This window comes from Bradyrhizobium liaoningense (assembly GCF_018130955.1).
GTDB lineage: Bacteria > Pseudomonadota > Alphaproteobacteria > Rhizobiales > Xanthobacteraceae > Bradyrhizobium > Bradyrhizobium liaoningense_C.
Genome location: NZ_JAFCJM010000032.1, coordinates 1 through 55,579 on the forward strand (window position 1 = coordinate 1; position 55,579 = coordinate 55,579).

The following is a 55,579-nucleotide window of genomic DNA, read 5'->3' on the forward strand; positions in this document are numbered from 1 at the left end:
GCGACGCGCGCCACCAAATCGCGCCGTAGCTAGCGCGGCTTGGTTGGAAGGCCGAGGGGGCCCGTTACCCCATCTACGATCTCGCAAATCAAGACTATTCGATCACCTCGTCGGCATACGCCAGAAGAGCGGACGGGATTTCGAGCCCAAGCGTCTTGGCCGTCTTGAGGTTGATCACAAATTCGAATTTGGTGGGTTGCCAAACCGGTAGATCGCCGGGCTTGTCGCCCTTCAGGATGCGGCCGGCATAGAGACCGCCTTGCCGAAAGGCATCGGTCAGGCTGTTGCCATAGCTCATCAACCCGCCGGCATCGGTAAAATCGCGCCAAGGGTAGATCGTCGGCATCGCATGGCGCGCCGCCAGCTCAACGAGCCGCTGGCGCTCGAGATTGAAGAGGCGGTCGGAGGTCACGAGCAGCGCATTGACGCGACGTTCGACCATGGTTGCGAACGCAGTTTCCATCTCGCCGAGGTTTCTCGCTTCCAAAGCAAGCATTTGCAGTCCGGAGGGAGATGCTGCGGATCGCAGGCTCTTCTCGTTGCTCCCGGCATTCGGATTGTCCGGATTGACCAGCACGCCGACCAATGAGGCCTGAGGCAACAGGCTGCGCAGCAATTCGAACCGCTTCGGCTCCAGCGCGCTGACCTGGAACGAAACCCCGGTCGCATTGCCATCCGGCCGGTTGATGGAAGCAACAAGTCCCATGGCAACAGGATCGAGGCCCACCACGAATACGATGGGAATTTTCGAGGTTGTCGCCTTGGCAGCCAGCGCGCCACCATTGTCGGCGGTGAAGATGAGCGCGACGCGCTTTTTGGCCAAATCAGCCACAGCGTCTCGCAACTCCTCATTGGCATTGGGCCAGCGCTGCTCAACGAGCACGTTCTGACCTTCGACAAACCCCATCTGCTTGAGGCCCCGGCGAAAGGCGTCGCGAAACGTTTCAGTCCCTGCGCTCGCGCGGTTGAGAGAGCCGATGACCGGCAGCGACGTCTGCTGACCATTCGCTGCAAAGGGAAGGGCGGTAGCCGCACCGCCAACGAGGCTGAGGAATTCGCGCCGCCGCATTCATGCTCCGGGACTGCTGCGCCAAAATTTGCGCTCGACCAGCGTATCAAGCCGCTTCCGCGCCGCAAACGGGAAAAAGGCGTGCTGCTATTCGATCACTTCATCGGCGCGGGCGATCAGATTGACGGGCAGATCGAGGCCCATGGCCTTGGCGGTCCGCAAATTGAAGATCAGAAGGAATTTGCTCGGCTGGTAGAACGGAATGTCGCCAGCCTTGGTGCCGTTGAAAATCTGATGCACGTCGTTTGCCATGCGTACGGCGAGTTCGCCGAGGTCGGGTGCCAGGGCCATCAGCCCGCCTTCCTCGACATAGTCGCGAAAGGGGTAGATGACGGGGACACGGTGCTTCGCTGCAAGCGCGGCAAGAGTCGCGCGGGCGGCCAGGAAGCTGCCTCCTTCGTCGGGGATGATGCCGTCGAGCTTTTGCTCGGCAATGTCGGCGAAGGTGCGGGCAAGCTCCGTTTCGTTGACCACCGGCATTGCGATGCGCGTGATGGAGACGCCCAGACGTGCACTCGCGTCAGCCAGCGTTCCGCCGCTGCTCGGCTCCCAGGTGCCGGACAGGAGGTGGCCGATCCGCGTGGCCGACGGAAGAGCCTCCTTGATGATCTGAAGCCGTTTGGCGTAAATCTCGACCCCGGCATTGATGCTGACCCCCGTCAGATTGCCGCCGGGTCGCGCAAGGTTGGTGACGAGCCCTCCGGCAAGGGGATCGCCGACCACCGCAACGATCGGAATCGATGTCGTCGCAGCCATCAAGGCTTTCACGAGATCGTTGAGATTGGTCACGATCACCTGAGGTTTGCGGGCAATGACCTCGGCAGCGAGCGACGCGAAGCGATCGGAGCGGCCCTCGGCGGAAAAGCGCTCGACGATCAGGTTGGTCCCCTCGATGTCGCCGAGTCCGCGGAGCGTTTCGTAGAACCGGCGGACCCAGAACGGTCCTCGGCTCTCCGTCAGTCGATCGGCCGGAATGCCGGAATGCACGAATGCGAGCCGGCGTGTGGCCTGCTGCGCCAGGACGGCGCCGGGCCACACGGACGCTGCACAGAGTCCGGCCAGGAGCTCCCGTCGTTGCATGATTGCCCGCCATACCGTGTTCCCCACGATTTGATCACATCAGGCACGGCTGAGCCAGTGCGGCCAATTGCTCCGATAGGCGCGGTTGACCGGTGCGGCGCCTCATTAACTGCACCCGGCCTTCGATCCACTGATGGGCTTCATGTCTTCTTCCGACAGAACGCAGGTGGCGCTCAGGATCACCGGCCAGAGGCCAGCCGCGAACCGCCGATGCGGTGATACTCGGCAAGAAAATGGTCATTCGGCGAATGGCCGTCCCCGTTGCGCGCATATTCCGTCTTCAGGCCATTGAGAAAGAACATCTCGTGTGCGCGTTCGTGCTTGGCTTCGATCGCGCCGCGCGGCTCCAGGTCGAAAAGCCCGTGCACGTGTCCGGCCACGGTGTCGGAGACGTTGATCCGTCCCGCAACCCCGAACGCTTCCATGAACCACGCGGTGTTGACCGCGTCGCCCCAGATATCGAAGGTCATCCTGCGGTTACCGACGACGCCGGAAATAACGGGGCCGGTATGAAGGCCGATGCGCAATTGGGGGGCATCCACTCCGATCGCTTCGGAGCGCAGCCTGAACGCGTCGAGCCGGGTTCGCATCTCCAGCGCCGCCAGGCACGCATCGATCGAGTGTCGCCGGTCGGGCGACAGGACGCCGCCGACCGCCATGTAGGCGTCACCGATCGTCTTGACCTTCTCCAGACCATAGCGGGCGCCGATCTCGTCCAGTGTCGAGAAGTAGGCGTCGAGGAGATCGACGAGCAGAGCCGGTTCGGTTCGTTCGGCCAGCAGCGTAAAGCCCTGGATATCAGCGAACAGAATCGTCGCCGACCGCGTATATCTGGGCTGAACCCTGCCGCGTTGCTTCAGCTCGTCGGCGATCGGTTCCGGCAGGACGTTGCGCAGCAGCTCTTCGGCGCGCGCCCGCTCGGTTGCGGCCTCTCGCCGGGCCTGCTCCAGTTCATCGATGGTGCGGCCATAGTCCATCAGCTTGCGGCGCAGCTCCAGCTGGGCCAGCACCTGGTGCGACAGCATGCGCAGCGCTTCGGTCTGCTCGAAGGACAGCTGCCGCGGTGAAAAATCCATCACGCAAAGGGTTCCGAGCGCATAGCCTTCATCGGTGATGAGCGGCATCCCGCAATAGAAACGGCACGGCGGCTCCAGCGAAACCATCGGGCTGTTCTCGAAGCGGGGATCCAGTTTCAGATCGGGAACGACGAGCAGTTCGGCGCCGCAGATCGTCGTCGCGCAGACCGCGCTCGACCGTGGCGCGTCGGTCACGCCGGACGGAAGGCCGTATTGCGCCTTGAGCCAGCGCCGGTCGTCGTCGATGAAGCTGATATAGGCGACCGGGCAGCCGCACACCTGCGCCGCGAGCTCGGTGATCTCGTCGTATGCGCGTTCCGGCGCGCTGCCGATAATGTCGAGCGCGTGCAGGGCAGCCAGGCGTTCGGTTTCGTTTGCGGGTGCCAGTGGCGGCATGGCGGTCTCCGTGGTGGAGAACCTTTGAGCGGGCCTTCCGCTTCCGTGGGACAAGCGTGCGACCATCCTCTTCATTTGGGCAGTGCGCGCCCTACGACAAGTGGCGTTTTGCAGACGCGACCGGTTCCACCGTTGACCTCAGCTTGCATCACATTCGCGGGTGCGAGGAACGTTGCTGAAACGTGCGGGTTCATTCCGGCTGGATAACGATGCATCGTAACCCGATCCCTCGGAGGAACTGCCATGAGCAGCGATGCAGGCCACAATGCTTCGCAGCCGAACCCGCTCTTTCGAGCGCCGGGCGAGGGCCCGACGCTCGACGTGCTCGGCGTGACGCACAGCTACAAGGCGATGGCGCGCGATACCGGTGAGCAATTCTCGATCTGGGAATCGATCGTGCCGCCGGGCCGCGGTGCGCCCATGCATACCCATGGCCGCGAGGACGAGGCATTCTACGTGCTGAGCGGCGAGGTGCTTGTCAACATCGAAGGCGCGCCCGATCCCTTGCGTCTCGGGGCCGGTGCATTTCTGTTCGCGCCGCGCCATCTGCGCCACGGCTACCGCAATGTGGGGCCCGACACCGCGCGTCTCCTCGTGTTCGCGATGCCGGGCGGCGGCCTCGACCGCATGTTCGCCGCCTTCGCCGAGGCGACAACGCGAAGCAAGGAGGCGCCCTCGCTGCGGACGATTGCGACGCAGTATGGTGTCGTCATCCATGCCGCGGCCGAGCCGGGTGGATAGGAAGCTCGCCCGCTTGCCCGCGCCTGGACTAACTCTTTGCAGCCCGCCGGGCGCGGTAAATCACCATCTCTCCGCCAGGTCGCATCGTGCTCCGCTCGAGCGCAAAACCTGACTTCTCCAGGACGCGGCGGGATGCGCTATTGTCGGGGTAGACCAGGCCGACAAGGGACGGCAGCGCGAGTCTGGTGAATGCGATGTCGGTCAGGGCGCTTGCAATCTCGCTCGCCAGCTGCTGGCCCCAAGATGCGCGCTTGAACGCATAGAAGATTTCCACCTCGTCTAGGCCATCGACGTCGAGATGCCGGAGTCCCGCCCGTCCGGCGAAATCCCCGTCCTTCGTTCGCAGCGCCCACAGCCCAAAACCATGTCGGTCCCAATGGGCCATGTTGACCGCCAGATAGGTCTTCGTCGCCTCCGCCGAGCGCACGCCGCCGATAAAGCGCGACACCTCGGCATCGAGGTGCAGCGCGACGAGGTCCGCGAGGTGGCCGTCGTGCAGTCTCTCGGCGGTCAGTCTGCTGGTGGTGAAATGATCCATATTGCGGTGGTGGTCCGGTGAGCGGAGCTGCGACTGCGTTACTCGCGATACGGCCTCGACAAAAGAGGGCAGATCATGCCTGCCGCAAACTTGCGCACGATGCCGGGAATAGGGTCATGTATCCCATGGACGCGTTCCGGGCGCCATGCCACTAATTCCCGATTGGGTTGCAAGGCGGGCTTTCGACTGGCCCGGTACATTTTCGCAAATTTCGTTTCTTGAAGGATGGGGCGATGCTTGTTGAGTATGTAGCCGCGCGCGCTGCGGCCCGGAATATCCACTACGGCTGGATCATGGCCGCTCTCGCGTTCCTGTATTCCCTGTTCGCGAGTTCGGCGCTCGGCGTGCCGAGCGTGCTGATGCGTGAGATTGCGGCTCACGTGAACGTCAGCATGGGCGAGCTGTCCGCATCGCAAGGTCTTCGCTTCGCCCTCTTCGGGTTGGCCGCGCCGTTCGCGGGCGGTCTGATGCTGCGCTATGGCCCGCGCAAGATGCTGACGATCGCGGGTAGCCTCGCCTTGGCGGGTCTGCTGCTCACCGCCTTCATGACGAGCCGCATCGAGATGTGGTTCGGCCTGGGTCTGCTGCTCGGTATCGCGCCAGGGCTGACGGCGCTGCAATTGGCGGCGGTCGTCTCCGTGCGCTGGTTCACCAGCCATCGCGGGCTGGTGGTCGGCCTCCTCAACGGCGCGATCGCAACCGGCACGTTGATCTTCATGCCGCTGGGCGCATGGATCGCCGAACACTGGGGCTGGCGGGTCGCGCTGATTCCGTCAGGCCTCGGCCTTCTGATCATGCTCATTCTTTACCGCTTGCTCGGAAAGGACCGCCCCCAGGATCTGGGACTGGCGCCGTTCGGCGAGACGACCGTTGCGCCGGTGATGCCTGCGCCGACGCAGAATTTTGCGGCGATCAGCTTCAGCGGGTTGAAAATGGCCTCAACTCGTCTGGTGTTCTGGGTGCTTGCGCTGACGTTCTTCATCTGCGGCATCTCCAGTTACGGGCTTACATCCACGCACTTCGTGCCGTTCTGCGGCGATCTCGGCTTTCCGCTGGTGACGTCCGCAAGCCTGCTCGCCATGATCGGCGTCTTCGACCTGATCGGAACGATCGGCTCGGGTTGGCTGTCCGACCGGTTCGACAATCGCCTGTTGCTCGCGATCTACTACGGCTTCCGCGGACTGTCCCTCATCTGGCTCGTGGAATCGAATGCGAGCCTGTGGGCCATGAGCGCGTTCGCCATCCTGTATGGACTGGACTTCATCGCGACCGTTCCTCCGACGGTGAAGTTGACGGTCGGCGCCTTTGGTCGCGACATGGGGCCGGTCGTGTTCGGCTGGATCTTTGCCGCGCACCAGCTCGGTGTCGGCATGATGGCCTTCGGCGCAGGCGTCAGCCGGGACGCGTTGGGGACATACGGTCCTGCATTCTTGCTTGCGGGCGTCATGTGTCTCGTCGCGGCCGCGGCCTTTGCGTTGGTCAAACGGCCAGCGGCGACGGTGGCTGCGTAGCTCGACCGGTAGCCGGAGTGTCCGGGCAGTCCCTATCCGCGGTGGTCCGCCGAAATCCGCCCCGATCCGACGAGGGACCGGGGGATGTGACCGTGCGGACAGAGGATATCCCTGGTTTGATTTTCCGGACGCACCGGCAGCGTGCGGCCCTGTCCACGCTTTTCGGCAGGAGGTTTGCCTATTGCTTCGGCGCCCCAGGCGAGGTCGAACGCGCACGACAAGTCGTCCATCCGTCACTCATCCTGGATCATCCATGTCGGGGCGATCGTTGCGACGCCATCGAATACGTCCTTCAAGTGCTGTACGAGTTGCGCGCAACGTTGCGGATCGGGGTCATCATCCGTGTAGCTGGTTTCCTCAGTTCCACCTATCACGACGCAGTCCGCGCGCGGAAACACGTAACCGCTCCCACTAAACAGGTATTGAAGTCGGGGCTGCGCCGGCAACCATACCAGTTGGCCTTTGGTCGGCGTCAGATCAGGGTCGGGCCAGATGGCGTCTGAGCCCGCACCGGTACAGTTGATAATGATGTCCGGTGCAAGTGCGCGAACTTGATCTTCATCGAAGAATTCCTGGTACACGAACTGCACACCATTTTTCTGCAGTTCCTGCTGGAGCTTGGTCAGAAATATCGGAGGTTCTACCAGCAGGGTCGAATATTTCCACCCTGGTCGGTTCATCGGTGAAAACGGCAGCCGGTACAGCTGAGTTCGCGGAACGAGATCGGGCGGGACATCCGCGAACGATGGCAGTTCAATGAGAGAGTAGTTGTCTCGAGGAGAGACACCATAGGCGCTGCCGCGCAACCCATGCTCCTTGTGTGAGCGGCGCAGGATACGGACAAACTTGTCTTTTTCGCCGGCTTGAAATGCAACTTTCGAAGCAGCGAACTGGCCGCCGGCTATGCTCGAGGTCGTGTGCGGGATCAAATGCTTGGAATACACCGTCACTTGCATTCTCAGTTTTTCGGTCAACCATGTCGCCGCCGTCAGACCCATGACCCCAGCCCCCAAGACCGCAACCGGCTTTCCTGCCGGGTTTGGATACTGCGCCGTCAGGATGTCTGCGACCTCCTGTGCACACCCCCAGCTCATCGTGATGCCGGCGCCGCCATGCCCGTAATTATGAATCACGAGCTTGCCTCCACCCAGCACTTGCTTCTCTAACCGGTACGTTTTCTTCCGGTATGGCCGCAGTGCCGCCTTAAGCGGAGTCAGCCCTGGGACGTAAGTGAAGTCAGGGTTCGGCTCGTAGGCCGCGACCGCATCCGCGGTCTGGGAACTCCCTGAAGATTGGCTCCAGGCCGCGCCCGATAGCGCCGGCGCTGCGAGCCCTCCTCCGATCACACGTAAAAAGCCCCGACGTGCAAGCTTCATCGCACATTCCCCTTTGCCATAAGGGAGCGCCGCGCCCCAAAGCCAACCACGCTGAGGCGGATTGCTCCGACAGTCGTTGAACGGACTCACGATCTTGGGCAGCTGCAAATCAAAACCGAACGCACTCCTCCATGCATCATGTCGTTATCAAGGAAGCTCCGTTCCTTGCATGCCGATCAGCGCTTCATACGTCCGAATGAGTGTCCAGTACGGGGAGGACGTGCAGCCAAAGCCCAAGCATGTTTCGGTCTGAGATCGGATTTCAAAATGCAGATGGGCCGTTGTGGCGTTCTGGTCGGTGTGCATCCAATTCCCGACCTTGCCTATCTTTTGCCCGCGATCGCGGCGAACCAATTGGCCTTGCTTGAGGCCCGCGTCCCTGAGGGCGTCGGGGCTCATGTGAAGATACACAAAATAGACCCCGGTGTCGTCTTCGGCGATGAACTTCACATTGTTGTTGGGTTTCCAAAGTGCGCTACCCTTGGTCACGGCGACGACGTTGAACAGGTTGATCCTGCAACGCGTGCCGTCATATCGACACTCGAGGGGCCGGATGTCCTGGCCTTCGTGAGCCCGCTTTCTTGCCGGACAATCCCTGGGCTCTCGCGAATCGTCGTTTCGTTCCTCGCAGTAATTGTCGCGCCACGGATAGGCGTAGTTCTCCGCATTGTCTTCGCGAGGTTCGAGTATCTTGCCTGGATTTTCCTGGCATTTGTAACGCCCGTGATCCAGAGGGATCTTGTGGCCATAACAATCGCCGCCATGCATGAAGGTCTGTGAATTTGCGAAAGCCGGATTTTGCTCGATCGGGAAACGCAGATTGCCCCCACCCCACAGGATCTTCTGCGTCACGCCTCCGAGGTTGTCCTGGCTTGTCCCATGCAGGAGATTGCCCGGCGCGTAGTACGTGAAGCTGGGGCTTTTCTTTGCGGGACGTGGCGAAACGTTTGCTTTCGCATGAGGGATAGGGAGCGGCAGGCCACCAACGAGGCGCAGATCACGAAGCACCGTCCGGAGAATCCCCTCGACCTCCGCACAGGGGAAATCCGTGGCGAACGGCGGGGCGCTGGCACAGGATATGTTAGCGAAGTAGGACACACCGTATTTGACGAAAGTGTAGGTCAGACCATCGTCGCTGACGTTGCGTCGAAGCCGCGGGTACATGTCCTGCAGTGTCTTGTCCTCGACGACATCGCCGCGCCGCGCATCTCCGCCGCTCTTGTCCTCATTGCTGACGTCATACAGCAAGCCGGTCCCGCCGAGATGAATCTGGACGAGATTTGCGTTCGCCTTGTAGCCGCGAGGGAGCAGTGTCGGCTTGACTGTGAGTATGGCGTCATAGCCGGTCGTCTTGCCGAGGAACTGCATTCTGCTGATTGAAGGGCTGAGAAAGTCAGCCGTGGCTTTCGGCTTGAGCCCTCGCGAGCTGGCAAACGCCGACACATATCGAGAGCTGTCGATCGGTGCCAGCACCGGGATCGGAACCTTCGCGATGCGCGGATTGACGCCAGCCGTTATCGCATTGAGCAACACCAGCGGCCGCAACGCCTCCTTGTCTGAAAAGACGAGGCCCTCGAGTTGCCGATCGACATCGGGCAACAGCTTCGCGGCGAGGCTCTTCGGCAGCGAGCCGAGTTCAGGTGCAACCGCCAGAACGCCTTTGGACGCCTCGGGCCAATCGATGCTCACAACCTTCGCGGTCGGGACGATTTCCTCTTGAGCCATGACGCGGACACTGTCGCCGAAGACCGCGAGTCCCAGCCCTATCGCCACCATCCGGGAATACCAGCTTCGCACGGCGTTCCTCCGTTAACTGTCAGTCAGTCGCTTTTGCTCGGTACACATGCCTTCACAAGGCCTCGAAACACCTGGTTGCCAGGGTGATCGGCGGCGACGAATTGTTCCTGATGCCACTGAACGCCGACCGCAAATGGGTGCGCCGGAATCTCGATGGCCTCGATGACCCCATCATCGGAATGAGCACTGGCGATCACCGACGAGGACAACTCTCCAACAGCCTCCCAGTGGAACGTATTGACGAGCATTGCGGGGACTTCCACCAAAGCGGCCAGCTTCGTCCCGGGGGTGAGCGTCACACTGTGCAGCGAACCCTTCTTGTCGTGCTCGATGATCGAGGTACCCGAAGCCTGGACGTCAGACCACAACCGACAGCCATGAAGGCCAGCAAGCAGCTGCATGCCGGCACATATCCCGAGAATGGGCTTTTCACGGCGCAGAAATTCGCTGGTGATTTCGCGCTCAATAGCCAGTCTCTCCGAAGGCGGAGCCCTCGATAGCTTGCCCTGGAGGTACCAGTCGTCGGGGTAGGAAAACCGGCCCCCGACGCAAAGCAGGCCATCAAATTCCTCAACGACCGGCCTCACGATTTCCGGGAGGTAGGGGATGCCGAAGGGCAGGCCGCCGGCATCCCGGATCGCCGTGAAGTAACTCTTCGAAGCCTCGTAGCGGCTTCCATCGCCGCTGGTATTCTCGTCGAGGATCACTGCGATGCGTGGCGTGCGCGCCATGAGGATTTCCTAAGCGACTGTAGCTCCGGCCTGTAGCTTGGCCCACATCAAGGGGGTCATGATCGTTGCATGTTCTTCAACACGAGCCATTTCGGCGGAGAGAATTGCATGCTCCTCCGATCCTTCGAGGATTGTCCTGCAAAGATTCCTTGGATGCGCCACCTTCACCTCGACCGGTCCATCGACAAAGACGCAGGAGACGGTTGGCTGCCAGTAGCCCTTTGGATTTCCAAATGTCAGAACCGCGCCACGCATCTTGACCTTGGATTTGCCGAGTCGCTCCGGCTGCACGAGCGTCAGCCTCACCTGCCCCTCAAAATGCGCGGGCATGCTGAGAACATTGCGCTCCTGGTTCATATGGACATATCCAGAATAATGGATCTCGTCTCGCGCGCCTGAGTCAGAGACGTAGTAGTGCAGTTCACTGAATGCCAGGCAGTCGTGGCTCTCGCTTGGCCGGATGTCCAGCACGCTACAGGTGATGTTACGGGCGGTCAGAAAGGACCGCCGGTAGAGAAAAAATCGACCGCACAGATGGTCGTAGTCTCTCGCATGATATCCCCCGAATGGCGACGATTGACTCGGAAGGGCAATAGAGAGTCCGTAGTCTCGCGGATTCAACCCTGCGTTGGCAAGGATATTCAGCAGGGTATGCCGCTTAAGTGAAAGCGTATCACTGTCTGGCTGGACGCATTTCTTGAAGGTGTTGAGCGAAATCTTGAGAATCTGATCCGCGTATTCGGCATCATTGAGTGAAAACGTAGCCCGATGGGCCCGCAAACCCGCGCTGAAGCGGACGAGATGGCGTCCGGAAAGACTGGTCGTCATGGGACTGCTCCAGCACCTGTCGAGCGCGGGGATTGTGACACAAGCTAACACAACTTGATAGAACTTGATAGCGCAATGACAATACTTGGTCAGCGAGTTGCTGATGGCGGTTGCAAGATGCTGTTTTCACTCGAGGGCTATGCGCTCAACCTGCGGGTACAGGCTGATCATCTGACCAGCTGAATTTTGAAACCGGACCCAGAGAGGTTACGCCATGGGCGCCGCAAATTTGAATGGTATTCCTTTGATCAAAGACGTTTGGGAGCCACCTTGCAGGACTTCCCCGACGCGGGAAGTCGTGCGAGTCGAGCGCGCGGCAATTCTTTTCGCCGACATAATCGGGTTCACCTGCATGACAGAAGAATGGTCACCCGCAGAGCACATGAGCTTTCTGCGCAACTACCAACAGCGCATGGCGACACGCGTCATTCAGCATGAGGGCAAAGTTGTACAGTACCAGGGCGACGCTATCGTGGCTATGTTCGGTGACTCCCATGATACGCGCTACGCGGCCGGTCAGGCCCTCTCCTGTGCCTTCGGAATGTTGGACACGATTGCGGCTTGGAGTGCTAACCGCAGCGCTCGCGGAGAATTGCCTCTGAGCATTGGCATCGGCGTACATTTGGGCTCGGTTGGCATGGGCCAAATTGGCGTGGAAGGACATCTGGAACAAACAATCGCCGGAGACACCGTAAACGTGGCGCGCAAGCTCGAAACGCTCACCCGGAGGCTTGGCGCATCCCTCATTGTGAGTGACGAGCTGTTTGCCGCAATCCCGCAAGACGCCCACCGTGGGTTAGCAGTTGATAAATTGAAACCACATGGCTGCTGCCGAATTGCCGGCCGAGCAAATCCAATTTCGATTTGGCTGTCACCGCGAGAACCGCTCACGGCCTGACGCGGTCGTTCATCTGAGAGGAGCTGATGCAATTGCCAGGATCAGCTCTTGGCGCTCGGGCGCGCTGAAACGTCCTTGTACCATCTTTGCAGATGGCCGAGATGCTCGGGCGGTGTGAGCTTCGCCCGGGCCGCAAGATCGACGGTCACCAGGCCGCTGATGTCGGCGATCGTAAACTGTGGTCCGCAGACAAATTCATTGTCGGCGAGGCGTGCATCGAGCCACGCAAAGAAGTGCTGAAGGCGAAGGCGCCCTCGCTCTGCGAGCGCCGGAATCTGATCCAGAGGCACAGGACCGGGCAGGGCTCTGCCCGTCAGTCCGGGAGCGGCATTTCGAAACGCCTCCTGGGCTGCGTAGATTCCATCCCACTCGATCCGCCGCAGCCAGGATTCGATGACGGCTCTTTCCTCCGCGTTTCTGCCCATCAGGGGAGGATCGGGATGGAGTTCTTCGAGATAGCGGCATATCGCAATGACGTCGGTAATCGCCGCGCCGCTGTCGAGCTCCAGGACGGGCACCGTGCAACCGGGATTGAGCGCCCGGAACGCCGGCGTGAACTGCTCGCCGTTGCGCAAATCAATCTGCACGGTCGGTAGGGTAAGTTCTTTCTCGGCAAGAAAGATACGCACGCGGCGCGGGCTGGGCGCCGTTGCGCAGTCGTAGAATTTCATGACGTTCTCCCTGGAGGCTGATTCCGGCCATGCTGGTTCGAGGCTGATGATACAAGCAACGGTGTTTGCTCAACCAGGCCAGTTCGCATGGCGCGCGTTAACCCTGTCTCTGATCTTGTCCCGTAACCGCGCCAGCTGGTTCACTTCTGCCGCTAAGCCGCCTCATTGGAAGTTTGCAATTGTTCTCCGAAACTCGGGAACTTATTTCCAGCAGGCGTTGAACGAGGCTTCTCGTTCGGAGAGCGCGAAAACAGATGAGAGTGGCTCTCATCCTTGTTGGCTTCGGTACACTCGCGGTGATGGAGCTTGAGACGCCGCCGCGCATGACAAAGCCTGTGAACGAGCCGCCCGCTCAGGCGACCGTCGGGTTACGCGCCTCACACGATACGCTGACGGAGGCAGACCGGCTCGAAATTCCGCAGCTGCAATTTGAAGCGCCGCCGCGGCCGGCCTCCTCGAGCGAACCCAAGCACCCGCCGGATCAAACAGCGATTGTTGCGCGAGTGCCTTTGAAGATCATCGAGCGACACAAGCGCAGCGCAAGCGGGGGAAAATCCGCGGTCATGCTGCACAGACCTCGGCCCGGGCACGGAACTTCCAAGGCAATTGCGAATGCCAAGCGCGCCAAACCGGTCGCGGAGGTCAAGCCCTGCCGGTCAGGTGTCTTCGATGGTCTATTCAAAGCATTGAACCTGTCAACGGGATGCCAGACCTAGCCCAACGATTCCTCTGCATCAGCGAGATGGCCGAGGGCAATCCGCGGCTCCTCGCGCATGCGTCGGAGCAAACAGGTCGTGCCGGCGAAATCCGGCCGCCTCGCCCGGACGAGCGTGGGTCAGTTGTCGCCGCGCGGGACTGGCTGTCGGCGGAGTCCATCACGCTCGTTCTTGGAGTGGCGATCGGCTTGGCCTTTGTCGCAAGTCTCGTCCTGTTCCGCGACGCTCATTTGAACGGGCAATCGATCGACAGGACGGCCGCCAAGGCGATGGTCGAGCGCATCATCATAGCCGAGTCCAATGGTGACCCGAACGCGAGGAACAAGCGGTCGAGCGCGATCGGCGCCGCCCAGTTTCTCGATGACACGTGGCTCGAAGCCGTTCGAAGGCACCGACGCGATCTGATCCAGCGCCGCAGCGACAAGGAACTGTTGGACTTGCGACGAGATGCCGAGCTTGCGCGCGAGATTGCCGCGCGGTTGGTCGAGGAATATGCCGCGATGCTGAACAAGCGCGGTCTGCCAGTCACGCCCGGTTCTCTCTACCTTGCCCATTTCGCGGGACCGGCGGGTGCCGTGGCGCTACTGTCCGGCGCAGAAAGTGCCGATGCTGCTTCCCTCATGGCGGCCGCTGACGTGACGGGCCGGACCACGCGCGAAAAGCTGGTCAACGCCAATCCGTTCCTCAAGGTGCTGACGGTCGGCGATATCAAGCGCTGGGCCGATCGCAAGATGGCAGTAGGTAATTCGGCGGGGCGCTCGTGAAGGCCACGCCACTAGGCCTTGATATCGATCAGCCAGCTCGCGAGCGAACAATCCGCGTGCCACGCGCGCGTGGTTCGTTTCGCGCGTCTCTGGATCGGTGAAAAAACGCACGCCACACGTTTGCGGCCTGAACGACCATCCTTCTTGCTGCCTTCCAGACTGCGAGAGATTCGACCATGTCCATCATGGCTCGCCAATACCGATATCCCCACGCAAAGGCCGGGATCGATAGCAGCTTCTCCTTGTTCAGCTGAAATAGCCGTTCCACGACGGTGAGCTTCAAGACTTCCGCGGCAATAAAAATGACCGCGCCTGTGAAGAAATGCCCCGTCCCGATCAAATAGCCGCTCAACGGTTTAGCCGGCTCGAGGATGATCACCGGCACCGCAAAAAGGGCAAGCGAGGGATATGGCGGCAATGAAGTGATCCAGAGCCGCACACGCTCAAGCAGCCTTTGTCTGGCAATCCATGCCGTGATCGGCCGCGTGACATAGGAAAAGACGCCGTCGACGATGAAATAGACGAGCGCGATCACGAAGATCGGTGAGTTCCAAACGCGGGTCATGACTCCTCCGCCGTGTCAAAGCGCGTGCCGAAGATGTGTTCCCGGAAACCGGTTGGGAAACCAGGGAACCGGGAGCATGTCCTGCGCATGGAAGTATCGAGGCGAATCCGCCGAACGCGACATCGCGGCGAGCAGGAACCGCCCGATCGTTTCCACCACGCCGGATTCACGCGGCCACGGCATCAATTGAGCGGCGTATCACTTGGCGCACCTCCGCATTCGACAGGAACAAGTCGTGGTTGATAACGCCCCAGCCTGCATCGGAAGCATCGACCACACGCACCCCGAGCCCCTCGATGGCTGTCTTCTCGGCCGCGCCGACCCGTGTCATCCCACCAGCGATTTGCCCCGACAATGCCAGCGCGCGGTCGTTCGTTGCGGCGATGACGGTGATCTTGCGCGAAAGCGGACCGATGCGGTTGATCGACGACGAGAACACGTCCATGTCGATATCAGGCGCGGCGAACACCACGGCCCCGATTCTATCTGAAACGGTGTCACCATATCGCGCATAGAGCTGGCGCAGGCTTTCGAGCGTCAACATGGTTCCCATGCTGTGCGCGACGATGTGGACGCGGCCGGCGCTTGAGTTCGCCACGACAGACTGAAGCACGCGTTCGAAGCCATCGCGGGACCACATCGCGCTGTCGCGGTCATAGGCATAGTCAAACAGTCCAGCCTTCGAGGGCCAGGAGAATACCATCGTCTGACCGCGGAACCTGATGCCATCGGAGAGGTGCGCGGCATCAAGCGCCGCTGTCTCGAACGTCTGTTTGAAGCCGTGCACGTAGATCAGGACGTCTGGTCCGCTGCCGGCCTGCGCGACAAGACTGCCGACCTCTCCCGACACTGGCTCGACCCCATCAAAACGCCAGTCACCAAGTCCGGCTGCAGCCAGAGAGAAACGGCTGTCACCAGGCGGCACAAGCTTGGCTCTTGCGACGGTCATCTGAGAGGCCCGCTCCGGCCCGAACCAGGGCTTCGCCCGGCCGCCGTTCACGGGCTTGCGCGTGGTTGCGACGAGCAATGTAGGGTTCACCGAAAGCGACGAAGCGTCGTAGCGCGCGCCGGTAGCACCCAGGCTGGCGCATCCGCCCAGCGCGACAACGCAGGCTGAGGACGCGAGCCCGCCAAGCAGTGCACGTCGGGACGCAATCACTTGATGTTGCAGCAAACGTCGGACGATCACGCAGAACCTTCAGGAACTGCCCCCCGGAGGAGCCCGCCCCCAGTACGTTCCTGAATGATGATGGAGGCGAGAAAAGGGCGGGTCGCCAGCCGCTCATGCTGAAGCTCTATCCGGCCTCTCGCATCAACAGATGCAGGTCACGCCGTGGCCGGCTTGCAAATTCTCCGATGATGCCACCCTGCCACCGATTTGCCCGACGTGTCAACGGATTTTCCGAATTTCGGGCCCGCCGCCGAGTTCCCGCCGGCTACTTTGCATGGGGTTGTTTTCGAAGTTTTTGTGGCGGCGCCTATCCCGCGCCGAGCGCAACGGCGATGGTGTAGGTTGCAAGGCTCGCCAGATAGGCCAGCGTCAGCATGTAGACGAACGTGGTCGCCATCCAGGCCCAGCTTCCGGTCTCGCGCTTGATGACCGCGAGGGTGGAGGCGCATTGCGGGGCGAAGATGTACCAGGCGAGCAGCGACAGCGCGGTCGCCAGCGACCATTTGGTTGCCAGCACTTGGCCGATCTGCTCGGCCGCTTCCTTGCCGCCCTCGATCGCATAGACCGTGCCGAGGGCTGCGACCGCGACCTCGCGCGCCGCCATGCCCGGAATCAGCGCCACCGCGATCTGCCAGTTGAAGCCGACGGGCGCGAGCAGCGGCTCCAGCGCCTTGCCGATCATCGCAGCGAGGCTGAAGTCGATGGCAGGCTCGGTTGAGCCCGCGGGCGGCTGCGGGAACGAGGCCAGGAACCAGATCAGCACCATCATCGAGAAGATCGTGGTGCCGGCGCGCTGCAAAAACATCTTTGCGCGGGTGAAGATGCCGATCGCGATCGATTTCAGGCGCGGCATCTTGTAGTCGGGCAATTCGAGCATGAACGGCGCCGGTGCGTAGTCGCGCAGCATGAAGAACTTGATCACGAAGGACACGCAGAGCGCGCTGACGATGCCGGCGGCGTAGAGGCCGAACATCACCAGCCCCTGCAGGTGGATGAAGCCCCAGACCTCGGTGTCCGGAATGAAGGCCGAGATGATCAGCGTGTAGACGGGGATGCGCGCCGAGCAGGTCATCAGCGGCGCGATCAGGATCGTGGTCAGGCGGTCGCGCCGGTCGTCGATCACGCGCGTCGCCATGATGCCGGGGATGGCGCAGGCAAAACTCGACAGCAGCGGAATGAAGGCGCGGCCGTGCAGGCCGGCGCCGCCCATGATGCGGTCCATCAGGAACGCGGCGCGCGCCATGTAGCCAAAATCTTCCAGGAGCAGGATGAACAGGAAGATGATGATGATCTGCGGCAGGAACACGATGACGCTGCCGACGCCTGAGATCACGCCGTTCTGGAGAAAACTCTGCAACAGGCCGGCGGGTAGCGTAGCGTGCACGAGCTGCCCGAGCCCGTCGAACCCGCCGGAGAGCAGCTCCATCAGCGGTTTGGCCCAGGCGAACACCGCTTGGAACATCACGAACAGGATCAGCGCCAGCACCAGGAGGCCGCCGACGGGGTGCAGCACCACGGCGTCGATCCGCGCTGTCCAGGTGTCGGGACGGCTCGGCAGGCTGACGCTCGCCGCGATGATCCGGTCGGCCTCGCGCTGGGTGGTGCGCAGTTCGGACACGGTCAGCGCCCGCCAGGTGTTCTCCTGCGGCTGCGGCTGAACCTGTGCCGAAATCTCGTCCGTGTGCTTCAACAGGGCGGCGGTGCCGCCCTTGCGCACCGCGATCGAGGTGACCACGGGCACGCCGAGCTCTTGCGCAAGCCGTTCGACATCGACGGTGATGCCGCGGCGGGTGGCGATGTCGAACATGTTGAGCACCAGCACCAGCGGCCGCCCAGTGCGCTTGAGCTCGAGCAGCAGGCGGATGGTGAGGCGGAGATTGGTGGAATCGGCGACGCACAGCACGAGATCGGGCTTGATCTCGCCAGACGCCTTGCCGAGCACGAAGTCGCGGGTGATCTCCTCGTCCGGGCTGCGGCCGCGCAGCGAATAGGTGCCGGGCAGGTCGACGAGCGAGACCTGACGTCCCAAGGGAGTGACGAAGAAGCCTTCCTTGCGCTCGACGGTGACGCCGGGATAGTTCGCGACCTTCTGCCGGCTGCCGGTCAGCGCGTTGAACAGCGAGGTCTTGCCGCTGTTGGGCGTGCCCACAAGGGCCAGATGCAGCAAGGGTGCTTCCATGGGGCAGGTCCGGTGGCGTCAGGCGACGATGATGGCCATGGCCTCGCGTCGGCGAACGGCGACGGTGATGTTGTCGACGCGCACCGCGATCGGGTCGCGGCCGACGATGCCCTCGTGCAGGATCTCGACCTTGGCGCCCTCCACGAAGCCGAGCTCGATCAGGCGACTTTCGAGTTCGATGTCGGACAGGGCGGAGCCGGCCTGGCCGGCGGACAGATGCTGGATGGTGCCCGCAAAGCCGCGCCGGGCGAGGCCCAGCGGGAGGGAGGCGGGCGCCTGCGAGCGCGGGTCATTATCTTCGGTCATGACCTGTATTTTCAACCGCAGGCAGGCAGGTCAAGCGCGCGCCCCCTGTCGAGGCTGCACCTTAGAGTGATTATAAAGTGCGCGCAGGGTTTTGCGCACAGGTCAGGCTTTTGCGCCCTATTCCGCGGCCGCTTTCGCCTCGGCCTGGCCCGATCCAGCGCGGTGCTTGAAGTAATCGAGCACGAACAGCCGGATCGCGGACGACAGGTTGCCCTGCTGGCGATTGTTATCGATCTCGCCGACGAGCTCCGACAGCGTCATGTTGCGCAGGCCCGAGATCTCCTTCATCCCGTTCCAAAACGCCTCTTCCAGGCTGACGCTTGTCTTATGGCCGGCGACGACGATCGATCGCTTGACGACGGGTGACTTCATGGCAGTTCCTCGCGATCGATCCGATGCTGATCCAGGCGCTCCTTCGCCTGTTCCTGACGCTTCTCCTCCGAGATGCGCTCGGCCTTGGTGCGGCCGAACTTCGCCCGGTTGGTGTCCGCCTGCTTCGCCGAGGCCTCGCGCTCCGCGCGCTTCCGGAAGCGATTCAGATTGATGACGTTCCCCATGCCGCGTCTCCATCACCCGATCCTCGCCGGGCGGGATGAACCATTCAGAAACAAGGCGCAGAATTGCACCGCAATAGACTTGATCGTCATTCGATCGTCCTCGTCAATCGGCCTCTGGTACCATCAAACATGACTTTGGCCCCCGGAGGGGTGAGTATGGCTAGCACCTGCCGGGCCGCCGACATTGACGGTAATCAAAGCCCGTCATTTGGGCCCCATATTTCATGACGATTTGGCCTCCGTATGATTACGGAGGCCTGTCGGAATTCAGCCCGGATGGGTCATTTTCTCGGGCCTGACCAGCCGGTCGAACTCGTCCGCGGAGACGAATCCGAGCTTGACCGCCTCCTGCTTGAGCGTCGTGCCGTTGGCATGCGCGGTCTTGGCCACTTTGGCGGCGTTGTCGTAGCCGATTCTGGGGGCCAGCGCCGTCACCAGCATCAGCGAGCGCTCCATCAGCTCCCGGATCCGCTTCTCGTCGGCGCGGATGCCGTCGACGCAGTGCTCCGTGAAGGAGCGCGCGGCATCGGCCAGGAGCCGGATCGAGTGCAGCATGTTGTAGGCCAGCACCGGCTTGAAGACGTTGAGCTCGAAATGGCCCTGGCTGCCGGCGATGGTGATCGCGGTGTGATTGCCGAACACCTGGCAGCACACCATGGTCATCGCCTCGCATTGGGTCGGGTTGACCTTGCCGGGCATGATCGATGAGCCCGGCTCATTCTCCGGCAGGATCAGTTCGCCGAGCCCCGAGCGCGGGCCGGATCCGAGCAGACGGATGTCGTTGGCGATCTTGAACAGGCCGGTTGCGACCGAATTGATGGCGCCATGAGCGAGCACATAGGCGTCGTTGGAGGCCAGCGCCTCGAATTTGTTGGCGGCGCTGGTGAAGGGCAGTTTGGTAATGGCCTTGACGTGCTTGGCGAACAGTTTTGCGAAGCGCGGCTTGGAATTGAGGCCGGTGCCGACCGCCGTGCCGCCTTGCGCCAGCGGATAGAGATCCTTCACCGCCACCTTCAGCCGCGCAATGCCGCTCTCGACCTGCGCGGCATAGCCGGAAAATTCCTGCCCGAGCGTCAGCGGGGTTGCATCCTGGGTGTGAGTGCGCCCGATCTTGACGATCTTTGCGAACGCCTTCTCCTTCTTGCGTAGCGCGCGGTGCAGCTCGCTTAGGGCAGGGACGAGATCGGCGATGATGCGGTCTGCGGCCGCGATATGCATCGCGGTCGGGAACGAGTCGTTCGACGACTGGCTCATATTGACGTGATCGTTGGGATGCACCGGCTTCTTGGCGCCGAGCTCGCCGCCCAACAATTCATTGGCACGGTTGGCGATCACCTCGTTCAGATTCATGTTGGACTGCGTGCCCGAACCGGTTTGCCAGACCACCAGCGGGAAATGCGCATCCCATCGGCCTTCCACCACCTCGCGCGCCGCGCGGATGATGGCGCTGGCCCGCCGTTGATCGAGCAGCCCGAGCTCGCGATTGGTCATGGCCGCGGCGAGCTTGACGATGCCGAGCGCATGCACGAGCGAAATCGGCATGCGGTCTTCGCCGATCCGAAAATTCTGGCGGGAGCGCTCGGTCTGCGCGCCCCAATAGCGATCGGCGGGAACTTCGATCGGACCAAAGCTGTCGGTCTCGATGCGGGTAGGGGAGAGTCGCGCAGCGCGGGTCGTCTTGTCCATGAGCACATCCATCCTGCCGCGCGGACGCGCGACCTCTCGTAGGCTCATCTATATAGGCAGTTTGGCCGAGCTTAGCGCTGCAAGTCCCGCAGTCTCGATCATTTCTTACGGAAACGATCGAGGCGAACGACCTCGGCGCCGCCGCCCTGGCCCGGCGCGGCAGGTTCTTCCTCGGCCTCCGCCTTCTCGGCGGCCGGAGCAGGTACCGACACGGCCGACGCCGCAGGCGCGGCCGGCAACCCCGCCGGCGCAACCTCGGCGACATCAGACGTGTCGAACTGGAGGCCGAACTTCACGGAGGGGTCGAGAAAACTCTTGATGGCGCTGAACGGCACCACCAGGCGTTCCGGAATGCCGCCGAAGGACAGGCCGACCTCGAAGCGGTCGTCGAGGACCGTGAGGTCCCAGAACTGGTGCTGGAGGATGATCGTCATCTCTTCCGGATATTGCGCAAGCAGCCGCGGCGAGAGCTTTACGCCCTCGGCCTTCGATACGAAGGTGATGAAGAAATGATGCTCGCCCGGCAATCCGTGCGCTGCAGCATCGCTCAGCACCTTTCGCAGCACGCCGCGCAGCGCGTCCCGTGCCAGCACGTCGTATCGGATATGATCGGTCGCCATTGTGGATCCTGACTATCGGTCCTGTCGTATTCTGCCCGGTCCGAACCGCCACTCGCGGCCCGACTCGCGAAGCATCCATGGTACCGCGCCTGCGGGAGTAGCTGGAGTCCCCGTTGGGGAGAAAAAAGGAAGTGGAGGCTTCTGTTGCCAGGTGCCTCCGAACCCCGCCTAACGGAGCTTAACCCGTTAGGACTTTAAGATGGTCTTTCAAACTGCGTTACGCAGCCTGAGCAACCGGAGCAAAGTTGTCGTTGGCAACTATTGCATTAGCCCGATAACGGCGGAACCATACCGAGAAAAAGTACGCCCTTTACGCCCTCGTCGATCCTATTTCGCCCCCGCCAAAGCCCGCCTTCCGGCGGCAGAAAGCCCTGGTGGGCTTTGGTGGAGGCGCCGGGTACCGCCCCCGGGTCCGAATGGTTTATTGCGACGACCGTTTATTTCCATAGCCGGCGAACCGGCACCCCCAATATAGGGGGCAAAGGATTAGAAAAACAGGGGTTTCGGTAGGTCGATCCAGGTTCCCGTGGATAGAGGCGGAGACCGCCTTGGCGCGGCCGCGGCCCCGGTTTTGGGTTCAAGATATGCCTTCGGATTCATCGCCATGCGTGCAAGAGCCGAGCCCAACCTCCCGCCGAACCTGCTCGTGCTGTTCGTGGCCTTTGCCAAAATGTCGCGCGTCGGCGCCGCCGCGGGGCCGTGCCGGAGATGCATCACACGCGCGATGTGCCTGCCGATGGCATTGCTGACCTATTCCGTGAGGCGGCTTTTGAACTGCCCGATCAGTCCGCGCACATTGTTGCTGACGGGCGTGGTCGCGGTGCTTGCCCCTGCGACACGCATGCATCCGCTCAGGCTGTTGCTTGCCGGGGGCATTTTGGGTTTTGCTGGCGTTGTCTGACGAAAATCGCTAGGCAAGTATCCGGGTGGGGGTTTCAAATCCAACCGTGAGAACAACAAGGCTCGTGACGACGGGTCGCGGAGGAGACATGCATGGCCGACACAATGGGCCATTCAGCGACAGCTAAGCGTAGCAATATGTCGGTGGCGCTCGGCATCTTCGTGCTGGCGCTGGCACCGCAAATCTTCGAAATCATCTGGTCGCTCGGGACGATTGTCGGCTGGGGCAGCGGGCGCGGACCCGCGGCCGCGCTGATCGGCCATGCAAGCGCCCTGTTGGCCGGGGCCCCCGGCGCCGTGTTCGGCTCGTTCGGCGGCGAGGCCAAGAAGCTGTCGTCCGACGTGCTGTTGGCGCTGATCTACTCCTATCCGCTGTTCGCGGTGGCGATCCTCACGATCTTCATGACGATCAAGTCGCCGCAGGACTATATCGGCGGCGTCGTGCTGATGGCGGTGGCGCTGTTCGCGCTGTGGGCGTCGAGCGACTTGCAGGGCATGCGCGGATTTTCCTTCGGTGCCGGCACGGCGCCACGCATGTTCGGCGGGCTCATGGTCGCGCTGTCGGCCGGCATCGCGCTCACCGGTCTTTTGCAGGATGGACCCGGCCTCTCGCATTATTCCTGGCGCGGGCCGTTGTTCGTGATGGCGTCGATCCTGTTCTTCGCGTTGGCGATCCGGCCGCTGGGTCTCGTCGTCTCGGCGTTCGCAAGCTTCCTGATCGCAGCAGCCGGTTCGCACGAGACGCGCTGGATCGAGGCCGTCATCGTCGGCGCCTGTCTGACGGCCGGCTGCGCGATCCTGTTCCCCTACATATTGGGGCTGCCGATGCCGATGCTTCCGCGTTTCCTGATGCAGTGAGGGCGTAATGGATCTCTTTGCCAACCTCGCCCACGGCTTCGTCGTCGCGCTATCGCCGATCAACCTCTTGATGTGCCTGATCGGTGCCCTCGTCGGCACGCTGGTCGGCGTTCTCCCGGGCATCGGCACCATCGCGACGGTGGCGATGCTGTTGCCGATCACGTTCGGATTGCCACCGGTCGGCGCGCTGATCATGCTCGCCGGCATCTACTACGGCGCCCAATATGGCGGCTCGACCACCTCGATCCTGGTCAACATCCCAGGCGAGGCGACCTCAGTCGTCACCGCGCTCGACGGTCACCAGATGGCCAAGCAGGGCCGAGCCGGCCCGGCGCTGGCGATCGCGGCGATCGGCTCCTTCTTCGCCGGCTGCGTCGCGACCATCCTCATCGCCGTCCTCGGCGCGCCCCTGACAAAGCTCGCGCTGGCGTTCGGCCCAGCCGAGTATTTCTCGCTGATGGTGCTGGGCCTGATCTTTGCCGTCGTGCTGGCAAAAGGCTCGGTGCTCAAGGCGATCGCGATGATCGTGCTGGGGCTGCTGCTCTCGATGGTCGGCTCCGACATCGAGACCGGTGCCTCCCGCATGGCCTTCAACATCCCCGAGCTCGCCGATGGCCTTGGCTTCGCTACGGTCGCGATGGGCGTGTTCGGCTTTGCCGAGATCATCCGCAATCTGGATCACGGCGCGGAACTGAACCGTGACCTGGTGCAGCAGAAGATCACCGGCCTGATGCCGACGAAGAAGGATCTGATCGACTCCACGCCCGCAATCCTGCGCGGCACGGTGCTCGGTTCCATCCTCGGCATCCTGCCGGGCGGCGGCGCGGTCATCGCGTCCTTCGCCGCCTACACGCTGGAGAAGAAGATCGCGAAGAACCCGTCGCGCTTCGGCCGCGGCGCGATCGAGGGCGTGGCGGCGCCGGAGAGCGCCAACAACGCCGCGGCGCAGACCTCCTTCATCCCGCTGCTCACGCTCGGTATCCCGCCGAACGCTGTGATGGCGCTGATGGTCGGCGCGATGACCATTCACGGCATCGTGCCGGGTCCGCAGGTGATGCAGAAGCAGCCGGATCTCGTCTGGGGCATGATCGCCTCGATGTGGATCGGCAATCTGATGCTGATCATCATCAACCTGCCGCTGGTTGGCATCTGGGTGCGCCTGTTGCGCGTGCCTTACCGGCTCATGTTCCCGTCGATCGTGATCTTCTGTGCGATCGGCATCTACTCCGTCAATAACGCGCCCGTCGACGTCATCCTCGCCGGCGTGTTCGGGCTCGTCGGCTACTGGCTGATCAAGCACGATTTCGAGCCAGCCCCGCTGCTGCTCGGCATGGTGCTGGGGCCGCTAATGGAGGAGAACCTGCGGCGTGCGTTGCTGATCTCGCGCGGCGATTGGAGCGTGTTCGTCACGCGGCCGTTGTCGGCTGTGCTGCTCGCGGTCGCAGCCGCGCTCCTGGTGCTCGCCGTGTTGCCGACATTGCGCGCCAAGCGCGACGAGGTGTTCACGGAATCGGAGAACTGATCCGGCGCCTGCGTCGGCGCGCCGCAGGCGGAAGGCATCGACTTTCCCCGCAGTCTGGTCAAATGAAAATGCCGGCCGTCACGGTCGGCATTTTTGTTTTGACGTTCCGAAGGGGATCGAGATGAACACCATTCGCACGCTTGCGGGCGCATGCGTCGCTGCGGTCGCTTCGCTGTGCGCCTTTGTCGCACCGGCACAGGCGCAGAATTATCCGACGCGCAACATCACCATGATCGTGCCGTTCGCGGCCGGCGGTCCCACCGACGTCATCTCGCGGATCGTCACCGCGCACATGGCGCAGACGCTCGGACAGAGCATCATCATCGAGAACGTGGTCGGTGCCGGCGGCACGACCGCCACCACGCGCGCCGCGCGTGCGGCGAACGATGGCTATACGCTGATCACCGGGCACATGGGTACGCACGCGGCCTCGGTGCCGCTTTATCCAAAACTCGCCTATCACCCTGAGAAGGATTTTGAGCCGGTCGCGCTGCTCGCGGGCACGCCGATCCTGATCCTGGCGCGCAAGGATTTCCCGCCGAAGGACCTCAAGGAGTTCGTGGCTTACGTGAAGGCGAACGCCGAGAAGGTGAACGCCGCGCATGCCGGCGTCGGCTCTGTCTCGCACGTCTCGTGCGAGCTGCTGCACTCGATCCTCGACGTCAAGCCGGTCGGCGTGCCCTTCAACGGCACGGGCCCTGCGATGAACGCGCTGGTCGGCGGCCAGGTCGACTATATGTGCGACCAGATCGTCAACGCCGTGCCGCAGATCAATGCGGGCACCATCAAGGCCTATGCGATTGCAACGCCCGCGCGCAATCCGTCGCTGCCCAATGTGCCGACCACGACGGAGGCGGGGCTGCCCGCATTCCAGGCCCAGGCCTGGAATGCGATCTTCGCGCCGAAGGGGACCTCGCCGGCGATCCTGGCGACGCTGAACGCGACCGCAGTCAAGGCACTCGACGACGAGAACGTGCGCAAGCGCCTGCTGGAGCTCGGCAGCGTGATACCGCCTGCCGCGGAGCGTACGCCGGCGGCGCTGGCCGCGCTCGTCAAATCCGAGATCGCGAAGTGGACCCCGGTGCTCAAGCCGGCAAGTTAACGAGCGCAATCAAGCCGATAGGAGAGGGGGCGGAACGCAGGTTCCGCCCCTTGATCTTTGGCTGCGAAGCGCTCACTTTTTCCGGGTATAATCTGTGGGATCGGCGAATCGCCGCTGTCGAAGGACGGGGTCGGCCGTTAAGTTCGCCGTCCTCCCGGAAAGGCCATAGCGCGACCCACATGCATCAGTATCAGGACCTGCTCGAGCGGATTCTCTCAGACGGCGTCGAGAAGCGCGACCGGACCGGCACCGGTACGCTGTCGGTGTTCGGCCATCAGATGCGCTTCAACCTGTCGGCCGGCTTCCCGATGCTGACCACCAAGCGGTTGCCGCTGAAGGCGATCGTGCATGAGCTGTTGTGGTTCCTGAAGGGCGACACCAACGTCAAGTACCTCAAGGACAACGGCGTCACCATCTGGGACGAATGGGCCGATGCCAATGGCGATCTCGGCCCGGTCTACGGACATCAATGGCGTTCCTGGCCCGCGCCCGACGGCCGCAGCATCGACCAGATCGCCAACGTCGTCGACATGATCAAGCGCAATCCGGACTCGCGCCGGCTGATCGTCACCGCCTGGAATCCCGCCGACGTCGAGAAGATGGCGCTGCCGCCCTGCCACTGCCTGTTCCAGTTCTATGTCGCGAACGGCAAGCTGTCGTGCCAGCTCTATCAGCGCTCGGCCGACGTGTTCCTCGGCGTGCCCTTCAACATCGCCTCCTACGCGCTGCTGACCATGATGGTCGCGCAGGTGACGGGACTGAAGCCGGGCGAGTTCGTGCATTCCTTCGGCGACACGCATCTCTACTCCAATCACCTGGAGCAGGCGCGGCTGCAGCTCACGCGCTCGCCGCGTGCATTGCCGGCGATGCGGATCAACCCCGATGTGAAGGATATCTTCTCCTTCCGTTACGAGGACTTTGAGCTCGTCGGCTACGATCCGCATCCGCACATCAAGGCGGAAGTCGCGGTCTAGCGCATGATCCGGAAAAGTGTGCAGCGATTTTCCCTCGCGACAAACGTGGAACGCGTTTGCGCGGAGATCATGCGGGCACGCTAGAATGTCGATCAACATCCGCCGTGCGCGCCCCGATGAAGCCGGGCTCGTTCTCGCCTTCGTCCGCGAGCTTGCCGAGTACGAAAAGCTCCTGCACGAGCTGGAAGCGACTGAGGCTGACATCGCGAATGCGCTGTTCGGCGAGAACCCGCGGCTGTTCTGCGAGATCGCCGAGTGGAACGGCGAGCCGGTCGGTTTCGCCGCCTGGTTCGTCAACTTCTCGACCTTCAGCGGCCGTCACGGCATCTATCTCGAGGATCTGTTCGTGCGTCCCGCCCATCGCGGCAAGGGCATCGGCAAGGCGCTGCTCGTGCATCTCGCGAATGAGTGCCTGGCCAACGGCTGGTCGCGCCTGCAATGGTCGGTGCTCGACTGGAACACGCCGTCGATCGACTTCTACAAATCGCTCGGCGCGGTCATGATGGATGACTGGACATTGTGCCGCGTTACCGGCGATGCCCTGACGAAACTTGCAGGGAAGTCGTGATGGAGATCGTATTCGTGGTCGCCATCGCGGAGAACGGCGTCATCGGCGCCGGCAACGCAATTCCGTGGCGGCTGAAATCCGACATGGCCCGCTTCAAGGCGCTGACCATCGGCAAGCCGGTGGTGATGGGCCGCAAGACGTTCGTGTCGCTGCCCCGGCCGCTGCCCGGGCGCACCAACATCGTTATCACTCGCGATTCGGACTATCGCGCCTATGGTGCCGTGGTGACGACGTCGTCGGCGGAGGCGCTCGGCATCGCACGCGGCGATGCCCTGCGGCGTTCCGTCGCTGAAATTGCCGTGATCGGCGGCGCCGAGATCTACCGGCAATGGCTCGACAGCGCCGACCGGCTCGAGATTACGGAGGTGCACGCGCGGCCCGACGGCGACACCACTTTCGAGATCGACAGGGCGCAATGGGACGAGGTGGCGCGCGAGCGCCACGCTGCGGGGCCGGACGACAGCGCCGATTTCTCCTATGTGACATATCGTCGGCGGCGCCCCCATTAACCGCTTTCGCCAATGTTTACATTGACATTTCCTTGGGCCGGCATAGCTCGAAGGACGGTCAAGCTTGCGTTGTAAGGGCCGAAAGCGTCCCCTATAAAGCCGGACCGGACAAAGCGGGCGGGGGCAATTCCACCCTGCCGAGGAGACTGTCGAATGCCGTGGAAGAATCAGGGCGGTGGCCCTTGGGGCTCGGGCTCGAAGGGGCCATGGGGCTCAGGCCCGCAACCGGTCGGGCCGAGGCCGCCGGATCTCGAAGATCTTCTGCGGCGCGGCCAGGACCGCCTTCAGCAGCTCCTGCCGGGGGGCTATTTCTCCGGCGTCGGAATCACGCTGATCCTGCTGATCGGTATCGCGATCTGGCTGCTCTCCGGCTTCTTCCGCGTTCAGTCCGAAGAACTCGGCGTCGTCCTGCGCTTCGGCAAGCACGTGCGCACCGTGCAACCCGGACTGAACTATCATCTGCCTTATCCGATCGAGACAGTGCTGCTGCCCAAGGCGTTGCGCGTCTCCACCATTTCGATCGGCATGACGCTGATCGACGATCCGGCCCGCCGCGGCCGCACCATGCGCGACGTGCCTGAAGAGAGCCTGATGCTGACCGGCGACGAGAACATCGTCGACGTGGACTTCACCGTGCTGTGGCGCATCAAGCCCGACGGCGTCGGCGACTTCCTGTTCAACATCCAGAGCCCCGAAGGCACCGTGAAGGCGGTCGCCGAAAGCGCGATGCGCGAAGTGATCGGCCGTTCGCAGATCCAGCCGATCCTGACCGGCGCGCGCAACGTCACCGAGCAAGGCGTGCAGGAACTGATGCAGAAGACGCTCGACAGCTACGGCTCCGGCGTCCACATCACGCAGGTGCAGATGCAGAAGGTCGACCCGCCGGCGCAGGTCATCGACGCGTTCCGCGACGTCCAGGCCGCGCGCGCCGACTTCGAGCGCTTGCAGAACGAGGCGCAGACCGACGCCAACCGCATCGTCCCCGAAGCCCGCGGCCGTGCCGCGCAGATCGCGCAGGTCGCCGAAGGCTACAAGGAGCAGGCGATCGCCGAGGCCAAGGGCCAGAGCGCACGCTTCCTGAAAGTGTATGAGGAATACAAGAAGGCGCCGGACGTGACGCGTGAACGGATCTACCTGGAGACGATGGAGCGCGTGCTCGGCGGTTCCGAAAAGCTCGTCATCGACGGTGCGGCGGGGCAGGGCGTCGTGCCTTATCTGCCGCTCAACGAATTGACGCCGCGACGGCCGCCGGCAACGGCTGGCCAGCAGCAGGGCGGAGGCAACCGATGAAGTCTCCGGTCACAGGTTTCGTCTCGCTGCTCGTCCTTCTGCTCGTCCTGATCGTGGCCTACAGCTCGGTCTTCACGGTGCAGCAGACCGAACAGGCCCTCGTGGTTCGCCTCGGCGAGCCGGTCAAGGTCGTCACCGAGCCGGGGCTGAACTTCAAGGCGCCGTTCATCGACAGCGTCATCAGCATCGACAAGCGGATCCTCGATCTCGAGAACCCGTCGCAGGAAGTCATCGCCTCCGACCAGAAGCGGCTCGTGGTCGACGCCTTCGCGCGCTACCGCATCAAGAACGCGCTGCGCTTCTATCAGAGCGTCGGCTCGATCCAGGCGGCGAACCTCCAGCTCACGACGCTGCTCAACGCGGCGTTGCGCCGGGTGCTCGGCGAGGTCACCTTCATCACGGTGGTGCGCGACGATCGCGAGAAGCTGATGGGCCGTATCCGCGACCTGCTCGACCGCGAGGCCGACGGCTACGGGATCCAGGTCGTCGATGTCCGCATCCGTCGCGCCGACCTGCCGGACCAGAACAGCCAGGCGGTCTACGACCGCATGAAGACCGAGCGTCAGCGCGAGGCGGCCGAGTTCCGCGCGCAGGGCGGCCAGAAGGCGCAGGAGATTCGCTCCAAGGCCAACCGCGAGGCGACCGTGATCGTCGCCGAGGCGAACTCGCTGGCCGAGCAGACGCGCGGTGCGGGCGACGCCGAACGCAACCGCCTGTTCGCCGAAGCCTATGGCAAGGATCCTGACTTCTTCGCCTTCTACCGTTCGATGACGGCCTACGAGAACGGACTGCGCTCCAGCGACACCCGTTACCTGTTGCGGCCGGATTCGAATTTCTTCCGGTTTTTCAGTGCCCCGTCCGGCAAGGTCGAGACACCGGCTGCCAAGCCCTGAGACCACACCAAAAGAGGGCGGCCGCGCAGGCGCCCTTTTGAGACAATCAGAACAGCACCAGGGGAGGTTCCGATACGATGAGGTCCATTGCGTTTGCCGACTTCCTCATCGGCTTGGGCATCCTGTTTGTGCTGGAAGGCTTGATGTTCGCGGCGAGTCCGAACTGGATGCGCAAGGCGATGAAGAGCGCGCTCGCGACCCCCGATCACATCCTGAGGGGCGTCGGCATCGCCTCGGCGGTTGTCGGCCTGATCCTGATCTGGGTGATGCGCCGCCATTCCTGAGAAATCCGCCCCCAACGCCAAAGTGAAGCGCCGGGGCCGGTTTTTCGCCGTATTATCGGGGTTTTGAGGCCCGTTAAGGTCCGTGCTTGCGCCGTGCCCCGGTTCGAGCGCAGTGTGGTGCCAATCCCCCGACTCTCTGGAGATCATCTGATATGACCGCTGCCACCATTGCCACGACCCGATTGCGCCTTGGTCTGGCCGCGATCGCGCTCGGCGCTTTCAGCGTCGTCGCTTCGCCCGCCGCCGCGCGTGGGCCGGAGGGCATCGCCGACGTCGCCGAGAAGGTGATCGACGCGGTCGTCAACATCTCGACTTCGCAGACCGTGGAGGCCAAGGGCGGCGGCAGCAACACCATGCCGCAACTGCCTCCCGGCTCGCCATTCGAGGAGTTCTTCGACGACTTCTTCAAGAACCGCCGCGGTCCCGGCGGCGGCAGCAAGGGCGGCGAGCGCGGCGACAACGGTCCGCCGCGCAAGACCAACTCGCTCGGCTCCGGCTTCATCATCGACACATCAGGCGTCGTCGTCACCAACAATCACGTCATCGCGGATGCCGACGAGATCAACGTCATCCTCAACGACGGCACCAAGATCAAGGCCGAGCTGGTCGGCGTCGACAAGAAGACCGACCTTGCCGTCTTGAAGTTCAAGCCGACGAAGCCGCTGGTGGCGGTCAAGTTCGGTGACTCCGACAAGCTGCGCCTCGGCGACTGGGTGGTGGCGATCGGCAACCCCTTCAGCCTCGGGGGCACGGTGACGGCCGGCATCGTCTCGGCCAAGAACCGCGACATCTCCTCAGGTCCCTATGACAGCTACATCCAGACCGACGCCGCCATCAATCGCGGCAATTCCGGCGGACCGCTGTTCAACCTCGAAGGTGACGTCATCGGCGTCAACACGCTGATCATCTCGCCCTCTGGCGGCTCGATCGGCATCGGCTTTGCCGTGCCGTCGAAGACCGTTGCGGGCGTGGTTGACCAGCTCCGTCAGTTCGGCGAGTTGCGCCGCGGCTGGCTGGGCGTGCGCATCCAGAGCGTCACCGACGAGATCGCGGAAAGCCTGAACATCAAGCCGGCGCGTGGCGCGCTGGTTGCCGGCGTCGACGACAAGGGCCCGGCAAAGCCCGCCGGTATCGAACCCGGCGACGTCGTGGTCAAGTTCGACGGCAAGGACATCAAGGATCCCAAGGATCTCTCCCGCGTCGTCGCCGACACCGCAGTCGGCAAGGAAGTCGACGTCGTGATCATCCGGAAGGGCCAGGAGGAGATCAAGAAGGTCACGCTCGGCCGCCTCCAGGATCCCGACAAGGTGCAGGCCGCGGTCAAGACCGACGAGCCCGCGCCGGAGAAGCCGGTGACGCAGAAGGCGCTCGGCCTCGATCTGGCAACGCTCAGCAAGGATCTACGCACGCGCTACAAGATCAAGGAGAGCGTCAAGGGCGTGGTCGTCACGTCAGTCGACGCCAATTCGGACGCGGCAGAAAAGCGCCTCTCGGCCGGTGACGTCATCGTCGAAGTTGCGCAGGAAGCGGTCTCGAGCGGTGCCGACGTCCAGAAGCGCATCGAGACGTTGAAGAAGGACGGCAAGAAGTCGGTGCTGCTGCTGGTCTCGAACGGCGAGGGCGAGCTGCGGTTTGTTGCACTGAGCGTGCAGTAAGAGCGCGCCGCCTTATTCACTCGTCATGGCCGGGCTTGGCCCGGCCATCCACGCGTCACCGCGATTGAGGAAAGTCGTGAATGCCCGGGTCAAGCCCGGGCATGACGACGGTGAGTGGGGCTCAGCCCTCCACAAACTCCTTGCGCGTATACCCCTGCGCATAGAGCAGCGCGCTGAGATCGCCGTGGTCGATGCGCGCTGCGGCTGCCGCGGCCACGGCCGGCTTGGCGTGATAGGCCACACCGAGGCCTGCAGCCTGGATCATCGCGAGATCGTTGGCGCCGTCGCCGACCACGACCGTGTCGATATCGTCGAGGTCGAACGATTCCATCAAATCCACCAGCGTCGCGAGCTTTGCCGCGCGGCCCAGGATCGGCTCCTTCACCTCGCCGGTGAATTTACCGGCGCGCACGACCAGCTCGTTGGCGCGGTTCTCCTGGAAACCGATCTTGGCTGCCACCGCGCTCGTGAACAGGGTAAAGCCACCGGAGACGAGGCAGGTATAGGCGCCATGGGCGCGCATGGTCGCGACCAGCGCGCGGCCGCCGGGCGTCAGCGTGATGCGTTTGGCGAGCACCTCGTCCACCACGCTCACCGGCAGGTCCTTCAAGAGCGCGACGCGCTCGCGCAGCGCCGGCTCGAACTCGATCTCGCCGCGCATCGCGCGTTCCGTGATGGCGGCGACGTGCGCCTTGAGGCCGGCAAAGTCGGCGAGCTCGTCGATGCATTCCTGGCCGATCATGGTCGAATCCATGTCGGCGAGAAAAAGCTTCTTGCGCCGAACGCCGGCAGGCTGCACGACGATGTCGATCGGCAGATCGCCGCGGATCTCGCGCAGCCGCTCCTCGATGGCGTGACGATCGCGTTCGAGGTTGTTGTCGGCGCCGAAGGGGATGTCGACCGCGACGCCGTCGAACAGCCAGTGCGCGGGCGCAGCCTGGGGCAGCACGGCGCGGGCACCGTCCACGATGGTGGAGTCGAGCGCGGGACTATCAGGGTTGCAGATCAGCGTGGCGACGAGGGACATGCAGGACGATCAGCGAGGGTTGAACCGGCCGTGCTTATCGCAGGACCGGGCCCTAGCGGCAAGCGGCCGCTGTCGGGCGATCGCCCGTTTTCATCCCTGCAGCAGGCCCACCTCAGGGAAACTGCGCTTTGATCTTGCCCCAGATGTGGCTCAAGCCCCGCCCGTTCTCTTCGCCGAGCAGGCCGCTGTTGTGACAGCCAAAGCAGTTACTGTTTTGCCTGAAGGTTTCCATCGTTGAATTGGCGAGCGCCTTGGAGCCGACTTGAACGACCTCGTCGTCGTCCGGGGCTTTGCCGTTGGTCCAGAGGGCTCCGATCAGCACGTATTTGCGGCGGACATCGTCGTTGGGAAGCTGACCCAGCACGCTGTTGTTGATCGCGATGATGTCTGTGTTGGAGGTGGCGTCGGTTCCGACGCTCCCCCACGGAAACCTTCGGGTGACATCGACGGGCCCAATGGTCTGATTTGGTCTCGCGACGATGTTTACGCCGCTCATTCTTGCGCGGCTCGTGAGCTCGGCGTCATTGACGGGTTCGACGGCGCCCTGGGTGGAAAAGAGCCAGCTGCCCGGGCCATCGTTGTCGCGGACGACCGTTTCGCCTGTCGTCTTCATGTAGCTGTATTTCACATTGGGTGCGTTGTTGACATGCTCGAATGTCGCCCAGACCATTTCCGGATGACCCTGCACGGTGCCGACGACGTGAAAGCCGACCAATGCGAGTTCGCCCGGTTTTGACCCCGTCGGCTTCCTGACTTCTCCCGTGATTTCGTAAGTGGGGATGTCGGCCTTGATGGTGAGATAGTCCTTGCGCACGGCGGTTGGCAGAGTCTCCACGTCGACCCAGGACGATTTCAATTCCATCGCCAGCGCTGTCCGATCGCCAAAGCTGTCCTTCTTGTAGGGCGCGGGCTGCGTCTTCGCAAAGTTCTCCGTCGTCACCAGCGCCGGTGCATCGGTCGGCAATTGCTGTGGCGTCGGAATTGTGTTGTTGCCGACGCCGACCTTGAAGTAGGCAAAGACATCGTTGACCTGGATCAGGTAGAAGACGATCGCGCTGTCCTTCGTCATCAACACGTCGTTGGTGGCCTGCCCCGTTTCGCTCTGATCCAGATCGACGACTGCGCCGTCGACGGTCAGGAGGCGCTGGGCCTTGCCGATGGCGACGGTTGCGTTGGCGAGCTTGACAGTGGTTGCAGACGGTCCGACGAGGGCCGGCGCGCCGTTTGAAGCCTGCTTGACGTCGAGCGCCTTGTTGAACTGATCGAGAAGGATGGGTTTGCCGTCCGCCGTTGCCGCTATTCGGGCAACGCCAACAGGCTTGTTCGACTGGTCGACGAACGGCGATGGCGCATTGGCGGGGGCCTGGAGGGTGACCACGGGACGCTTTTGACCGCTATTGTCCGTGACCACGCTAGGCTTCGCCGGCACCAATACGATGCTCGGTCCAAAGCCCTTCTGTTCGGGACTGTCCTGTCGGATCAATGCTCGCTCGTGATTGCCGTCGAGCCCGGGTGCGCTCACAGCGAAGAACTCGCTCGAATTGAACGTATGGCGGCCGGGTGAGAGCGGCGACGTCAGCCAGAGAAACATCTGCTCCGACCACTTGTAGAATGAACACAGGGAATTGGGGCTGAACGCGAGGCTGTCGGCCGGTCTCACCGGGCCATCCTTCTTCACCTCGTTGTCCTTGAACCAGCTCTTCAGCTCCGCCGGCGCAACCGTGCAGGTCGGCCGGACGTCGGCGGGCAGCGCGGTTTGCGCCGCGGCATGCACGCTCGACAGCGTCGCGGCCATCGCCAATGCGCCCAGCGTCGTTCTGGTGAAGCTCGTTTGTTTCGACGGTCGGTCGAGGTTCATGACGTTCTCCCAATCAATATCGAAAATGAACTCGAACAAGCAGAGTGCGATAAAAATAGCATCAGCAACCAGGGATTGTTGCACGAAGCAGTACAAAGGTGCAATGCGGATGGCGTGCAACGTCATCCCGCTTCCATGCGCCAAACCGTCGCGATCCTGATTGCCGGCCCGACCGCCAGCGGCAAGTCGGCGCTGGCGCTCGAGCTGGCGCAAAATATTGGCGGCGTCGTCATCAACACCGATTCGATGCAGGTCTATCGCGATCTGCGCGTCATCACCGCGCGCCCGGCGCGGGAAGACGAGGCGCTGGTGCCGCATCGGCTCTATGGCCATGTCGATGCAGGCGTGAATTTCTCGGCCGGCGCCTGGCTCACGGATGCCGCTGCGGCGCTGGCCGAGGCGCAGGCAAAGGGGCGCGTGCCGATCTTCATCGGCGGCACCGGGCTTTATTTCAAGGCACTCACCGCCGGTCTGTCGACGGTGCCGCCGATCCCCGCCGAGGTGCGCGAGGGCGTGCGTGCGCGGCTGGAACAGAACGGCGTCGAGGCGCTGCATGCGGAACTCATGCGGCGCGATCCGCGCGCTGCCGAACGGCTGAAGGTGCGCGACCGCACCCGCATTGCGCGCGCGCTCGAAGTGGTCGAGGCCACCGGCCGCTCGCTGCTCGACTGGCATCGCGAAGGCGAGCCACCGCTGCTGCCGAAGGACAGTTTTCGCGCGCTGTTCCTCGCCCCCGAACGGGACGAACTCTATGCCCGTATCGACGCGCGCTTCGACGCGATGTTGGGGGCCGGCGCGCTCAAGGAGGTCGAGCGGCTCGCGGCGCGCCATCTTGATCCGCTGCTGCCGGCGATGAAGGCGCACGGCGTGCCCGCCCTGATCCGGCACCTCGGCGGCGAGATCAGCCTGGACGAGGCGGCCGCCATCGGCCGCGCCGATACCCGCCACTACGCAAAACGCCAGTTCACCTGGTTTCGGCACCAACTGCACGAATTCGAGTGGGTGAAGCCGGCGGAGGCGCGGGGATGGCTGGCAGCCGTCACCGGCGCGGGCCAGGGGCCCGGCTGACGCGGTTTTGTGCCGGCGCAGCAAATTTCCTCTCGCCGAACCGCCGGAACGCCGCTACATTGCTCAAATCGCGCGGGAACGGCCGCTTTGCCTTGACATCCAGGCTTTGGTCGTTATGTTTCGCGCAACCTTTGGGAAGCCGGGCACCTGCCATGCGTAATATTATTACCAAACTCCTTATCGTCGTCGTACCCAGGCGCACCGCCGGGGATGGCTAGCGGCCATCCAAATCCGAGCGGTGTGCATGGGGCCTCTTGGGGCCCTTTTTTATTTCCCGAACCACAGTCGAAAGAAGCCGCTGACAACAGCGCATCCGGAGCAAGCCAATGACCGAGAAGAGCCACGATCCGAACCAGATGACCGGCGCCGCGATGATCGTCCGCGCCCTCATCGATCATGGCGTGACCGACATCTTCGGCTATCCCGGCGGCGCGGTGCTTCCGATCTACGACGAGATCTTCCAGCAGAGCGAAGTCCAGCACATCCTGGTCCGTCACGAGCAGGGTGCGGGCCACGCCGCCGAAGGCTATGCGCGATCGACTGGCAAGCCGGGCGTGGTGCTGGTGACCTCCGGCCCCGGCGCCACCAACATGGTGACGCCGCTGACGGACGCGCTGATGGATTCGATCCCGCTGGTCTGCATCACCGGCCAGGTGCCGACGCATCTGATCGGCAATGATGCGTTCCAGGAATGCGACACCGTCGGTATCACGCGTCCCTGCACCAAGCACAACTGGCTGGTGCGCGACGTCAACGATCTGGCAAAAGTGCTGCACGAGGCCTTCTATGTCGCGACCTCGGGACGTCCGGGCCCGGTGCTGGTCGACGTGCCCAAGGACGTCCAGTTCGCAACCGGGACCTACCATCCGCCGCGCAAGTCCGACGTGCACGTCTCCTACGCGCCGCGCGTGAAGGGCGATGCGACGCAGATTCGCAAGGCCGTGGCGTTGCTCGCAAACGCCAAGCGGCCGGTGATCTATTCCGGCGGCGGCGTCATCAATTCGGGCCCCGAGGCGTCAAAACTGCTGCGCGAGCTGGTCGAGGTCACGGGCTTCCCGATCACCTCCACGCTGATGGGGCTGGGCGCCTATCCGGCGTCGGGCAAGAACTGGCTCGGCATGCTCGGCATGCACGGCACCTATGAAGCGAACATGACCATGCATGACTGCGACGTCATGCTGTGCGTCGGCGCGCGCTTCGACGACCGCATCACCGGCCGTGTCGATGCGTTCTCGCCGGGCTCGAAGAAGATCCACATCGACATCGATCCGTCCTCGATCAACAAGAACATCCGTGTCGACATCCCGATCATCGGCGATTGCGGCAACATCCTCGGCGACATCCTCCAGGTGTTCAAGGCGGAAGCCAGGAAGCCCGACATCAAGCAATGGTGGCAGCAGATTGCGCAATGGCGCGCGCGCAATTCGCTGTTCTACAAGAAGAACAACGACATCATCCTGCCGCAGCACGCGATCCAGCGCCTGTTCGAGCTGACGCGCGGCAAGGACACCTACATCACGACAGAGGTCGGCCAGCACCAGATGTGGGCGGCGCAGTTCTTCGGCTTCGAGGAGCCGCATCGCTGGATGACGTCGGGCGGGCTCGGCACCATGGGCTACGGCCTGCCGGCCGCGGTCGGCGTGCAGGTCGCCCATCCCGACAGCCTCGTCATCGACATCGCGGGCGATGCCTCGGTGCAGATGACGATCCAGGAGATGTCGACGGCGGTTCAGTACGAGCTGCCGATCAAGATCTTCATCCTGAACAACCAGTACATGGGCATGGTGCGGCAATGGCAGCAACTGCTCCACGGCAACCGCCTGTCGCATTCCTACTCGGAGGCGCTGCCGGACTTCGTCAAGCTCGCGGAAGCCTATGGCTGCGTCGGTATCCAGGCGCTGAAGCCGGCTGATCTCGACGGCGCGATCAAGGAGATGATCGCGGTCAAGCGTCCGGTGATCTTCGACTGCCGCGTCGCCGCGCTGGAAAACTGCTTCCCGATGATCCCCTCCGGCAAGGCGCATAACGAGATGCTGTTGCCCGAGCAGGCCAACGACGAGGCGACCGCTACCGCCTTCGCAGGCGGCAAGGCGCTGGTGTGATGCCATGTTCGACCTGAGGGAGCTCGAACGCGCGCATGAGATCGTGGGGCGGGCGGTGCCGGCGACGCCGGCGCACGCCTGGCCGCTGCTTAGCCAGCGGCTTGGCGCGCACGTCGTGGTCAAGCACGAGAACCACACGCCGATCGGCGCCTTCAAGGTGCGCGGCGGGCTCGTCTATCTCGAACGGCTGAAGCGGGAGAGCCCGAACACGCCGGGTATTATCTCGGCAACGCGCGGCAATCACGGCCAGAGCCTGGCCTTTGCGGCAAGCCGCCACGGCGTGCCCGCGGTGATCTACGTGCCGCGGGGCAACTCGGTCGAGAAGAACCGCGCCATGAAGGCGTTTGGCGCCGAGCTCGTCGAGCATGGCGAGGACTTTCAGGCCGCCCGCGAGGAAGCCGAGCGCCGCGCGCAGTTTGCCGGTCTGCACATGGTGCCGTCGTTCCATCGCGACCTCGTGCTGGGGGTTTCGACCTACGCGCTGGAGTTGTTCCGGACCGCGCGCGATCTCGATGTTCTCTACGTGCCGATCGGGCAGGGCTCCGGCATCTGCGGTTGCACCATGGCGCGCGACCTCTTGGGCCTGAAGACCGAGATCGTCGGTGTGCAGTCGACGGAGGCGCCGTCCTATGCGCTGTCGTTTGCGGCGGGCCGCATCGTAACCACCGAGACCAGCAATACGCTCGCCGACGGCATGGCCACCCGCATCCCGGATCCGGATGCTTTCAGCATCATTCGCAAGGGCGCGTCGCGCATCGTGCAGGTCAGCGACGACGAGGTCGCGGCCGCGATCCGGGCCTACTGGACCGATACGCACAATCTCGCCGAAGGCGCGGGCGCGGCCGCGCTCGCCGCGGCGCTTCAGGAGAAGAACAAGCTGAAGGGGAAGCGCGTCGGCCTTGTGCTCTCCGGCGGCAATATCGATTTCGATCTGTTCCGCCAATGGGTCGGGACAGACGCGCCGGCCGCCCAGCGGGCGATGGCGTGACGAGAAGAGTTGAGAGGGGACGACAATGAACCAGCCCGCATCCGCCTATTTCATCGAGGACCGCCACGATCCCAACGAGACGCACACGCTCTCGGTGCTTGTGCAGAACGAGCCCGGCGTGCTCGCGCGCGTCATCGGCTTGTTCTCGGGACGCGGCTACAACATCGAGAGTCTCACCGTCTCGGAGACCGAGAGCCAGAAACATCTCTCGCGCATCACCATTGTCACCACGGGCACCCCGATGGTGATCGAGCAGATCAAGCACCAGCTCGATCGCATGATCCCGGTCTACCGCGTCGTCGACATGACGCTGACCAGGCGCTCGATCGAGCGCGAGCTTGCGATGGTGAAGGTGCGCGGGCAGGGCGAGCATCGCGTCGAGGCCTTGCGCCTGGCGGATGCGTTCCGCGCCCGTGTCATCGACGCGACCACCGAGAGCTTTGTGTTCGAGATCACAGGCAATACGGACAAGATCAACCAGTTTATTGACCTGATGCGCCCCATCGGCCTCGTCGAGGTGTCGCGCACCGGTGTTGCCGCGATCGGTCGCGGGCCTGAAGGGATGTGAACCATGTTGGCGCGCGACTGGTACTATAACGAGCGAAACCGGATCGGGCTGGAGCCCGCTGTCGCCTCGATCTACGACAATTTCGACGATGCCGATCTGCGTGCACGCGCCGCGCTGAAAATGCTCGGTCTGCAACGGGGCTGGCGGATCGCCGACATCGGCTGCGGCAACGGCGTGCTCGCGACCGAGGCCGCGCTGATGGGCGCCGAGGTCGACGCCATCGACATCTCGCCGGCGATGCTGGCGCTCGCCGAGATCTATGCGCGCGACCGCAAGGCACCGGTCCGCACCCAGTCGGCCGGCCTGCTCAGCTTTACCTATCAGCCCGAGTCCTACGACCTCATCGTCAGCGAGTTCACGCTACATCATCTGCCTGATTTCTGGAAGGCGGTGGCGATGTCGCGCATCTATCGCGCGCTGAAGCCGGGTGCGAGCTTCTATCTGCGTGACATCGTGTTCGTCTCGATGCCTGATGCCTGCGAGCGCGACGTCGACCAATGGGCCGACTTCCAGATCAAGAACCACGATTTTTCGCGCGAGAACGTCGTCGCGCATATGCGCGACGAGTATTCCACCTTCGGCTGGGTGATGGAGCGGATGCTGACCGACGTCGGCTTCACGCTGGTCTCGGCCGATTACCACGCGCCCATGCACGGCACCTATCTCCTGCGCAAGCCCAACCCTTCCGCGTAAACGGCGGCGAACAAGGCCGACAAACAGAACAACAGAGCCGAACAACAACAATGAAGCCGGCCGACATTCTCATCGCCGTCCTGGTGGCGATCGTCTGGGGACTTGCCTTCGTGGCGAGCCGGATCGCGCTCGACGAGTTTTCGCCGGAGTTGATGACGGCGCTGCGCTTTTCCATCGCCGCCGTGCCTTGCCTGTTCATCCGCAAGCCCAAGATCGCCTGGTCGCTGCTAGCAGCGATCAGCTTCACGCTGTTCCTTGGGCAATTCCTCAGCCAGGCCTATGGCATCGCCCACGGCGTGCCGGTGGGGCTGACCTCCGTCATCGTGCAGAGCCAGGCGCTGTTCACCATCGGTTTTGCAGTGATCGCGTTCGGCGAACGGCCGACGCCGATCCAGGCGGTCGGCATCGCCATTGCCGCGGCAGGCCTTTTGATGATCTGCGGCACCGTCGGCTATGATTTCAGCGTCGCCGCCTTTGCCGTCCTGATGATCTCGCCGATCAGCTTTGCGATCGGCAATGTCCTGCTGCGTGGCGCGCGTGGCGTGCCGATGTTCGATCTGTTCGCCTGGCTGTGCCTCGTTTCGGCCGTGCCGCTTTTCGCGTTGGCGCTGGTCGCGAACGGTCCTGCACCGACCTGGCACGCGCTGACGCATATGTCGCTGACCGGGCTTCTCTGCATGCTGATGCTCGGCGGCATTTCGACCAGCATCGCCTATTGGCTGTGGGGCCGGCTGCTACGGGACTACCCGGCGGCGCAGGTGGTGCCGTTCGCGCTGCTGGTGCCGTTCGTGGGCTCGGCTGCCTCCAGCATCGTGTTCGGCGAGAAGTTCGGTCCGCTCAGGCTCGCCGGCATGCTGACCGTGATCGCCGGCATCGCGGTGATGCTGCTGGCGAAGCGCCCGCAAGCTCTGCCGACGACCGCGTGAGGCCAGCATGTCCCAGTCGCTCTTCTACGCCTTCGTCGTCTTTGCCGTCGTGATGTTCTTCACGCCGGGCCCGAACAACATCATGCTGCTGTCGTCGGGGCTGACCTACGGCTTCCGCCGCACCATCCCGCACATCGCCGGTATCACCATCGGCTTTGCCTTCATGGTGGCGGCCGTCGGCCTCGGGCTCGGCACCGTCTTCCTGGCTTACCCGATCCTCCAGACCATCCTGAAATATGCGGGGGCTGCCTATCTGGTCTATCTGGCCGCCGCGATCGCTCTGTCCGGCCCGGCCAAGGCCGGCGAGGACAAGGCGAGGGGCCCGATGACCTTCTGGGGCGCGGCCATGTTCCAATGGATCAATGCCAAGGGCTGGGTGATCGTGATCGGCACCATCACGGCCTATGCGGCCATTGCCCAATTCCCCCTCAACATCGCGATCCAGACCGTGATCAGCCTGCTCATCGGCGCTGTCTCGACTGTGGTCTGGGCCCTGTTCGGGACCGCGCTCCGGCCGGTCCTGACCTCGGAGCGGCTGGTCCGCGGCTTCAATATCCTGATGGCCGTCCTGCTGTTGGCCTCCCTCTACCCCGTTTTCATGGATGCATGATGTCGCGGATTTCCATGCAGAAACGGGTTTCCTTCGGGGCGGAAAATGCTCTAGACAGCCCCCGAAATCCGCAATTTTCACCGTCCGACACCTGACCAACGGCCGATTCTGGCCCCTGAACGAGGAAACGACTATGCGTGTTTATTACGATCGCGACGCCGACCTGAACCTGATCAAGGGCAAGAAGGTCGCCATCGTCGGCTATGGCAGCCAGGGCCACGCCCATGCGCTCAACCTGAAGGATTCCGGCGTCAAGGAAGTTGCCATCGCGCTGCGCAAGGGCTCGGCCTCGGCCAAGAAGGCGGAAGCCGCCGGCTTCAAGGTGCTGGAAGTCGCCGAAGCCGCCAAATGGGCCGACCTCGTCATGATGCTGACCCCGGACGAGCTCCAGGGCGACATCTATCGTGAGCACCTGCACGACAACATGAAGAAGGGCGCGGCGCTCGTGTTCGCCCACGGCCTCAACGTCCACTTCAACCTGCTCGATCCGCGCGCCGACCTCGACGTGCTGATGATTGCCCCCAAGGGCCCCGGCCACACCGTGCGCTCGGAATATCAGCGCGGCGGCGGCGTGCCCTGCCTGATCGCGATCGCCAAGGACGTCTCGGGCAACGCCCATGACCTCGGCCTGTCCTATGCCTCGGCGATCGGCGGCGGCCGCGCCGGCATCATCGAGACCACCTTCAAGGAAGAGTGCGAGACCGACCTGTTCGGCGAGCAGGTGGTGCTCTGCGGCGGCCTGGTCGAACTGATCAAGGGCGGCTACGAGACCCTGGTCGAGGCCGGCTACGCCCCCGAGATGGCCTATTTCGAGTGCCTCCACGAGGTGAAGCTGATCGTAGACCTGATCTATGAAGGCGGCATCGCCAACATGAACTACTCGATCTCCAACACCGCCGAGTACGGCGAGTATGTCACTGGCCCGCGCATCATCACCGACGAGACCAAGAAAGAGATGCGCAAGGTTCTCGCCGACATCCAGGGCGGCAAGTTCGCCCGCGACTGGATGCTCGAGAACAAGGTCAACCAGACCTCGTTCAAGGCGACCCGCGCCAAGCTTGCCCAGCACCCGATCGAGGAAGTCGGCGCCAAGCTGCGTGACATGATGCCCTGGATCAAGAAGGGCGCGCTGGTCGACAAGTCGAAGAACTGAGTGGCGCAGTGCGCGACGCGCAAGCGTCGCGTGCGTGTGCAGTGCCACACACCAAATCTTAAGCCTTCACGGCTATATTTTGGGCGAGATCGCGCGTGGCGGTCTCGCCCATTTTCTTCAAGCCCAAACTTTGGGGCTTCATTCAGATTCTTCGTGAGATGCGGGCGCACTTCAAGACGAAGAACTGACGCTTAAAGCACATTCTTCATCTCGCGCAGTTTCTGAGACTTTCCTCCGCTCTCCCAATCGCCAAAAGCCGAGCGACGTCAGAGTCAAAGATTCGGCTCTTCAACTGCGATCTCACCACCCGCGCAAGACGCGACTCCTCTCTCACATCCAGCTTCATCCTAAGAACTGATGGCTGGAGTAGAGTCTTGCGGCCCGCGTGCTCGCGATGAGCGGCACCCGCGAAGATGCTCCTAGCCGCTCAATAAGCAGGCAGCATTGCGCTCGTTCCCGTTCCCCCTACATGATCCGGGGAAGTAGAGGGGGACATAACATGCGATCCGTCGTCGTCACCGGCGCGTCAACCGGCATCGGTTGGGCTACCGCAAAGGTTTTGCTCGGGCGTGGCTATCGCGTCTTCGGCAGCGTCCGCAAGCAGGCGGATGCGGACCGGCTCAAGGCCGAGTTCGGCGCCAATTTTGTCCCGCTGATGTTCGACGTCACCGACGATGTCGCGGTGCTCGCGGCCGCCCGGCAGGTGCGCGAGGCCCTGAATGGCGAGACGCTGGCCGGCCTCGTCAATGCTCGAGCTTTCGGCGGACGCCTTCCGCCGCCAGATGGACATCAACGTCATCGGTCCTGTCATCGCGATCCAGGCTTTTGGCCCGTTGCTCGGTTCTGATCCCTCACTGAAGGGGCCGAAGGGCCGGATCGTCATTGTCATGATCAGCTCGGTCGCAGGCAAGAACGGCAATCCCTTTTCGGCGCCTTATTCCGCCTCAAAGCATGCGGTCGAGGGGCTATCCGAGAGCCTGCGCCGCGAATTGATGCTGTTCGGCATCGACGTGATCATCGTCGCGCCCGGTGCGGTGAAGACCCCGATCTGGAGCAAGGCCGAGCAGATGGATCTCTCCGTCTACAAGAACTCGCCCTATTTCCCGGCGCTCAACAAGATCATGGCCTTCATGATGAAGCTGGGCGAGACCGGCCTGCCGGCCGAGCGGATTGGCGAGGTCGTCGTCGAGGCGCTCACTGCGGCCAAGCCGAGGGTGTGCTACCAGGTCACCCCGGACCCGGTGCGGCACATGATGCAGGCGACGCTGCCCAAGCGCGCGGTCGATCGCATCGTCGCCAAGCGCCTGGGCCTGCTGCCGCCGGGTTAGCTCGCGGCAACCGGCCGTCCACGCGGGGCCATCGCGATCATCCGCAGCGCGAACACGGCGACCAGTGGGATCAGGAACAGCGCGTAGAGCGGCATGTCGGGCACGCGCTTGCCGAACGACACGGTGAACTGGAACAGCAGATAGTAGCCGCCGGTGAGGTGCAGCATCCGCCAGGCGCGCGGGCCGAGCATCTCTGCAGTGCGGTCGAACGAGGTGGCGGCCATCGCGATGATGATGGCGTAGCCGATGCCGCCAAAGATGTAGGAGGCCGCCGAGGTCGCCGCCGCAAAGCCGGCCGGATCCATGTTGGCGAACACAACGATCGCGATGGCGTGGATGGCGTGGGAGGCGGCAAAGGCGAGGCCCAGATAACGGCGGTTGCGGCGCTGCCAGCGCGACCAGGCGGTCGGCCAGAGCCGCGCCAACGCGGCGGCGCTGAAGGCGAGGCAGAACAGCACCAGCGAGCTGCGTGCCGTGAAGCGGATCACCATACGCACGCCCTCGACCTCGAACTGCCGCATCGACGCAATCCAGAGGCTCAGGGCGATGAGGCTCAGCGTGAGGACGGCGAGCAGCCGCCAGCCTTCGAACCAGCTTTGACGCTTTGACATGACGATCGTCTCCTCAATTATGTAATCATCGATTACATTTCGGGTGGCCGCGATCGTCAACGATGTAATCTGTGCTTACATTCACGTTCACTTGATGCTAGGAGGGCCGATGCCCGCTCGTGAGACCCCCAAGCGCCCCGCCACCCGCCGTACCACGGAGGCTACTAGGCCCTACCACCATGGTGACCTTCGCCGGGCCCTGATCGACGCCGCGCTGCAACTGGCGGCCGAGGGGAGCGAAGTCTCCGTCCGCGAGGCTGCACGCCGCGCCGCGGTGTCGCCGGGGGCACCATTCCGGCATTTCCCGACCCGCGATGCGCTGATGGCTGCGGCGGCAGAGGAGGCGCAGCGTCGCTTCCGCGCCGAGATCGAGGCGGCGCTGGCCGAGGTCCGGACCGCCGACCCGCTCGAGCGCTTCCGCGCCTTTGGGCTGGCTTACCTGCGCTGGGCGATGCGCAACCCCGCCCATTTCGAGATCATCTCGACGGGGCGCTACTTTGCCCATGACGGTTCGGCCGCGCTCACCCGCGACAACGCCGAGGTGATCGCCATGACCGAAGCCATATTGGCCGAGGCGGCCGAGCAAGGCCTGTTGCGGTCACCCGACCTCAAGGCGGTCCTGATCGCCGGTCGTTCGCTGGTCTACGGCTTCGCCCGCATGAACCTCGACGGCCATTTCCCGCGCTGGGGCGTCGCCGAGGCCGAGGTTGAGCGAATGGCGGAGGCGGTGATCGACCTCTTCATCGCCGGGATCGCCAAGCGTTAGGCGTCGTTCGCGCGCCGCTAAGATTAAGCGAAGGTCGGACGCCGATCGCATTGCACGGGCGCAACCGTTCCATTACATTTTTATGACACGGTGCAGGTTCCGGCTGCGCCGGACTGCCCTGGCCCGTCGGCCTCACGGGTTTGCATCACCGCGCCGGCCTCGTTGCGTGTTGTCGATGGCGTCCGCGCCCAATCCAGGTCCCTCTGCCGCCACCGCTGCGCTGGCAAGCGTCGCCGCGATCGGGATCTGGCGCCTGCTCGCCGTTGCGGCGCCGCAGCTCGCCGCGCTGGCGCTGATGGTTGAGACCGAGAACGATTTCGGCTCGCGCCTCGGCTTCATTTTGTCCTGGGGCATCCTCAATTTCTTCTGGCTCGCGCTGCTGCGTCGTCCTGCGCTGTCGGGAGCGCTGTCGCTGACCATGGTCGTGGTGCTGGTGCTGCTCTCGCGGCTCAAACACGACGTCGTGCAGATGACGGTGAACTTCATCGACCTGATGATGATCGACCGCGACACCGTCGCCTTCCTGTTCACGATCTTCCCGAACCTGCGCTGGTCGGTGATCGTGGCTGCCTTGGTCATCCTGCCGCTGATGTATGCGTTGTGGTGGCTCGACCCGTTCCGCATCCGCCGCCTGCCGGCGCTCGCCTGCAAGCTCGCCTGCCTCGCGGCGCTGGTCGGCTATTCCATCAGCCATCCGGACGAGGCCTGGCGCGGCTATTACGACGATGGCTATCTGTCGAAATTCTTTCGCTCCGGCGTGACCGCGGTCTCCGACTTCATGCGCTACGGCTTCATGGAGTCGGCCGCGGCGAACGGCGAGCGGCTGAACATGCCGCTGGTCGATTCCTGCCACGCTGCCGGACGACGGCCGAACATCATCATGGTCCATGATGAATCGAGTTTTGACATCCGAGCCGCCAACGGCATCAAGGTGCCGCCAGGCTATGGCGACCATTTCAAATCCTATGACGGCAAGCAGCGCACGTTCCTGGCCGAAAGCAATGGCGGGCCGAGCTGGTTCACCGAGTACAACGTGCTTGCTGGTCTCTCGTCGCGCTCCTTCGGCCGCTTTGCCTATTTCGTGACCCGCATCGCCTCGGGCCGCGTCGAGCGCGGATTGCCGCTGGCGCTGCGGCGCTGCGGCTACGACACCATGTCGCTCTATCCCGCCTATGGCGCCTTCATGAGCGCGCGGAGTTTTCAGGTCACCGCCGGCATCGAGCGCTTCTATGACGCCAAGGATCTCCGTGCCAAGGACGTCGAGCCGGACTCCTTCTTCTACGACAAGGCGCTCCAGCTTATGGGTGAGCGGCCGCCGAACAAGCCGCTGTTCACCTTCATCTATCTCGGCGCCAATCACTTTCCCTGGGAGACGCGCTTCCGTCCCGAGCTGACGCCCAACTGGCGCGCGCCGGGCAACGTGGCATCGATCGACGAATATCTGCGCCGGCAGGCGATGAGTGCCGAGCAGTACAAGGCGTTCATCGCAGGCCTCAAGAAGAAATTCCCGGGTGAGCCGTTCCTGATCGTGCGCTATGGCGATCACCAGCCGGAATTCGCGCCGCAAATCCTCGAGCCGGGCCTCGATGAGGGCAGCCTCGGCAAGAAGCTCGACGACTACGATCCGCGTCTCTACGCGACCTACTACGCAATCGACGCCATCAACTTCGAGCCGGTCAAGAGCGAGGCGGTGATGGACACGATCGATGCTGCGTATCTGCCGCTGGTGATCCAGGAAGCCGCCGGCGTTCCGCTCGATCCATCCTTCGCCGCGCAGAAGGACATCATGCTGCGTTGCAAGGGCATGTTCTACGGCTGCAAGGATGGCGCGGAAGCGCGCCGCCTCAACCGTCTTCTGATCGATGCCGGATTGATCCACGGGCTGTAGTGCGCGGCCGCAAGCTCGTTACTTTCTTTCCAACTTTCTCCCACAGCCATCTCGCGACCGCGTCCGGCGACGAGTTTGCGTCGTTGCCGCTCGCGCGCAGATTGGCCTCGCGCATGGTGGCGATGTCGATCTTCCCGAGCAGCGGCTTGAGCGCTGCCTGGAGTCGTTCGTCGTCGGCGCGTTTTGGGGCCAGCAGCAGGATCGCGTCATAGGGCGGGATCGCGTGCTTGGGGTCGTCGAGTGTCACGAGGTCGTATTTTGCGATCAGCCCGTCGCTGGTATAGCCGGCGATGACGTCGACCTCGCCTGAGGCGACCGCCGCATACATGAAATCCGGCTGCATCTGACGCTGCGCGCGGAATGCGAGCCCATAGGCCCCGCGCAGCGCGGCCCATTCGGGGCGCGAGAAGAACTCGTAGTCGCCAGCAATCGACATGGTCGGCGTGTGCGCGACGAGATCAGCAATTGAACGGATGCCGAGCGCCTCGGCACGCTTCCTCGGCATTACCAGCGCATAGGCGTTCTCAAAGCCGAGCTCGCCGAGCAGGGTGATATTCTCCTTGGCGAGCGCGGCTTTCAGCTCGGTCAGCAATTCCGCGCGCGGCTTGATGTCGGTGCGGTGCAACTGGTTGGCCCAGAGCGTGCCGGAATAGTCGATGTAGAGATCGATGTCGCCGGCCTTCAGCGCCTCGAAAATCACGCTCGAGCCGAGGCCGGACCTAGTCGTTGCAGAGAGCCCGGTCTCCTGCATCCGGTCCCGGATCAGGGACGACAGCACGTACTGTTCGGCAAATGTCTTTGCCCCCACGACATAGCTCGCCGACGAACGTGCCAACGACGGCACCAGCGTCGCGGCGACCAGCGCCGCGATGCCGAGGCCACCGATCGCGGTGCGCGCGCGGCTGCGCTGACGCAAGCCGGTCTCGATCAGCCCGAGCAGTTGATCGACCAGCAGCGCCAGCACGGCGGAGGCAAGGCAGCCGAACAGCACGAACACCCAGTTCTGGGTCTGCAGTCCCGCAAAAATGTAATTGCCGAGGCTGGTCTGTCCGATCGGCGTCGACAGCGTCGCAGTGCCGATCACCCACACCGCGGCGGTGCGGATGCCCGCCATCATCACGGGCAGTGCCAGCGGCAGCTCGACCATTGTGAGCGACTGCCGCGCGGTCATGCCGACGCCTTGGGCAGCCTCGATCAGTGCAGGGTCGATGCCGTTCAATCCGGTGATGCCGTTGCGCAGCACTGGCAGCATGGAATAGAGCGCCAGCGCCAGCATCGCCGGAAGAAAGCCGAAGGCCGAGAATGAGACGCCGAACCAGGACAGCGTCACGGACGCCGCCAGCAGCAGGAGCGGATAGAACAGGGCGAGCAGTGCCAGTCCCGGCACCGTCTGCACGATGCTGGCGAGCGCCAGCAGCACGCTGCGCGCCACGGGACGGTTGCGGCAGACGATCGCGAGCGGCAGGCTGATGATGAGCCCGAGCGCGAGCGCGGCAAGGCTGACCCGCACATGGTTGCCGAGATAGTCGGGCAGGTGGGACAGCGCCTCGCCCCAGCGCGGATCAGACAACAGGCTCATGCCGCACCATCCTGCGGCAGGCGCGCGTTTAGCCGCGCGACCTGCCGCCGCGGCGTGCGTAGCAGTTCGAGCACGTAGGCGTCGCTGCTTTCGGCGAGCTCCGCCGGCGTGCCTTGCGCGAGCAGCTTGCCGGCGCGCATCACGGCGATGCGGTCGGCGAGCAAAATCGCCTCCGTCATGTCGTGGGTGATCATGACCGTGGTGAGCCCGAGCTTGCGGTGCAACTCGCGATAATCGTCCCCGAGCGCGTCGCGGGTGAGCGGATCGAGCGCGCCAAACGGCTCGTCCATCAGCACGATGCGCGGGCGTGCCGCGAGCGCCCGCGCCACACCGACGCGCTGGCGCTGTCCGCCGGAGAGCGCCGCGGGCAGGCGGTCGCGATGCTCGCCGCGGTCGAGCCGGACGAGATCGAGCAGTTCGTCGACGCGCGCGGCGGTCTCGTCCCCCGGCGTTCCCAACAGTTTTGGCGTGATGCCGATATTGTCGGCGACGCTGAGATGCGGGAACAGCCCACCGCTCTGGAAGACGTAGCCGATACGGCGCCGCAGCGCGACCGGATCGACCTGGCCGACGTCGTCACCTTCGACGGTGATCGTGCCGCGGTCCGCTTCGATCAGCCGGTTGGTGAGCCTGAGCAGCGTGGTCTTGCCCGAGCCGGAGCCGCCGACAACAGCCAAAAACTCGCCCTCGGCGATGTCGAGCGTAACGTCGTCCACCGCCACGACGCGGCCGAACGTCTTGGCGACATGCGTATAGCTGATCATGGGCGCGGATGGCATTCGTGGAGCCCGTTTCGGTTACCCTCCCCCTCCAGGGGAGGGTCAGCACACGGCGTGACTCGCATGCGTAGCACGCCTGCCCGCTCGATTGAACTTGTCGCCGCAAGACGCTAAGGCATCCCAGGTGCGGGGAGGACAGGCATGACAACGCCCACGGCTGTGGCGCTGGAGGATACGACGGTTGCGTTCCGGCTGGGCGACGACCGCATCTATACGGCGGTCGAGAAGGCTCGGCTGACGGTCGCGCCGGGCGAATTCGTCGCCATCGTCGGCCCGACCGGCTGCGGCAAGTCCACGCTGCTCAATGTCGCCGCCGGCCTGCTGAGGCCGGCCTCCGGGACGGTCACGGTATTCGACCGGCCGCTCGCCGATCTCAACAGGGATGCCGGCTACCTGTTCCAGGCCGACGCGCTGTTCCCGTGGAAGACTGCGATCGATAACGTCGCGATCGGGCTCGAGATCAAGGGTGCGCCGCGTGCCGCAGCCTTGCAGCGCGCGCAAGCATGGTTGACCTCGGTCGGCCTCGGCGCTTTTGCCGGCCGCTATCCGCACATGCTTTCGGGCGGCCAGCGCAAGCGCGTGGCGCTGGCGCAGGTGCTGATCCGCGATCCCAAGATTTTGCTGATGGACGAGCCGTTCGGCCCGCTCGATGCGCAGACCCGGCAGGTGATGGGCAATCTGCTGCTCGACCTCTGGAACGCCGATCGCAAGGCCGTGCTGTTCGTGACCCATGATCTCGAGGAGGCGATCGCGCTCGCCGATCGCGTCGTGATCATGTCGGCCGGGCCGTCCTCGCGCATCATCGGCGATTGGCGCGTGACGCTGCCGCGGCCCCGCGACATCTTTGAGGTGCGGCTGGACAAAGAGTTCCATGCACTCCATCGCGAGATCTGGAGCGTGCTCAAGGACGAGGTGATGAAGGGTTACGCCCAGTCCACCCAAGCGGTGGAGGCGGTCTGATGTCGCGCCTCACGCTGCTCGCACTGCAAGTGCTGGTCGCTCTGGTTGCGATCGTGCTGTGGCAGGTGCTCTCGACCGTGCCGGTGTTCGGCAAGATCCTGCTGCCGCCGTTCTTCTTCTCCAATCCGGTCGACGTGTTCAGCCAGATCGTCAAATGGTTCTCGACCGGCGTGATCTGGAAGCATCTCGGGATCACGCTCGTAGAATCCGTGCTCGCCTTCGTGATCGGATCGGTCGGTGGCGCGCTGGTCGGTTTCTGGTTCGCGCGGCAGCCGCGCGTCGCGGCCGTATTCGACCCCTACGTAAAAATGATCAACGCGCTCCCGCGCGTCGTGCTTGCACCGATCTTCGCGTTGTGGCTTGGCCTCGGAATCTGGTCGAAGGTCGCGCTCGGCGTGACGCTGGTGTTCTTCATTGTGTTCTTCAACGTCTACCAGGGCGTCAAGGAAGTCAGCCGCACCGTGCTCGACAATGGCCGGATGCTCGGCATGAGCGAGGCGCAGTTGACGCGCCACGTCTACTTTCCGTCGGCGCTGTCCTGGATGTTCTCCTCGCTGCACACCTCCGTCGGCTTTGCCGTGGTCGGTGCCGTCGTCGGCGAGTATCTCGGGTCCGCTGCCGGCCTCGGCTATCTGATCCAGCAGGCCGAGGGTATCTTCGACGTCGCAGGCGTGTTCGCCGGCATGTTCGTGCTGTCGGCCTTCGTCATCCTGATCGATTTTGGCGTGACGCTGGTCGAGCGCCGGCTGCTGGTGTGGCGGCCGGCCGCGACTGATGGGCGAGGGTAGCGACCAAACATCGAAAACAACCCCATGCACAGTAGCCCGGGGCGGTCAATCCCGGGCTTCGTATTTTACGAAATCTACTTGACGCGTCGGGCAAAACGAGTGTATGTTGGTATCATCGCGATTGTCGCGGCTCAATCCAACAGCTTTGTATCGTCAGGCGCCTGCGGCGGCGTCTTGATGGCGATCGCCTTGATCGCGCGGCCGTTCGGCTTGCTCCCGCCATGCGGCGTGCTCTTCCGAGTTATTGCGTCGAAAGACGGATGAACAGGGTCTTGCGCCGAGCTTCTCAAGCCCGGTCGGCTCCTCTATGGTGCCGCCAGCCGAACGGAGGAAAACCAATGAAGAACACGATTGCCAGGCTCGCGGGCGCGCTGCTCGCGCTCACCCTCTCAAGCGGTCTTGCCGCAGCGCAAAGCAAGGTCACCATCGCCGTCGGCGGCGGCGCCTGCCTGTGCTACCTGCCCACGGTGCTGGCGAAGCAACTGGGCGAATATGAGAAGGCCGGCGTCAATGTCGAGCTCGTGGACCTCAAGGGCGGCTCGGATGCGCTCAAGGCCGTGCTCGGCGGCAGCGCCGACGTGGTTTCCGGCTATTTCGACCATTGCGTCAACCTTGCCGCAAAGAAGCAGGAACTCCAGGCCTTCGTGGTCTATGACCGCTATCCCGGCCTCGTGCTTGTGGTGTCGCCCTCGCACACGGGTGAGATCAAGTCGATCAAGGATCTCGCCGGCAAGAAGGTCGGCGTAAGCGCGCCCGGTTCGTCGACCGACTTCTTCCTGAAGTTTCTCCTGAAGAAGAACGGCCTCGATCCTGCCGGTACGGCCGTGATCGGCGTCGGTCTCGGCGCCACGGCCGTGGCCGCGATGGAGCAGGGGCAGATCGACGCCGCCGTGATGCTCGATCCCTCCGTCACCGTGCTGCAGGGCAACCACAAGGATCTGCGTATCCTCAGCGACACCCGCACGCAGAAGGATACGCTCGAGACCTTTGGCGGCGAATATCCAGGTGGCGCGCTCTACTCGACCGCAGCCTGGGTCAACGGCCACGAGAAAGAGACGCAGGCGCTTACCAACGCGATCCTGAACACGCTGACCTGGATCCACTCCCACACGCCGGAAGAGATCATGGCGAAGATGCCGGACGAGCTGGTCGGCAAGAACAAGGATCTCTATCTCGCCGCGCTGAAGAACACGATCCCGATGTTCTCCACGACCGGCAAGATGGATCCGAAGGGTGCGGACGCCGTGCTCGCGGTGTTCAGCGTTGGCTCGCCCGAGGTCGCCAACGCCAAGATCGACGTCAGCAAGACCTTCACCAACAAGTTCGTCGACCAGGCCAAGAAGACTACGGGAATGAATGCCAAATAATGCGTCAAGCAAATGGCATGAAGGCGTGATACCCAAGGCGGCATGACATCCCCGACGATTCATCGTGTCACGACGCTTGACCTCGCCGTGAAGCAAATGGCGTGGCCGTTCGCCGAGGAACGGCGCGTCGACATCGCGGCTCATTTTGCGGAAAAGCAGCGCGAGCGACCGCAGATGTGGAACGGCCGCATCCTGCTCGGGCGCGATCCCGTGTTTACTGACGATCATTTCGCTGCGACCTATTTCGAGACCGATTTCGCGAGCTTCCTCGCCTGGCGTGACTGGGGCTTTCCGGACAAGGCCGTGTTCAACGGCTTTGGCATGGGCGCGTTGCGGACCTCGGATGGGGCCTTCGTGATGGGCGTGATGGGCCAGCACACCGCCAATGCCGGCCGGATCTATTTCCCGTCAGGCACGCCCGACCTCGACGACGTCAGGGATGGTCGCCTCGACATTCCCGGCAGCGTTGTGCGGGAGATCGAGGAGGAGACCGGCCTTGTCGCGGCCGACTACCACGCGGAAGCGCACTGGCACTGTGTGGTGACGGCGGCCGCGATCGCCCTGATCCGGATCATCGATGTAGACGTGCCTGCTGACGCCATCCGTGCGCGGATCGAAGCCAATCTGTCGGCCCAGGCCGAGCCCGAGCTGTCGGGTGTCCATCTGGTGCGAGGGACTTGCGATCTCACGCCGACCATGCCGCGCTTTGTCACGGCTTTCGTAGAGCAGCAGTTCGCCTCGATCTAAAGCCGCGCCTGGTCGCGACTCTATTCGGCTTGACATCGGTTCGCACACCCCATGTGATGGGCAAAAAAGAAGAGCAAAAAGAATGCATTGCACAATGGGAGGATCTGATGCGCTTGCGCAAGACTGCCCGCTTGCTGTGTCGGTTGATGGTCGCGGTCGCCGCGACGGGGCTGGCGGCGTCCGCTGAGGCTCAGGAAAAGAAGCTCAAGATCGGCGTCATCTATGACCTGACCGGGCCGCTCGCCGGCGGCGGATCGGAGCTGCAATATATCGGCGCCAAGATCATGCTCGACCAGTATGGCAAGACCGGAGTCGAGGGCTACAAGATCGAGGCCATCTATGCCGATGCCCAAAGCAAGCCGGACGTCGCCATCAACGAGGCGGTTCGCCTGATCGAGCAGGAAAAGGTCGACATGCTGCTCGGCTTTTTCTCCTCTGCGCAATGCGTGCCGGTGGCAGCCCGAGTGGAGCAGGCGAAGAAGTTCATGTGGATCACCACCTGCATTTCCTCAGCCGTGCTCGCGGACAAGAATTACAAGTACATATTCCGTCCGCAGGCAAGCGGCGATCAGTTCGGCATGATGACGATGGACTTCATCGCGCAGAATTCCAAGGAGAAGTTCGGCAAGGAGCCGAAGGATCTGCGGGTCGCAATCATCCACGAAGACGGTGCCTATGGCGTCGACGTCTCCAAGGGCAACGAGGCCGGCGCGAAGAAGGCCGGCTTCAATGTTGTCCTGAAGGAAGGCTATTCCGCGACCGCGCCGGACCTCTCCGCGCTGGTGACCAAGCTGAAGCGCGCCAAGCCCGACGTGGTCTTTCACACCGGATACAATCCCGACATCACGCTGTTGCTGCGCCAGGCGCGCGAGCAGGGGTTGAAGTTCGGCGCCCTCGTCGGCCATGGCGCCGGCTATGGCGTCTACGAGAAGCTGAAGGAAGGGCTTGGCAGCGACGTCAACTATGTCTTCAACACCGACCCGATCTCGATCTGGCTCGCCAACCAGAAGTCCATGGATGCAAAGCTGCCGCCGGTCATCAAGATGGTCGGCGACGAGTTTGACAAGGTGAAGCCGGGGGTGGCCATCCGCTCGGCTCATGTCGGAATGGCGGCCTCGAACACCTACGTCTTCATGACGGAGGTGCTGCCGCGCGCGATCAAGAAGTATGGCGGCGCCGATCCAGATGCCCTTCGCAAGGCGGCGCTCGAGGTCGATCTGCCGGAGGGCGGAACGATGCTCGGCTTCGGCGTCAAGTTCTATGGCGAGGGCACGCCGATGTCCGGCCAGAACGAGCGCTCCTTCCCCGTGGTCATCCAGTACGTCGACGACAAGTCCTATGTGGTGTGGCCGAAGAGCCAGGCGCAGCGCGAGGCCGTGCTGCCGCTGCCGAAGGGCACCACCTACTCGAACCAGTAGCGCGGAGCGATAGCGGTGCTGGAGGTCAGCGGGCTGGTGAAGCGTTTTGGCGGCTTCACGGCCGTCAACAGCGTCTCGTTCAAAGTCGATCAGGGCGAGATCCTCGGCCTGATCGGCCCGAACGGTTCGGGCAAGAGCACGATCTTCAACATGCTCTCCGGCACGCTCGCTCCGACGGCGGGATCGATCATGTTCGCCGGCTCGGAGATCGGGGGGCTTGCGCCCCACCGCATCATCAATGGCGGCATCGGACGCACCTTCCAGATCCCGCGGCCGTTCCGCCGCCTGACTATTTTCGAGAACGTTGCGCTGGCGGGCTTCTACGGCCAGGGTCGGCACAGCCGCGCCAAGGCCGAAGAGTCGGCCGAGCGCGCGCTCGCGATGGTCGGTCTGCCGACCGATCGCCACGCCAGCGTCGACGGCCTCGGCGCGGCCGGACTGAAGAAGCTCGAGCTGGCCAAGGCACTCGCGACCGGGCCAAAGCTTCTGCTCGCCGACGAGAGCCTCGGCGGGCTCGACGAGGC

At 63.4% G+C, this 55,579-nt stretch carries 54 protein-coding genes, 1 other RNA gene and 1 pseudogene (1 of these 56 cut by a window edge); 33 read left to right on the forward strand and 23 right to left on the reverse strand.

Annotation, left to right across the window (positions count from 1 at the left end):
• Nucleotides 1-94: 94 nt before the first annotated feature.
• The 3 genes from JQ632_RS23990 to JQ632_RS24000 all read right to left on the reverse strand — a co-directional run bounded on the left by JQ632_RS23990 (nt 95) and on the right by JQ632_RS24000 (nt 3,621).
• Nucleotides 95-1,069 carry an ABC transporter substrate-binding protein gene (locus tag JQ632_RS23990; RefSeq protein ID WP_212405056.1) on the reverse strand — a complete coding sequence of 325 codons (975 nt, stop codon included), beginning with the start codon at nt 1,067-1,069 and terminating at the stop codon, nt 95-97.
• Nucleotides 1,070-1,156: 87 nt separating this feature from the next.
• On the reverse strand, nt 1,157-2,149 hold the full coding sequence (locus tag JQ632_RS23995) for an ABC transporter substrate-binding protein (RefSeq protein WP_212405057.1): 993 nt from the start codon (nt 2,147-2,149) through the stop codon (nt 1,157-1,159).
• A gap of 179 nt (nt 2,150-2,328) precedes the next feature.
• The gene (locus tag JQ632_RS24000; protein WP_212405058.1) at nt 2,329-3,621 is read right to left on the reverse strand and encodes an adenylate/guanylate cyclase domain-containing protein; all 1,293 of its coding nucleotides are present in this window, start codon (nt 3,619-3,621) and stop codon (nt 2,329-2,331) included.
• A 243-nt stretch (nt 3,622-3,864) separates the two neighbouring features.
• Between JQ632_RS24000 and JQ632_RS24005 the strand changes: the two genes are divergently transcribed.
• Nucleotides 3,865-4,362, forward strand: a complete 498-nt coding sequence (locus JQ632_RS24005; RefSeq protein ID WP_212405059.1) for a cupin domain-containing protein — start codon at nt 3,865-3,867, stop codon at nt 4,360-4,362.
• 28 nt (nt 4,363-4,390) lie between these two features.
• Here the strand turns inward: JQ632_RS24005 and JQ632_RS24010 are convergent, their stop codons facing one another.
• Nucleotides 4,391-4,900, reverse strand: coding sequence for a GNAT family N-acetyltransferase (locus JQ632_RS24010; protein WP_212405060.1), 510 nt, complete (start codon nt 4,898-4,900; stop codon nt 4,391-4,393).
• 233 nt (nt 4,901-5,133) lie between these two features.
• Between JQ632_RS24010 and JQ632_RS24015 the strand changes: the two genes are divergently transcribed.
• Nucleotides 5,134-6,411, forward strand: a complete 1,278-nt coding sequence (locus JQ632_RS24015; RefSeq protein ID WP_212405061.1) for an MFS transporter — start codon at nt 5,134-5,136, stop codon at nt 6,409-6,411.
• A 233-nt stretch (nt 6,412-6,644) separates the two neighbouring features.
• On the opposite strand, the gene JQ632_RS24020 is transcribed toward JQ632_RS24015, so the two are convergent.
• The 4 genes from JQ632_RS24020 to JQ632_RS24035 all read right to left on the reverse strand — a co-directional run bounded on the left by JQ632_RS24020 (nt 6,645) and on the right by JQ632_RS24035 (nt 11,143).
• Nucleotides 6,645-7,787: an FAD-dependent oxidoreductase gene (locus tag JQ632_RS24020; protein WP_212405062.1), complete on the reverse strand. Its 1,143-nt coding sequence runs from the start codon at nt 7,785-7,787 to the stop codon at nt 6,645-6,647.
• 147 nt (nt 7,788-7,934) lie between these two features.
• Nucleotides 7,935-9,584: a M23 family metallopeptidase gene (locus JQ632_RS40330; RefSeq protein ID WP_212405063.1), complete on the reverse strand. Its 1,650-nt coding sequence runs from the start codon at nt 9,582-9,584 to the stop codon at nt 7,935-7,937.
• A gap of 23 nt (nt 9,585-9,607) precedes the next feature.
• The gene (locus tag JQ632_RS24030; protein WP_212405064.1) at nt 9,608-10,315 is read right to left on the reverse strand and encodes a gamma-glutamyl-gamma-aminobutyrate hydrolase family protein; all 708 of its coding nucleotides are present in this window, start codon (nt 10,313-10,315) and stop codon (nt 9,608-9,610) included.
• A 9-nt stretch (nt 10,316-10,324) separates the two neighbouring features.
• Nucleotides 10,325-11,143, reverse strand: a complete 819-nt coding sequence (locus JQ632_RS24035) for a hypothetical protein (protein ID WP_212405065.1) — start codon at nt 11,141-11,143, stop codon at nt 10,325-10,327.
• A 214-nt stretch (nt 11,144-11,357) separates the two neighbouring features.
• Between JQ632_RS24035 and JQ632_RS24040 the strand changes: the two genes are divergently transcribed.
• Complete coding sequence (locus tag JQ632_RS24040; protein ID WP_212405066.1) at nt 11,358-12,041, forward strand: adenylate/guanylate cyclase domain-containing protein; 684 nt, start codon at nt 11,358-11,360, stop codon at nt 12,039-12,041.
• A gap of 41 nt (nt 12,042-12,082) precedes the next feature.
• Here JQ632_RS24040 and JQ632_RS24045 read toward each other — a convergent pair whose 3' ends face one another.
• Nucleotides 12,083-12,712, reverse strand: a complete 630-nt coding sequence (locus JQ632_RS24045) for a glutathione S-transferase family protein (protein WP_212405067.1) — start codon at nt 12,710-12,712, stop codon at nt 12,083-12,085.
• Between the two features lie 254 nt (nt 12,713-12,966).
• On the opposite strand from JQ632_RS24045, the gene JQ632_RS24050 reads away from it, so the two are divergent.
• Nucleotides 12,967-13,428, forward strand: coding sequence for a hypothetical protein (locus JQ632_RS24050; protein WP_212405068.1), 462 nt, complete (start codon nt 12,967-12,969; stop codon nt 13,426-13,428).
• Between the two features lie 26 nt (nt 13,429-13,454).
• Nucleotides 13,455-14,192, forward strand: a complete 738-nt coding sequence (locus tag JQ632_RS24055; protein ID WP_249152490.1) for a lytic transglycosylase domain-containing protein — start codon at nt 13,455-13,457, stop codon at nt 14,190-14,192.
• A 28-nt stretch (nt 14,193-14,220) separates the two neighbouring features.
• Here JQ632_RS24055 and JQ632_RS24060 read toward each other — a convergent pair whose 3' ends face one another.
• The 9 genes from JQ632_RS24060 to ssrA all read right to left on the reverse strand — a co-directional run bounded on the left by JQ632_RS24060 (nt 14,221) and on the right by ssrA (nt 21,777).
• Complete coding sequence (locus tag JQ632_RS24060) at nt 14,221-14,757, reverse strand: hypothetical protein (protein WP_212405069.1); 537 nt, start codon at nt 14,755-14,757, stop codon at nt 14,221-14,223.
• A gap of 166 nt (nt 14,758-14,923) precedes the next feature.
• Entirely contained in the window at nt 14,924-15,946 is a 1,023-nt protein-coding gene (locus JQ632_RS24065; protein ID WP_212405070.1) for an alpha/beta hydrolase, read from the reverse strand.
• Between the two features lie 289 nt (nt 15,947-16,235).
• Entirely contained in the window at nt 16,236-18,107 is a 1,872-nt protein-coding gene (locus JQ632_RS24070; RefSeq protein WP_212405071.1) for a ferrous iron transporter B, read from the reverse strand.
• 18 nt (nt 18,108-18,125) lie between these two features.
• Nucleotides 18,126-18,413, reverse strand: a complete 288-nt coding sequence (locus JQ632_RS24075) for a FeoA family protein (protein WP_212405072.1) — start codon at nt 18,411-18,413, stop codon at nt 18,126-18,128.
• Between the two features lie 117 nt (nt 18,414-18,530).
• Entirely contained in the window at nt 18,531-18,785 is a 255-nt protein-coding gene (locus JQ632_RS24080; protein WP_212405073.1) for a ribbon-helix-helix domain-containing protein, read from the reverse strand.
• Complete coding sequence (locus JQ632_RS24085; RefSeq protein ID WP_212405074.1) at nt 18,782-18,970, reverse strand: DUF4169 family protein; 189 nt, start codon at nt 18,968-18,970, stop codon at nt 18,782-18,784. The genes JQ632_RS24080 and JQ632_RS24085 overlap by 4 nt, the downstream gene beginning before the upstream one ends.
• A 267-nt stretch (nt 18,971-19,237) precedes the next feature.
• On the reverse strand, nt 19,238-20,668 hold the full coding sequence (fumC, locus tag JQ632_RS24090) for a class II fumarate hydratase (RefSeq protein ID WP_212405075.1): 1,431 nt from the start codon (nt 20,666-20,668) through the stop codon (nt 19,238-19,240).
• Nucleotides 20,669-20,754: 86 nt separating this feature from the next.
• On the reverse strand, nt 20,755-21,276 hold the full coding sequence (locus JQ632_RS24095; RefSeq protein ID WP_212405076.1) for an SspB family protein: 522 nt from the start codon (nt 21,274-21,276) through the stop codon (nt 20,755-20,757).
• Between the two features lie 130 nt (nt 21,277-21,406).
• Nucleotides 21,407-21,777: a transfer-messenger RNA gene (ssrA, locus tag JQ632_RS24100) on the reverse strand.
• Between the two features lie 103 nt (nt 21,778-21,880).
• Between ssrA and JQ632_RS39610 the strand changes: the two genes are divergently transcribed.
• The 11 genes from JQ632_RS39610 to JQ632_RS24155 all read left to right on the forward strand — a co-directional run bounded on the left by JQ632_RS39610 (nt 21,881) and on the right by JQ632_RS24155 (nt 31,831).
• On the forward strand, nt 21,881-22,177 hold the full coding sequence (locus JQ632_RS39610) for a hypothetical protein (RefSeq protein WP_249152491.1): 297 nt from the start codon (nt 21,881-21,883) through the stop codon (nt 22,175-22,177).
• A 92-nt stretch (nt 22,178-22,269) separates the two neighbouring features.
• Nucleotides 22,270-23,034: a tripartite tricarboxylate transporter TctB family protein gene (locus JQ632_RS24110; RefSeq protein WP_212405077.1), complete on the forward strand. Its 765-nt coding sequence runs from the start codon at nt 22,270-22,272 to the stop codon at nt 23,032-23,034.
• Nucleotides 23,035-23,041: 7 nt separating this feature from the next.
• The gene (locus JQ632_RS24115) at nt 23,042-24,556 is read left to right on the forward strand and encodes a tripartite tricarboxylate transporter permease (RefSeq protein WP_212405078.1); all 1,515 of its coding nucleotides are present in this window, start codon (nt 23,042-23,044) and stop codon (nt 24,554-24,556) included.
• A gap of 121 nt (nt 24,557-24,677) precedes the next feature.
• Nucleotides 24,678-25,658, forward strand: coding sequence for a tripartite tricarboxylate transporter substrate binding protein BugD (locus JQ632_RS24120; protein WP_212405079.1), 981 nt, complete (start codon nt 24,678-24,680; stop codon nt 25,656-25,658).
• Nucleotides 25,659-25,837: 179 nt separating this feature from the next.
• Nucleotides 25,838-26,632, forward strand: a complete 795-nt coding sequence (locus JQ632_RS24125) for a thymidylate synthase (RefSeq protein WP_212405080.1) — start codon at nt 25,838-25,840, stop codon at nt 26,630-26,632.
• 85 nt (nt 26,633-26,717) lie between these two features.
• Nucleotides 26,718-27,200, forward strand: a complete 483-nt coding sequence (locus JQ632_RS24130; RefSeq protein WP_212405081.1) for a GNAT family N-acetyltransferase — start codon at nt 26,718-26,720, stop codon at nt 27,198-27,200.
• Complete coding sequence (locus JQ632_RS24135) at nt 27,200-27,709, forward strand: dihydrofolate reductase (protein ID WP_212405082.1); 510 nt, start codon at nt 27,200-27,202, stop codon at nt 27,707-27,709. The genes JQ632_RS24130 and JQ632_RS24135 overlap by 1 nt, the downstream gene beginning before the upstream one ends.
• Before the next feature lie 153 nt (nt 27,710-27,862).
• Nucleotides 27,863-28,999, forward strand: a complete 1,137-nt coding sequence (gene hflK / locus JQ632_RS24140) for an FtsH protease activity modulator HflK (protein WP_212405083.1) — start codon at nt 27,863-27,865, stop codon at nt 28,997-28,999.
• Nucleotides 28,996-29,892: a protease modulator HflC gene (gene hflC / locus JQ632_RS24145; protein ID WP_212405084.1), complete on the forward strand. Its 897-nt coding sequence runs from the start codon at nt 28,996-28,998 to the stop codon at nt 29,890-29,892. The genes hflK and hflC overlap by 4 nt, the downstream gene beginning before the upstream one ends.
• A 77-nt stretch (nt 29,893-29,969) precedes the next feature.
• A complete protein-coding gene (locus JQ632_RS24150; protein WP_212405085.1) occupies nt 29,970-30,176 on the forward strand; it encodes a DUF2065 domain-containing protein in 207 nt (68 codons plus the stop codon).
• Between the two features lie 152 nt (nt 30,177-30,328).
• A complete protein-coding gene (locus JQ632_RS24155) occupies nt 30,329-31,831 on the forward strand; it encodes a Do family serine endopeptidase (protein ID WP_212405086.1) in 1,503 nt (500 codons plus the stop codon).
• A 121-nt stretch (nt 31,832-31,952) separates the two neighbouring features.
• Here the strand turns inward: JQ632_RS24155 and serB are convergent, their stop codons facing one another.
• Nucleotides 31,953-32,858, reverse strand: coding sequence for a phosphoserine phosphatase SerB (gene serB, locus JQ632_RS24160; RefSeq protein WP_212405087.1), 906 nt, complete (start codon nt 32,856-32,858; stop codon nt 31,953-31,955).
• Between the two features lie 112 nt (nt 32,859-32,970).
• Nucleotides 32,971-34,653, reverse strand: coding sequence for a hypothetical protein (locus JQ632_RS24165; protein WP_212405088.1), 1,683 nt, complete (start codon nt 34,651-34,653; stop codon nt 32,971-32,973).
• Between the two features lie 198 nt (nt 34,654-34,851).
• On the opposite strand from JQ632_RS24165, the gene miaA reads away from it, so the two are divergent.
• The 9 genes and pseudogenes from miaA (at nt 34,852) to JQ632_RS24210 (ending at nt 44,152) form a co-directional block, all read left to right on the forward strand.
• Nucleotides 34,852-35,784, forward strand: coding sequence for a tRNA (adenosine(37)-N6)-dimethylallyltransferase MiaA (gene miaA, locus JQ632_RS24170; protein WP_212405139.1), 933 nt, complete (start codon nt 34,852-34,854; stop codon nt 35,782-35,784).
• A 326-nt stretch (nt 35,785-36,110) separates the two neighbouring features.
• The gene (locus tag JQ632_RS24175) at nt 36,111-37,886 is read left to right on the forward strand and encodes an acetolactate synthase 3 large subunit (protein WP_212405089.1); all 1,776 of its coding nucleotides are present in this window, start codon (nt 36,111-36,113) and stop codon (nt 37,884-37,886) included.
• A gap of 4 nt (nt 37,887-37,890) precedes the next feature.
• Entirely contained in the window at nt 37,891-38,874 is a 984-nt protein-coding gene (locus JQ632_RS24180) for a threonine dehydratase (RefSeq protein ID WP_212405090.1), read from the forward strand.
• A 25-nt stretch (nt 38,875-38,899) separates the two neighbouring features.
• Entirely contained in the window at nt 38,900-39,442 is a 543-nt protein-coding gene (ilvN, locus tag JQ632_RS24185) for an acetolactate synthase small subunit (RefSeq protein ID WP_212405091.1), read from the forward strand.
• 3 nt (nt 39,443-39,445) lie between these two features.
• A complete protein-coding gene (locus JQ632_RS24190; protein ID WP_212405092.1) occupies nt 39,446-40,135 on the forward strand; it encodes a class I SAM-dependent methyltransferase in 690 nt (229 codons plus the stop codon).
• A 50-nt stretch (nt 40,136-40,185) separates the two neighbouring features.
• On the forward strand, nt 40,186-41,061 hold the full coding sequence (locus JQ632_RS24195; protein ID WP_212405093.1) for an EamA family transporter: 876 nt from the start codon (nt 40,186-40,188) through the stop codon (nt 41,059-41,061).
• A 7-nt stretch (nt 41,062-41,068) separates the two neighbouring features.
• Nucleotides 41,069-41,671, forward strand: coding sequence for a LysE family translocator (locus JQ632_RS24200; protein ID WP_212405094.1), 603 nt, complete (start codon nt 41,069-41,071; stop codon nt 41,669-41,671).
• Between the two features lie 133 nt (nt 41,672-41,804).
• Nucleotides 41,805-42,824: a ketol-acid reductoisomerase gene (gene ilvC, locus JQ632_RS24205; protein WP_126255348.1), complete on the forward strand. Its 1,020-nt coding sequence runs from the start codon at nt 41,805-41,807 to the stop codon at nt 42,822-42,824.
• Nucleotides 42,825-43,323: 499 nt separating this feature from the next.
• Nucleotides 43,324-44,152: pseudogene (locus JQ632_RS24210) on the forward strand (SDR family NAD(P)-dependent oxidoreductase).
• Here JQ632_RS24210 and JQ632_RS24215 read toward each other — a convergent pair.
• Nucleotides 44,149-44,763 carry a ferric reductase-like transmembrane domain-containing protein gene (locus JQ632_RS24215; RefSeq protein WP_212405095.1) on the reverse strand — a complete coding sequence of 205 codons (615 nt, stop codon included), beginning with the start codon at nt 44,761-44,763 and terminating at the stop codon, nt 44,149-44,151. The pseudogene JQ632_RS24210 and the gene JQ632_RS24215 overlap by 4 nt on opposite strands.
• Before the next feature lie 109 nt (nt 44,764-44,872).
• Here JQ632_RS24215 and JQ632_RS24220 point away from each other — a divergent pair, with 109 nt between their 5' ends.
• Together JQ632_RS24220 and JQ632_RS24225 are read left to right on the forward strand one after the other, a co-directional pair.
• Nucleotides 44,873-45,529, forward strand: coding sequence for a TetR/AcrR family transcriptional regulator (locus JQ632_RS24220; RefSeq protein ID WP_249152492.1), 657 nt, complete (start codon nt 44,873-44,875; stop codon nt 45,527-45,529).
• Nucleotides 45,530-45,704: 175 nt separating this feature from the next.
• On the forward strand, nt 45,705-47,417 hold the full coding sequence (locus JQ632_RS24225) for a sulfatase-like hydrolase/transferase (RefSeq protein ID WP_212405096.1): 1,713 nt from the start codon (nt 45,705-45,707) through the stop codon (nt 47,415-47,417).
• Here JQ632_RS24225 and JQ632_RS24230 read toward each other — a convergent pair.
• Both JQ632_RS24230 and JQ632_RS24235 read right to left on the reverse strand, forming a co-directional pair.
• Nucleotides 47,374-48,996: a glycine betaine ABC transporter substrate-binding protein gene (locus JQ632_RS24230; RefSeq protein WP_212405097.1), complete on the reverse strand. Its 1,623-nt coding sequence runs from the start codon at nt 48,994-48,996 to the stop codon at nt 47,374-47,376. The two genes, JQ632_RS24225 and JQ632_RS24230, sit on opposite strands and share 44 nt — an antisense overlap.
• Nucleotides 48,993-49,775 (reverse strand): ABC transporter ATP-binding protein, encoded by a 783-nt coding sequence (locus JQ632_RS24235; RefSeq protein WP_212405098.1) that lies wholly within the window; start codon nt 49,773-49,775, stop codon nt 48,993-48,995. Before JQ632_RS24235 ends, JQ632_RS24230 begins: the two co-directional genes overlap by 4 nt.
• A gap of 141 nt (nt 49,776-49,916) precedes the next feature.
• On the opposite strand from JQ632_RS24235, the gene JQ632_RS24240 reads away from it, so the two are divergent.
• The 6 genes from JQ632_RS24240 to JQ632_RS24265 all read left to right on the forward strand — a co-directional run.
• Nucleotides 49,917-50,735: an ABC transporter ATP-binding protein gene (locus JQ632_RS24240; RefSeq protein WP_212405099.1), complete on the forward strand. Its 819-nt coding sequence runs from the start codon at nt 49,917-49,919 to the stop codon at nt 50,733-50,735.
• On the forward strand, nt 50,735-51,523 hold the full coding sequence (locus tag JQ632_RS24245) for an ABC transporter permease (RefSeq protein ID WP_212405100.1): 789 nt from the start codon (nt 50,735-50,737) through the stop codon (nt 51,521-51,523). Before JQ632_RS24240 ends, JQ632_RS24245 begins: the two co-directional genes overlap by 1 nt.
• Before the next feature lie 338 nt (nt 51,524-51,861).
• Complete coding sequence (locus tag JQ632_RS24250) at nt 51,862-52,890, forward strand: ABC transporter substrate-binding protein (protein ID WP_212405101.1); 1,029 nt, start codon at nt 51,862-51,864, stop codon at nt 52,888-52,890.
• Between the two features lie 42 nt (nt 52,891-52,932).
• Entirely contained in the window at nt 52,933-53,637 is a 705-nt protein-coding gene (locus tag JQ632_RS24255; RefSeq protein ID WP_212405102.1) for an NUDIX hydrolase, read from the forward strand.
• Between the two features lie 107 nt (nt 53,638-53,744).
• Complete coding sequence (locus JQ632_RS24260) at nt 53,745-55,055, forward strand: ABC transporter substrate-binding protein (protein WP_212405103.1); 1,311 nt, start codon at nt 53,745-53,747, stop codon at nt 55,053-55,055.
• A 15-nt stretch (nt 55,056-55,070) separates the two neighbouring features.
• Nucleotides 55,071-55,579 carry the 5' portion of an ABC transporter ATP-binding protein gene (locus JQ632_RS24265; RefSeq protein ID WP_212405104.1) on the forward strand. 259 nt of this gene lie beyond the right edge of the window, so only the first 509 of its 768 coding nucleotides appear in the window; it begins with the start codon at nt 55,071-55,073; its stop codon lies off the right edge, out of view.

What these genes read in the sequence shown, in the direction of transcription:
- JQ632_RS23990 (WP_212405056.1), bottom strand. Translation starts at nt 1,069, where the DNA reads ATGCGGCGGCGCGAATTCCTCAGCCTCGTTGGCGGTGCGGCTACCGCC.
- JQ632_RS23995 (WP_212405057.1), bottom strand. Translation starts at nt 2,149, where the DNA reads ATGCAACGACGGGAGCTCCTGGCCGGACTCTGTGCAGCGTCCGTGTGG.
- JQ632_RS24000 (WP_212405058.1), bottom strand. Translation starts at nt 3,621, where the DNA reads ATGCCGCCACTGGCACCCGCAAACGAAACCGAACGCCTGGCTGCCCTG.
- JQ632_RS24005 (WP_212405059.1), top strand. Translation starts at nt 3,865, where the DNA reads ATGAGCAGCGATGCAGGCCACAATGCTTCGCAGCCGAACCCGCTCTTT.
- JQ632_RS24010 (WP_212405060.1), bottom strand. Translation starts at nt 4,900, where the DNA reads ATGGATCATTTCACCACCAGCAGACTGACCGCCGAGAGACTGCACGAC.
- JQ632_RS24015 (WP_212405061.1), top strand. Translation starts at nt 5,134, where the DNA reads ATGCTTGTTGAGTATGTAGCCGCGCGCGCTGCGGCCCGGAATATCCAC.
- JQ632_RS24020 (WP_212405062.1), bottom strand. Translation starts at nt 7,787, where the DNA reads ATGAAGCTTGCACGTCGGGGCTTTTTACGTGTGATCGGAGGAGGGCTC.
- JQ632_RS24030 (WP_212405064.1), bottom strand. Translation starts at nt 10,315, where the DNA reads ATGGCGCGCACGCCACGCATCGCAGTGATCCTCGACGAGAATACCAGC.
- JQ632_RS24035 (WP_212405065.1), bottom strand. Translation starts at nt 11,143, where the DNA reads ATGACGACCAGTCTTTCCGGACGCCATCTCGTCCGCTTCAGCGCGGGT.
- JQ632_RS24040 (WP_212405066.1), top strand. Translation starts at nt 11,358, where the DNA reads ATGGGCGCCGCAAATTTGAATGGTATTCCTTTGATCAAAGACGTTTGG.
- JQ632_RS24045 (WP_212405067.1), bottom strand. Translation starts at nt 12,712, where the DNA reads ATGAAATTCTACGACTGCGCAACGGCGCCCAGCCCGCGCCGCGTGCGT.
- JQ632_RS24050 (WP_212405068.1), top strand. Translation starts at nt 12,967, where the DNA reads ATGAGAGTGGCTCTCATCCTTGTTGGCTTCGGTACACTCGCGGTGATG.
- JQ632_RS24055 (WP_249152490.1), top strand. Translation starts at nt 13,455, where the DNA reads ATGGCCGAGGGCAATCCGCGGCTCCTCGCGCATGCGTCGGAGCAAACA.
- JQ632_RS24060 (WP_212405069.1), bottom strand. Translation starts at nt 14,757, where the DNA reads ATGACCCGCGTTTGGAACTCACCGATCTTCGTGATCGCGCTCGTCTAT.
- JQ632_RS24070 (WP_212405071.1), bottom strand. Translation starts at nt 18,107, where the DNA reads ATGGAAGCACCCTTGCTGCATCTGGCCCTTGTGGGCACGCCCAACAGC.
- JQ632_RS24075 (WP_212405072.1), bottom strand. Translation starts at nt 18,413, where the DNA reads ATGACCGAAGATAATGACCCGCGCTCGCAGGCGCCCGCCTCCCTCCCG.
- JQ632_RS24080 (WP_212405073.1), bottom strand. Translation starts at nt 18,785, where the DNA reads ATGAAGTCACCCGTCGTCAAGCGATCGATCGTCGTCGCCGGCCATAAG.
- JQ632_RS24085 (WP_212405074.1), bottom strand. Translation starts at nt 18,970, where the DNA reads ATGGGGAACGTCATCAATCTGAATCGCTTCCGGAAGCGCGCGGAGCGC.
- fumC (WP_212405075.1), bottom strand. Translation starts at nt 20,668, where the DNA reads ATGGATGTGCTCATGGACAAGACGACCCGCGCTGCGCGACTCTCCCCT.
- JQ632_RS24095 (WP_212405076.1), bottom strand. Translation starts at nt 21,276, where the DNA reads ATGGCGACCGATCATATCCGATACGACGTGCTGGCACGGGACGCGCTG.
- JQ632_RS39610 (WP_249152491.1), top strand. Translation starts at nt 21,881, where the DNA reads ATGCGTGCAAGAGCCGAGCCCAACCTCCCGCCGAACCTGCTCGTGCTG.
- JQ632_RS24110 (WP_212405077.1), top strand. Translation starts at nt 22,270, where the DNA reads ATGGCCGACACAATGGGCCATTCAGCGACAGCTAAGCGTAGCAATATG.
- JQ632_RS24115 (WP_212405078.1), top strand. Translation starts at nt 23,042, where the DNA reads ATGGATCTCTTTGCCAACCTCGCCCACGGCTTCGTCGTCGCGCTATCG.
- JQ632_RS24120 (WP_212405079.1), top strand. Translation starts at nt 24,678, where the DNA reads ATGAACACCATTCGCACGCTTGCGGGCGCATGCGTCGCTGCGGTCGCT.
- JQ632_RS24125 (WP_212405080.1), top strand. Translation starts at nt 25,838, where the DNA reads ATGCATCAGTATCAGGACCTGCTCGAGCGGATTCTCTCAGACGGCGTC.
- JQ632_RS24130 (WP_212405081.1), top strand. Translation starts at nt 26,718, where the DNA reads ATGTCGATCAACATCCGCCGTGCGCGCCCCGATGAAGCCGGGCTCGTT.
- JQ632_RS24135 (WP_212405082.1), top strand. Translation starts at nt 27,200, where the DNA reads ATGGAGATCGTATTCGTGGTCGCCATCGCGGAGAACGGCGTCATCGGC.
- hflK (WP_212405083.1), top strand. Translation starts at nt 27,863, where the DNA reads ATGCCGTGGAAGAATCAGGGCGGTGGCCCTTGGGGCTCGGGCTCGAAG.
- hflC (WP_212405084.1), top strand. Translation starts at nt 28,996, where the DNA reads ATGAAGTCTCCGGTCACAGGTTTCGTCTCGCTGCTCGTCCTTCTGCTC.
- JQ632_RS24150 (WP_212405085.1), top strand. Translation starts at nt 29,970, where the DNA reads ATGAGGTCCATTGCGTTTGCCGACTTCCTCATCGGCTTGGGCATCCTG.
- JQ632_RS24155 (WP_212405086.1), top strand. Translation starts at nt 30,329, where the DNA reads ATGACCGCTGCCACCATTGCCACGACCCGATTGCGCCTTGGTCTGGCC.
- serB (WP_212405087.1), bottom strand. Translation starts at nt 32,858, where the DNA reads ATGTCCCTCGTCGCCACGCTGATCTGCAACCCTGATAGTCCCGCGCTC.
- JQ632_RS24165 (WP_212405088.1), bottom strand. Translation starts at nt 34,653, where the DNA reads ATGGCCGCGACGCTGTCGAGCGTGCATGCCGCGGCGCAAACCGCGCTG.
- miaA (WP_212405139.1), top strand. Translation starts at nt 34,852, where the DNA reads ATGCGCCAAACCGTCGCGATCCTGATTGCCGGCCCGACCGCCAGCGGC.
- JQ632_RS24175 (WP_212405089.1), top strand. Translation starts at nt 36,111, where the DNA reads ATGACCGAGAAGAGCCACGATCCGAACCAGATGACCGGCGCCGCGATG.
- JQ632_RS24180 (WP_212405090.1), top strand. Translation starts at nt 37,891, where the DNA reads ATGTTCGACCTGAGGGAGCTCGAACGCGCGCATGAGATCGTGGGGCGG.
- ilvN (WP_212405091.1), top strand. Translation starts at nt 38,900, where the DNA reads ATGAACCAGCCCGCATCCGCCTATTTCATCGAGGACCGCCACGATCCC.
- JQ632_RS24190 (WP_212405092.1), top strand. Translation starts at nt 39,446, where the DNA reads ATGTTGGCGCGCGACTGGTACTATAACGAGCGAAACCGGATCGGGCTG.
- JQ632_RS24195 (WP_212405093.1), top strand. Translation starts at nt 40,186, where the DNA reads ATGAAGCCGGCCGACATTCTCATCGCCGTCCTGGTGGCGATCGTCTGG.
- JQ632_RS24200 (WP_212405094.1), top strand. Translation starts at nt 41,069, where the DNA reads ATGTCCCAGTCGCTCTTCTACGCCTTCGTCGTCTTTGCCGTCGTGATG.
- ilvC (WP_126255348.1), top strand. Translation starts at nt 41,805, where the DNA reads ATGCGTGTTTATTACGATCGCGACGCCGACCTGAACCTGATCAAGGGC.
- JQ632_RS24215 (WP_212405095.1), bottom strand. Translation starts at nt 44,763, where the DNA reads ATGTCAAAGCGTCAAAGCTGGTTCGAAGGCTGGCGGCTGCTCGCCGTC.
- JQ632_RS24220 (WP_249152492.1), top strand. Translation starts at nt 44,873, where the DNA reads ATGCCCGCTCGTGAGACCCCCAAGCGCCCCGCCACCCGCCGTACCACG.
- JQ632_RS24225 (WP_212405096.1), top strand. Translation starts at nt 45,705, where the DNA reads ATGGCGTCCGCGCCCAATCCAGGTCCCTCTGCCGCCACCGCTGCGCTG.
- JQ632_RS24230 (WP_212405097.1), bottom strand. Translation starts at nt 48,996, where the DNA reads ATGAGCCTGTTGTCTGATCCGCGCTGGGGCGAGGCGCTGTCCCACCTG.
- JQ632_RS24235 (WP_212405098.1), bottom strand. Translation starts at nt 49,775, where the DNA reads ATGCCATCCGCGCCCATGATCAGCTATACGCATGTCGCCAAGACGTTC.
- JQ632_RS24240 (WP_212405099.1), top strand. Translation starts at nt 49,917, where the DNA reads ATGACAACGCCCACGGCTGTGGCGCTGGAGGATACGACGGTTGCGTTC.
- JQ632_RS24245 (WP_212405100.1), top strand. Translation starts at nt 50,735, where the DNA reads ATGTCGCGCCTCACGCTGCTCGCACTGCAAGTGCTGGTCGCTCTGGTT.
- JQ632_RS24250 (WP_212405101.1), top strand. Translation starts at nt 51,862, where the DNA reads ATGAAGAACACGATTGCCAGGCTCGCGGGCGCGCTGCTCGCGCTCACC.
- JQ632_RS24255 (WP_212405102.1), top strand. Translation starts at nt 52,933, where the DNA reads ATGACATCCCCGACGATTCATCGTGTCACGACGCTTGACCTCGCCGTG.
- JQ632_RS24260 (WP_212405103.1), top strand. Translation starts at nt 53,745, where the DNA reads ATGCGCTTGCGCAAGACTGCCCGCTTGCTGTGTCGGTTGATGGTCGCG.